General features: G+C 71.3%; 49 protein-coding genes and 1 pseudogene (1 of these 50 only partly in view). 15 read left to right on the top strand and 35 right to left on the bottom strand.

All coding sequences use genetic code 11. The features are described 5' to 3' along the window. Window positions 1-717 carry the 3' portion of a phosphocholine-specific phospholipase C gene (locus ACZ45T_RS17140; protein WP_468441943.1) on the top strand. Its footprint begins 1,314 nt before the window's first position, so 717 of the gene's 2,031 nt are visible here — the last part of the coding sequence; its start codon lies beyond the left edge, outside the window; it ends in the stop codon at window positions 715-717. Window positions 718-738: 21 nt separating this feature from the next. Here the strand turns inward: ACZ45T_RS17140 and ACZ45T_RS17135 are convergent, their stop codons facing one another. Further along, complete coding sequence (locus tag ACZ45T_RS17135) at window positions 739-1,281, bottom strand: GNAT family N-acetyltransferase (protein WP_468441941.1); 543 nt, start codon at window positions 1,279-1,281, stop codon at window positions 739-741. A gap of 110 nt (window positions 1,282-1,391) precedes the next feature. On the opposite strand from ACZ45T_RS17135, the gene ACZ45T_RS17130 reads away from it, so the two are divergent. Next, window positions 1,392-2,093 carry a nitroreductase family protein gene (locus tag ACZ45T_RS17130; RefSeq protein WP_468441939.1) on the top strand — a complete coding sequence of 234 codons (702 nt, stop codon included), beginning with the start codon at window positions 1,392-1,394 and terminating at the stop codon, window positions 2,091-2,093. Here the strand turns inward: ACZ45T_RS17130 and ACZ45T_RS17125 are convergent. The 4 genes from ACZ45T_RS17125 to ACZ45T_RS17110 form a co-directional block, all read right to left on the bottom strand. Then, a complete protein-coding gene (locus tag ACZ45T_RS17125; protein ID WP_468441937.1) occupies window positions 2,090-2,296 on the bottom strand; it encodes a hypothetical protein in 207 nt (68 codons plus the stop codon). The two genes, ACZ45T_RS17130 and ACZ45T_RS17125, sit on opposite strands and share 4 nt — an antisense overlap. Beyond that, window positions 2,290-3,147: a hypothetical protein gene (locus ACZ45T_RS17120; RefSeq protein WP_468441935.1), complete on the bottom strand. Its 858-nt coding sequence runs from the start codon at window positions 3,145-3,147 to the stop codon at window positions 2,290-2,292. The genes ACZ45T_RS17125 and ACZ45T_RS17120 overlap by 7 nt, the downstream gene beginning before the upstream one ends. Window positions 3,148-3,400: 253 nt before the next feature. After that, window positions 3,401-5,032: an L-glutamate gamma-semialdehyde dehydrogenase gene (gene pruA / locus ACZ45T_RS17115; protein ID WP_468441933.1), complete on the bottom strand. Its 1,632-nt coding sequence runs from the start codon at window positions 5,030-5,032 to the stop codon at window positions 3,401-3,403. A 31-nt stretch (window positions 5,033-5,063) separates the two neighbouring features. Then, window positions 5,064-5,990 carry a proline dehydrogenase family protein gene (locus ACZ45T_RS17110; RefSeq protein ID WP_468441931.1) on the bottom strand — a complete coding sequence of 309 codons (927 nt, stop codon included), beginning with the start codon at window positions 5,988-5,990 and terminating at the stop codon, window positions 5,064-5,066. Between the two features lie 159 nt (window positions 5,991-6,149). Here ACZ45T_RS17110 and ACZ45T_RS17105 point away from each other — a divergent pair, with 159 nt between their 5' ends. Continuing rightward, window positions 6,150-7,358, top strand: a complete 1,209-nt coding sequence (locus ACZ45T_RS17105) for a PucR family transcriptional regulator (protein ID WP_468441929.1) — start codon at window positions 6,150-6,152, stop codon at window positions 7,356-7,358. A gap of 94 nt (window positions 7,359-7,452) precedes the next feature. Then, window positions 7,453-7,569: pseudogene (locus ACZ45T_RS17100) on the top strand (NAD(P)-dependent alcohol dehydrogenase); the annotation flags it as partial. Window positions 7,570-7,690: 121 nt separating this feature from the next. On the opposite strand, the gene ACZ45T_RS17095 reads toward ACZ45T_RS17100, so the two are convergent. Together ACZ45T_RS17095 and ACZ45T_RS17090 are read right to left on the bottom strand one after the other, a co-directional pair. Beyond that, entirely contained in the window at window positions 7,691-8,596 is a 906-nt protein-coding gene (locus ACZ45T_RS17095) for a hypothetical protein (protein WP_468441927.1), read from the bottom strand. Between the two features lie 71 nt (window positions 8,597-8,667). Next, window positions 8,668-9,249, bottom strand: coding sequence for a TetR/AcrR family transcriptional regulator (locus tag ACZ45T_RS17090; RefSeq protein WP_468441925.1), 582 nt, complete (start codon window positions 9,247-9,249; stop codon window positions 8,668-8,670). Between the two features lie 89 nt (window positions 9,250-9,338). On the opposite strand from ACZ45T_RS17090, the gene ACZ45T_RS17085 reads away from it, so the two are divergent. Next, a complete protein-coding gene (locus tag ACZ45T_RS17085) occupies window positions 9,339-10,895 on the top strand; it encodes an MFS transporter (RefSeq protein ID WP_468441923.1) in 1,557 nt (518 codons plus the stop codon). Between the two features lie 128 nt (window positions 10,896-11,023). On the opposite strand, the gene serA is transcribed toward ACZ45T_RS17085, so the two are convergent. The 6 genes from serA to ACZ45T_RS17055 all read right to left on the bottom strand — a co-directional run bounded on the left by serA (window position 11,024) and on the right by ACZ45T_RS17055 (window position 20,826). Beyond that, on the bottom strand, window positions 11,024-12,613 hold the full coding sequence (gene serA, locus ACZ45T_RS17080; RefSeq protein ID WP_468441921.1) for a phosphoglycerate dehydrogenase: 1,590 nt from the start codon (window positions 12,611-12,613) through the stop codon (window positions 11,024-11,026). A 309-nt stretch (window positions 12,614-12,922) separates the two neighbouring features. Next, window positions 12,923-13,924 carry a ketol-acid reductoisomerase gene (ilvC, locus tag ACZ45T_RS17075; protein WP_453285949.1) on the bottom strand — a complete coding sequence of 334 codons (1,002 nt, stop codon included), beginning with the start codon at window positions 13,922-13,924 and terminating at the stop codon, window positions 12,923-12,925. 127 nt (window positions 13,925-14,051) lie between these two features. Beyond that, on the bottom strand, window positions 14,052-14,576 hold the full coding sequence (ilvN, locus tag ACZ45T_RS17070) for an acetolactate synthase small subunit (RefSeq protein WP_030857425.1): 525 nt from the start codon (window positions 14,574-14,576) through the stop codon (window positions 14,052-14,054). A 31-nt stretch (window positions 14,577-14,607) separates the two neighbouring features. Next, window positions 14,608-16,494 carry an acetolactate synthase large subunit gene (locus tag ACZ45T_RS17065; RefSeq protein ID WP_468441918.1) on the bottom strand — a complete coding sequence of 629 codons (1,887 nt, stop codon included), beginning with the start codon at window positions 16,492-16,494 and terminating at the stop codon, window positions 14,608-14,610. A 204-nt stretch (window positions 16,495-16,698) separates the two neighbouring features. Next, window positions 16,699-19,605, bottom strand: a complete 2,907-nt coding sequence (locus ACZ45T_RS17060) for a putative bifunctional diguanylate cyclase/phosphodiesterase (RefSeq protein WP_468441916.1) — start codon at window positions 19,603-19,605, stop codon at window positions 16,699-16,701. Window positions 19,606-19,878: 273 nt separating this feature from the next. Continuing rightward, window positions 19,879-20,826: a 2-hydroxyacid dehydrogenase gene (locus ACZ45T_RS17055; protein WP_468441914.1), complete on the bottom strand. Its 948-nt coding sequence runs from the start codon at window positions 20,824-20,826 to the stop codon at window positions 19,879-19,881. A gap of 73 nt (window positions 20,827-20,899) precedes the next feature. Between ACZ45T_RS17055 and ACZ45T_RS17050 the strand changes: the two genes are divergently transcribed. The 3 genes from ACZ45T_RS17050 to ACZ45T_RS17040 all read left to right on the top strand — a co-directional run bounded on the left by ACZ45T_RS17050 (window position 20,900) and on the right by ACZ45T_RS17040 (window position 23,467). After that, window positions 20,900-21,907, top strand: coding sequence for an aldo/keto reductase (locus ACZ45T_RS17050; RefSeq protein ID WP_468441912.1), 1,008 nt, complete (start codon window positions 20,900-20,902; stop codon window positions 21,905-21,907). A 105-nt stretch (window positions 21,908-22,012) separates the two neighbouring features. Beyond that, window positions 22,013-23,245 carry a PQQ-dependent sugar dehydrogenase gene (locus ACZ45T_RS17045; RefSeq protein ID WP_468441910.1) on the top strand — a complete coding sequence of 411 codons (1,233 nt, stop codon included), beginning with the start codon at window positions 22,013-22,015 and terminating at the stop codon, window positions 23,243-23,245. A 42-nt stretch (window positions 23,246-23,287) separates the two neighbouring features. Further along, window positions 23,288-23,467 carry a DUF6191 domain-containing protein gene (locus tag ACZ45T_RS17040; protein WP_468442005.1) on the top strand — a complete coding sequence of 60 codons (180 nt, stop codon included), beginning with the start codon at window positions 23,288-23,290 and terminating at the stop codon, window positions 23,465-23,467. On the opposite strand, the gene ACZ45T_RS17035 is transcribed toward ACZ45T_RS17040, so the two are convergent. From ACZ45T_RS17035 to ACZ45T_RS16985, 11 genes are all read right to left on the bottom strand, one after another. Then, the gene (locus ACZ45T_RS17035; protein WP_468442003.1) at window positions 23,430-26,519 is read right to left on the bottom strand and encodes a helix-turn-helix transcriptional regulator; all 3,090 of its coding nucleotides are present in this window, start codon (window positions 26,517-26,519) and stop codon (window positions 23,430-23,432) included. The two genes, ACZ45T_RS17040 and ACZ45T_RS17035, sit on opposite strands and share 38 nt — an antisense overlap. An 80-nt stretch (window positions 26,520-26,599) precedes the next feature. Then, window positions 26,600-26,767, bottom strand: coding sequence for a hypothetical protein (locus ACZ45T_RS17030; RefSeq protein ID WP_468441908.1), 168 nt, complete (start codon window positions 26,765-26,767; stop codon window positions 26,600-26,602). Between the two features lie 168 nt (window positions 26,768-26,935). Further along, window positions 26,936-28,129: an argininosuccinate synthase-related protein gene (locus ACZ45T_RS17025; RefSeq protein ID WP_468441906.1), complete on the bottom strand. Its 1,194-nt coding sequence runs from the start codon at window positions 28,127-28,129 to the stop codon at window positions 26,936-26,938. A gap of 44 nt (window positions 28,130-28,173) precedes the next feature. Next, window positions 28,174-29,433, bottom strand: a complete 1,260-nt coding sequence (locus ACZ45T_RS17020; RefSeq protein WP_468441904.1) for an MFS transporter — start codon at window positions 29,431-29,433, stop codon at window positions 28,174-28,176. Then, the gene (locus ACZ45T_RS17015; RefSeq protein ID WP_468441902.1) at window positions 29,426-30,589 is read right to left on the bottom strand and encodes a GNAT family N-acetyltransferase; all 1,164 of its coding nucleotides are present in this window, start codon (window positions 30,587-30,589) and stop codon (window positions 29,426-29,428) included. Before ACZ45T_RS17015 ends, ACZ45T_RS17020 begins: the two co-directional genes overlap by 8 nt. Before the next feature lie 24 nt (window positions 30,590-30,613). Then, complete coding sequence (locus ACZ45T_RS17010; protein ID WP_468441900.1) at window positions 30,614-32,104, bottom strand: AMP-binding protein; 1,491 nt, start codon at window positions 32,102-32,104, stop codon at window positions 30,614-30,616. A gap of 41 nt (window positions 32,105-32,145) precedes the next feature. After that, on the bottom strand, window positions 32,146-32,394 hold the full coding sequence (locus ACZ45T_RS17005; protein WP_468441898.1) for a phosphopantetheine-binding protein: 249 nt from the start codon (window positions 32,392-32,394) through the stop codon (window positions 32,146-32,148). A gap of 61 nt (window positions 32,395-32,455) precedes the next feature. Beyond that, entirely contained in the window at window positions 32,456-33,733 is a 1,278-nt protein-coding gene (locus ACZ45T_RS17000; RefSeq protein ID WP_468441896.1) for a condensation domain-containing protein, read from the bottom strand. Then, the gene (locus ACZ45T_RS16995; protein WP_468441894.1) at window positions 33,733-34,506 is read right to left on the bottom strand and encodes an aldo/keto reductase; all 774 of its coding nucleotides are present in this window, start codon (window positions 34,504-34,506) and stop codon (window positions 33,733-33,735) included. Before ACZ45T_RS16995 ends, ACZ45T_RS17000 begins: the two co-directional genes overlap by 1 nt. 11 nt (window positions 34,507-34,517) lie before the next feature. Further along, entirely contained in the window at window positions 34,518-35,141 is a 624-nt protein-coding gene (locus tag ACZ45T_RS16990) for a hypothetical protein (protein ID WP_468441892.1), read from the bottom strand. Window position 35,142: 1 nt separating this feature from the next. Continuing rightward, entirely contained in the window at window positions 35,143-36,282 is a 1,140-nt protein-coding gene (locus tag ACZ45T_RS16985; protein ID WP_468441890.1) for an FAD-dependent oxidoreductase, read from the bottom strand. Between the two features lie 679 nt (window positions 36,283-36,961). Between ACZ45T_RS16985 and ACZ45T_RS16980 the strand changes: the two genes are divergently transcribed. Continuing rightward, window positions 36,962-38,068, top strand: coding sequence for an ATP-grasp domain-containing protein (locus ACZ45T_RS16980; protein ID WP_468441888.1), 1,107 nt, complete (start codon window positions 36,962-36,964; stop codon window positions 38,066-38,068). 77 nt (window positions 38,069-38,145) lie between these two features. Here ACZ45T_RS16980 and ACZ45T_RS16975 read toward each other — a convergent pair whose 3' ends face one another. The 4 genes from ACZ45T_RS16975 to ACZ45T_RS16960 all read right to left on the bottom strand — a co-directional run bounded on the left by ACZ45T_RS16975 (window position 38,146) and on the right by ACZ45T_RS16960 (window position 42,277). Continuing rightward, window positions 38,146-38,715 (bottom strand): hypothetical protein, encoded by a 570-nt coding sequence (locus tag ACZ45T_RS16975; RefSeq protein ID WP_468441886.1) that lies wholly within the window; start codon window positions 38,713-38,715, stop codon window positions 38,146-38,148. 97 nt (window positions 38,716-38,812) lie between these two features. Beyond that, on the bottom strand, window positions 38,813-39,367 hold the full coding sequence (locus tag ACZ45T_RS16970; protein ID WP_468441884.1) for a GNAT family N-acetyltransferase: 555 nt from the start codon (window positions 39,365-39,367) through the stop codon (window positions 38,813-38,815). Between the two features lie 39 nt (window positions 39,368-39,406). Further along, window positions 39,407-41,656 (bottom strand): MMPL family transporter, encoded by a 2,250-nt coding sequence (locus ACZ45T_RS16965; RefSeq protein WP_468441882.1) that lies wholly within the window; start codon window positions 41,654-41,656, stop codon window positions 39,407-39,409. A gap of 204 nt (window positions 41,657-41,860) precedes the next feature. Beyond that, window positions 41,861-42,277, bottom strand: coding sequence for a cupin domain-containing protein (locus ACZ45T_RS16960; RefSeq protein WP_468441880.1), 417 nt, complete (start codon window positions 42,275-42,277; stop codon window positions 41,861-41,863). A 59-nt stretch (window positions 42,278-42,336) separates the two neighbouring features. Between ACZ45T_RS16960 and ACZ45T_RS16955 the strand changes: the two genes are divergently transcribed. Beyond that, on the top strand, window positions 42,337-43,131 hold the full coding sequence (locus ACZ45T_RS16955) for a GNAT family N-acetyltransferase (protein ID WP_468441878.1): 795 nt from the start codon (window positions 42,337-42,339) through the stop codon (window positions 43,129-43,131). A gap of 99 nt (window positions 43,132-43,230) precedes the next feature. Here the strand turns inward: ACZ45T_RS16955 and ACZ45T_RS16950 are convergent, their stop codons facing one another. Continuing rightward, window positions 43,231-43,662: a PaaI family thioesterase gene (locus tag ACZ45T_RS16950; RefSeq protein WP_468442001.1), complete on the bottom strand. Its 432-nt coding sequence runs from the start codon at window positions 43,660-43,662 to the stop codon at window positions 43,231-43,233. A 157-nt stretch (window positions 43,663-43,819) separates the two neighbouring features. Between ACZ45T_RS16950 and ACZ45T_RS16945 the strand changes: the two genes are divergently transcribed. Continuing rightward, window positions 43,820-44,320, top strand: a complete 501-nt coding sequence (locus ACZ45T_RS16945) for a DinB family protein (RefSeq protein ID WP_468441876.1) — start codon at window positions 43,820-43,822, stop codon at window positions 44,318-44,320. 23 nt (window positions 44,321-44,343) lie between these two features. Here the strand turns inward: ACZ45T_RS16945 and ACZ45T_RS16940 are convergent, their stop codons facing one another. Continuing rightward, window positions 44,344-45,078 carry a siderophore-interacting protein gene (locus ACZ45T_RS16940; protein ID WP_468441874.1) on the bottom strand — a complete coding sequence of 245 codons (735 nt, stop codon included), beginning with the start codon at window positions 45,076-45,078 and terminating at the stop codon, window positions 44,344-44,346. Between the two features lie 75 nt (window positions 45,079-45,153). On the opposite strand from ACZ45T_RS16940, the gene ACZ45T_RS16935 reads away from it, so the two are divergent. Then, on the top strand, window positions 45,154-47,262 hold the full coding sequence (locus ACZ45T_RS16935; protein ID WP_468441872.1) for a penicillin acylase family protein: 2,109 nt from the start codon (window positions 45,154-45,156) through the stop codon (window positions 47,260-47,262). Continuing rightward, on the top strand, window positions 47,259-47,888 hold the full coding sequence (locus ACZ45T_RS16930; protein WP_468441870.1) for a GNAT family N-acetyltransferase: 630 nt from the start codon (window positions 47,259-47,261) through the stop codon (window positions 47,886-47,888). Before ACZ45T_RS16935 ends, ACZ45T_RS16930 begins: the two co-directional genes overlap by 4 nt. Here the strand turns inward: ACZ45T_RS16930 and ACZ45T_RS16925 are convergent. Further along, the gene (locus ACZ45T_RS16925; RefSeq protein ID WP_468441868.1) at window positions 47,866-48,639 is read right to left on the bottom strand and encodes an alpha/beta fold hydrolase; all 774 of its coding nucleotides are present in this window, start codon (window positions 48,637-48,639) and stop codon (window positions 47,866-47,868) included. The two genes, ACZ45T_RS16930 and ACZ45T_RS16925, sit on opposite strands and share 23 nt — an antisense overlap. A gap of 203 nt (window positions 48,640-48,842) precedes the next feature. On the opposite strand from ACZ45T_RS16925, the gene ACZ45T_RS16920 reads away from it, so the two are divergent. Both ACZ45T_RS16920 and ACZ45T_RS16915 read left to right on the top strand, forming a co-directional pair. Then, window positions 48,843-50,411, top strand: a complete 1,569-nt coding sequence (locus tag ACZ45T_RS16920) for a protein kinase domain-containing protein (RefSeq protein WP_468441866.1) — start codon at window positions 48,843-48,845, stop codon at window positions 50,409-50,411. 131 nt (window positions 50,412-50,542) lie between these two features. After that, window positions 50,543-52,387 (top strand): protein kinase domain-containing protein, encoded by a 1,845-nt coding sequence (locus ACZ45T_RS16915; RefSeq protein WP_468441864.1) that lies wholly within the window; start codon window positions 50,543-50,545, stop codon window positions 52,385-52,387. 75 nt (window positions 52,388-52,462) lie between these two features. On the opposite strand, the gene gatB is transcribed toward ACZ45T_RS16915, so the two are convergent. The 4 genes from gatB to gatC are packed head-to-tail and all read right to left on the bottom strand — an operon-like array spanning window position 52,463 to window position 56,029. Beyond that, the gene (gatB, locus tag ACZ45T_RS16910) at window positions 52,463-53,953 is read right to left on the bottom strand and encodes an Asp-tRNA(Asn)/Glu-tRNA(Gln) amidotransferase subunit GatB (protein ID WP_468441999.1); all 1,491 of its coding nucleotides are present in this window, start codon (window positions 53,951-53,953) and stop codon (window positions 52,463-52,465) included. A gap of 38 nt (window positions 53,954-53,991) precedes the next feature. After that, on the bottom strand, window positions 53,992-54,237 hold the full coding sequence (locus ACZ45T_RS16905; protein ID WP_468441862.1) for a hypothetical protein: 246 nt from the start codon (window positions 54,235-54,237) through the stop codon (window positions 53,992-53,994). Further along, window positions 54,234-55,727 carry an Asp-tRNA(Asn)/Glu-tRNA(Gln) amidotransferase subunit GatA gene (gene gatA, locus ACZ45T_RS16900; RefSeq protein WP_468441860.1) on the bottom strand — a complete coding sequence of 498 codons (1,494 nt, stop codon included), beginning with the start codon at window positions 55,725-55,727 and terminating at the stop codon, window positions 54,234-54,236. The genes ACZ45T_RS16905 and gatA overlap by 4 nt, the downstream gene beginning before the upstream one ends. Before the next feature lie 5 nt (window positions 55,728-55,732). Next, on the bottom strand, window positions 55,733-56,029 hold the full coding sequence (gene gatC, locus ACZ45T_RS16895; protein ID WP_030010586.1) for an Asp-tRNA(Asn)/Glu-tRNA(Gln) amidotransferase subunit GatC: 297 nt from the start codon (window positions 56,027-56,029) through the stop codon (window positions 55,733-55,735). Window positions 56,030-56,255 lie beyond the last annotated feature (226 nt).

The raw sequence follows: 56,255 nt of genomic DNA, 5'->3' as shown, positions 1-56,255 counted from the left end.
CTCCCGTCCACCGCCAAGGTGATCGGCCAGTCGACCTGCGGCCCGCTCCCCAACCCGGCGCCCCAGGACAACGCCCTCCCGGCGCAGGAGCCCGGCACCCGCCCGGCGCGTGCCCTGCCGTACCAGGTGAACGGCAACCTGGACCGCTTCGAGTTCGGGGCGGCCGGCAAGATCCTGGCCTGGTTCTCCATGACCAACCAGGGCGCCGAGGCGAAGCAGGCGGCGCACTTCTCGATCCACCCGCACCAGCACCGGGACACGGCGGCCTGGCAGTACACGGTCGACGCGGGCGCCGCCGGCAGCGACTACTTCAACATCGGCCTCGGACACGGCTCGGGCAAGTACGACATCTCGATGCACGGGCCGAACCGCTTCCTGCGCCGCTTCATCGGCGACGCCTCGAAGGCGGGCAAGGACATCGAGGTGGCGGCCCGCTTCGCGGTCGAGCCGGGCACCGGCAAGACGGCGGTCTACTTCAAGATGACGAACGCCTCCGGCGCCCCCGTCACCTTCACGATCCGCTCGAACGCCTACCGCACGGACGGCCCGTGGACCTACACGGTCCCGGCGCGCTCCTCGCGCGAGGACTACTTCAACGCCGTGGCCTACAGCAACGGCTGGTACGACTTCACGATCCTGGCCGACTCCGACGGCACCTGGTCACGCCGCTACACCGGCCACATCGAGTCGGGCGCGCCCAGCATCTCGGGCTCCTAGTGCCGCCCTAGGCGGTCGCGGCTACAGCACGTCCCCGTCCCGCCAGTCGAAGTCGAGCCGCCCCGCGGGGTCCAGCCGGATCCCGCCGGGCGGCGCCCACACGTAGGTGGACCCTTCCTCCTCGGGGAGCGGGACGGGCCCGGCGGGCGAGAGCACGCCGATCCGCCCGCCCCACACCTGCCACCCGCGGCCCCGGTACAGCGCGGCCCCGTCCTCGGACGCCGACAGCGACCCGAGCACGTACGCCCGCTCGATGATCCCTTCCAGCGCAGCCATGACGAGCCCGCCGAGCCCCTGGCGCCGGCGGTCCTGCCGTACGGCCACGGCCTCCACGTAGCCGGTGCGCAGGGCCCGGCCCGCGTGCACCACCCGGCGCTGTACGACGCTCCCGTGCGCGAGGAGTTCCCCGCCCTCCCGGACCAGGACGTGCATCCCGCCCAGCGCGTGCTCGAAGTCCTCCTCGGCGAAGTCCCCGCCGAAGGCCGTGTCGAGCAGGTTCCGGATCTCGCGCAGCTCCTGCCCGGTCAGCTCCGCGGTGTGGGCGGTCCGGATGCGGTCGTTCATTCCCCGAACCTACCCCGGCCCGCATTGCGGACGCCGAAACGCCCTCCACCGGCCGGAATCGGCCGACGGGGCTCTGGCGGTCTGGACCAATACCTCGGCAGAATCGCCCCATGTCGCCCGATACCCAGCAGTGGACCCCGATCCACGGCCAGCCGTACCGTCCCGCCGCCTACCGGCCGGCGCGCATGCCGCGCCAGGAATCCCTCGCGCGTTCCGCCGAGTTGCGGGCGCGGATGGACGAGCGGCGGACCGTACGCCACTTCTCCCCCGACCCGGTGCCCGAGCAGGTGGTCCGCGACGCCATCGCGTGCGCCGCGACCGCCCCCTCCGGCGCCCACCAGCAGCCGTGGACCTTCGTCCTGGTCAAGGACCCCGTCGTACGGGAGCAGATCCGCGCCGCCGCCGAGCAGGAGGAGGTGCTCTCCTACGACGGCCGCCTCGGCGAGGAGTGGCTCGCCGCCCTGCGCCCCCTGGGCACGGACGCCATCAAGACCCACCTCACGGACGCCCCGGCCCTCGTCGTGGTCTTCCAGCAGCGCTACTGGCTGGGCCCGGACGGCACGAAGCACAAGCACTACTACGTCGACGAGTCGGTCGGCATCGCGGTCGGCATGCTCCTGTCCGCGCTGCACCTGTCCGGCCTGGCCGCGCTGGTCCACACGCCGAGCCCGATGCGCTTCCTCGGCCAGGTCCTGCGCCGCCCCGAGAACGAGAAGGCCTTCGCGGTGATCCCGGTCGGCTACCCGGCGGCCGACTGCGAGGTCCCCGACCTGGTCCGCAAGTCCCTGGACCAGGTCATCGTCGAGGTCTAGGCCCCGCCCTCCGGCCCGGCGGGCGGCCCCTCCCCCGTGGACCGCCGCCCGCCGAGCGCCCCGGCCAGCCGCAGCCCGATGCGCACCCGGTCCTTGGCGGAGCACCCCTCCATGGCGGCCCGCACGTGCCGCAGGATGAGCCAGTCCCGCACCACTTTGGTCACCCCGAGCACGGCCGCCGTCACGATCGCCGCGGTCAGCACGCGCCGACCCTCGGGTTCATGGCCGGCGGCACCAGCCCGCACGGTGCCTTCCGTACGGTGAGCGCCGCATCGCCGAAGGCCAGGCGTCCGGGACCCCACCCGGCCCCGTCGCTCCGGCCGGCGGTCAGCCCGCTGCGGCGCAGCCGCCTGGCCAGCTCGTCCGCCTCTACGGAGCAGCACCACTCGATGGACAGCTCGCGGTCGCCGCGGCTGTAGGTGTTCGCCCAGCCGTGGGCCGAGCCCGTCGCGTTGACCAGCCGCGGCCGCCGGATCAGCCGGCTGAGCAGCCGGTCCCGGTCGGGACCGGCTTCCCGTGCCCCGGCCCGGAAGCGATCCTCGACCGGGTGCAGGCGGTCCCGGTGGTGCCAGTAGATGTGGTCCGGGCAGGCGGTCTTGTCGAGGTAGGAGGCCCACCCGGGGTCGGGATGCGCGAGCACCACCGAGGCGTCGCACCCCAGGCTCCGCAGCCGGACCCGACCGCCCTCCCGTACCGGCCGCAGCCCCGGAACGCCGCGCAGGCTCTCGCCCCAGTCGGTACGGGGCAGCAGCACGTCCAGCACTTTGCGGGCCATGGCGGGGTGCAGCCAGAGCTCGGCGCCCTCGGGGTGCGGTACGGCCCGGACCACTCCGAGTACCGCTCCGTCGACCTGCTCGTGGCGCAGCCCATTGGCGAGTCGCACCACCACTTCGGCCTCCAGGGCCCGCTGGTCGGCGGCGTCCGCGTCGGGGACGGGCTGTTGGCGGCTGATCAGGCCGTCGGCGGCCCACTGCAGGCAGGTGTGGTGCGGGAGCCCCGTCGCTTCGCGGCAGATGGTGGCTGTGCGGTGGCGGTTGTCGGTGCGCTTGGACATACGTCTCCCCGGGCTGCGCCCCGGCACGGCAGCGTAGAGGTGTGCGTATCTCCCAGTCGTGAATCCCACCCCGCACGGGAGCTCGTCAGAGCCCTGAGCTCCCTCGGGAAGCCGGGCCCGAGTCGTGGAGCGTGTCGCCGTACACGACAACTCCACTCAGGCTAACAGGAGTTGCCCGCCCCGGGAACTGGAACCGCCCCCGCTCCGGACTTGGGGGTACCGGAGCGGGGGCGGGGTTCAGCCGGGCGGGAGGTCAGCCCATGTGGGGGTAGCCGTACTCGGTCGGCGCGACCAGCGTCTCCTTGATGGAGCGGGTCGAGGTCCAGCGCTGCAGGTTGGTCGCGGCGCCCGCCTTGTCGTTCGTGCCCGAGGCGCGGCCGCCGCCGAAGGGCTGCTGGCCGACCACGGCGCCGGTGGACTTGTCGTTGATGTAGAAGTTGCCCGCCGCGAAGCGGAGCTTCTCCATCGCGTCCGCCGCCGCGTACCGGTCCGCCGCGATGATCGAGCCGGTCAGGGCGTACGCCGAGACGGACTCCATCTGGGCCAGCATCGCGTCGAAGTCGGCGTCCTCGTAGACGTGCACGGCGAGGATCGGGCCGAAGTACTCGGTCGTGAAGACCTCGTTCTCCGGGTCGGTGCACGCGATGACGGTCGGGCGGACGAAGTAGCCCTCCGAGTCGTCGTACGTGCCGCCGGCGACGATCTCGCAGGTCGGGTCGGCGATGGCGCGGTCGATCGCGGCCTTGTTCTTCGCGAAGGAACGCTCGTCGATGACGGCGCCGATGAAGTTGGTCAGGTCGCGGACGTCACCCATGGCGATGCCGTCGACCTCGGCCGCGAAGGCCTCCTTGAAGCCGTCGTTCCAGATCGAGGCCGGAACGTAGGCGCGCGAGGACGCCGAGCACTTCTGGCCCTGGAACTCGAAGGAGCCGCGGGTCAGCGCGGTCTTCAGGATCGCGCGGTCCGCGGACGGGTGCGCGACGACGAAGTCCTTGCCACCGGTCTCGCCGACCAGGCGCGGGTAGGACTTGTACTTCTCGATGTTGTTGCCGACCGTCTTCCAGAGGTACTGGAAGGTCTTGGTCGAGCCGGTGAAGTGGATGCCGGCCAGCTCGGGGTGGTTCAGGGCCACCTCCGACACCGCGATGCCGTCGCCGGTCACCAGGTTGATGACGCCCTTCGGCAGGCCGGCCTCCTCCAGGAGCTCCATAAGGAGGATCGCGGAGTGGGTCTGCGTCGGGGAGGGCTTCCACAGGACCACGTTGCCCATGAGGGCGGGGGCGGTCGGCAGGTTGCCGGCGATGGCCGTGAAGTTGAACGGCGTGATCGCGTAGACGAAGCCTTCGAGCGGGCGGTGGTCGCTGCGGTTCCACACGCCGGCGGAGTTGGCGACCGGCTGCTCGGCCAGGATCTGGCGGGCGAAGTGGACGTTGAAGCGCCAGAAGTCGACGAGCTCGCACGGGGTGTCGATCTCGGCCTGCTGCGCGGTCTTCGACTGGCCCAGCATGGTGGAGGCCGCGAGCTTCTCGCGCCACGGGCCGGACAGCAGCTCGGCGGCGCGCAGGATGATCGCGGCGCGGTCGTCGAAGGACATCGAGCGCCAGGCCGGGGCGGCGGCCAGGGCGGCGTCGATGGCCTCCTGGGCGTCGGCCTGGGTGGCGTTGGCGTACGTGCCGAGCACCGACTTGTGGTCGTGCGGCTGGACGACGTCGAAGCGCTCGCCGCCGCCCATCCGCTTGACGCCGTTGATCGTCATCGGAAGGTCGATCGGGTTCTCGGACAGCTGCTTGAGCTGTGCTTCGAGACGCGCGCGCTCCGGGGTGCCGGGGGCGTACGAGTGGACCGGCTCGTTGACCGGAGCGGGGACCTGGGTCACAGCATCCATGGGGCTGGTAACTCCTTGACCTGGTTCTTGGCTAGTTCTTGGTGATCATCGAGCGGAGGAAGAAGAGGAGGTTGGCCGGCTTCTCCGCGAGGCGGCGCATGAAGTAGCCGTACCAGTCCGTCCCGTACGCGGTGTAGACGCGCATCCGGTGGCCCTCGGCGGCGAGCCGCAGGTGCTCCTCGCTGCGGATGCCGTACAGCATCTGGAACTCGTACTCGTCCAGTTTGCGCCCGGCCTGGCGGGCGAGCTCCTGGCCGATGGCGATCAGGCGCGGGTCGTGGGACCCGATCATCGGGTAGCCCTCGCCGTCCATCAGGATCTTCATGATCCGGACGTACGCCTTGTCGATCTCGGCCTTGTCCTGGTACGCGACCTCGGCGGGCTCCTTGTAGGCGCCCTTCACGATCCGGACGCGGCTGCCGGCGGCGGCGAGGCGGCGGGCGTCGGCCTCCGTGCGGAAGAGGTACGCCTGGATCACGCAGCCGGTCTGCGGGAAGTCCCGGCGCAGTTCCTCGTGGATGGCGAACATCGAGTCGAGGGTGGTGTGGTCCTCGGCGTCGAGCGTCACGGTGGTGCCGATGGCGGCGGCGGCCTCGACGACCGGGCGGACGTTGGCGAGGGCGAGCTCGTGGCCGCCGGGGAGGGCCTGGCCGAACATCGACAGCTTCACCGACATCTCGGCGGTCTCGCCGAGGCCGAGCTCCGCGAGGCGCTCGATGAGCTGGAGGTAGGCGTCGCGGGCGGCGTGGGACTGCTCCACCTCGGTGATGTCCTCGCCCACCACGTCGAGGGTGACCTCGAGGCCGCTGCGCGTGAGGTCCTCCACGATCGGGATGACCTGGTCGACCGTCTCACCGGGGATGAACCGATTCACCACGGGCTTGGTCACCGGGGCGGCAGAGACGATACGACGCATCTTGTCGCTGCGCGAAGCGGCGAGGATCACGGGACCCAGCACGGGGCACCTCCAGCGGGTGGCAGAAGAAAAGCTCAAGTAAAACCACCGTGAAACCTAAGGATCGCTTTGATCCTCTGCCATCGACAGCTGTCACGCATCCGTGTCCCGGATCTCAGACATCTGTCTGAAGAGCCGGTGCGGGGGTGGGAGAATGTCCGGGTGAAGGGCGATTACCAGGACCTGGTGGACGAGATCTCGGCGCTGCTCGGCGCCCCCGCGACACTCGAGAACCGGGACTTCCGGCTGATCGCCTTCGGCGCGCACGACAGCGACGACGATCTCGCGATGGACCCGGTACGGACCCGCTCGATCCTGACCCGGCAGTCGACGGCGGCCGTCCGGTCCTGGTTCGAGGGCTTCGGCATCGCCCGCGCCACCGGGCCCGTCCGGATCCCGGCGGCACCGGACGCGGGGGTGTTCCGGGCGCGGATCTGCCTGCCGGTGCGCTACCGGGGCATCGTGCAGGGCTACGTGTGGCTCCTCGACCAGGAGCCCGGCACGCCCGGCCCCGAACCGGCGGCGCTGGACGCGGCCATGGAGGTGGCCCAGCGGATCGGGGTCCTGCTCGCCGAGGAGGCGAAGGCGGGGGCCGACCTGTCGCGGGAGTTCCTGGCGGTGCTCACGGCCGGGCGGGGCTGGCAGCAGGACATGGCGGTGGCCGCGCTGCGGGTCGCCCTGGGCCCGGGCGGAGACGGCCTGCACGCGGTGGTGTGCGTGGCGCCGTGGCCCGGGGAGGCTCCGGCGTCGGTACCCGGCGCGGCGGCCGTGTGCGTGGTCCCCCGCGGGGCCGACGGCACCGATCACCCGGGCGGCGACCTGGCCGTGCTGCTGCGGATCCGCTCGACGGACGCGCTGGCCCCGGCCCTGACGGCGGTGGCCCGGCTGCTGCCGCGCACGGCCGGAGCGGGAGCCGCAGCCCCCGGGTCCGCCGGGCCGGCCGGCCTCGCCGCCCACCGGATGACCGCGGGCGTCGGTGAGCCGGTCCGGGGCCTCGGGGAGCTGCCCGCCGCCTGGGGGCAGGCCGTCGCCGCGGCCCGGGCGGCCGTCGCCCAGCCCCGGTTCGGCCCGGTCGCCCAGTGGTCGGCCATCGGCCCGTACCGGCTGCTGGCGACCCTCGCCGCCGAACCGGTGGACGACCCGGCGGCGCGCGCCCTCCTGACCCCGGCTCACCGCGAACTCGCCCGCACCGCCGAGGTGTTCCTGGACTGCGCCGGCCAGGCGGGCCGCGCGGCGGCCGCCCTGGGCATCCACCGCCAGACCCTCTACTACCGCCTCGCCCGGGTGGAACAGCTGACCGGCCTCGACCTGGACGAGGGCGAGGACCGCCTGCTGCTCCACATGGCCCTCAAGGCCGCCCGCCTGACGTAGGGGGCGTGTCTCCGGGGGTCTCTGTGGCGCACCCAGGACGGTACGCGCGCGACTGGCACCTCATGTGGGGCGACCCTCATCTGGCGCGCCTGGTGCTCGGGCTCGGCCGGGGCAGCAGGTCTTGGTCGACGGCGCGTCAGAGTGCGTGGGGACGTTCGCCGTTCAGATCGCGAAGGCGTTCGGCGCGGAGGTGACCGCTGTGTGCGGTACGAGTTCGCCCCGGTCATCGACCGGACCTGTGCCCTGCGCGAGGTGCCCGAAGCAATCAGGTACCTCGAAGTGGAGCACGCGCGCGCCGAGGTCGTCATCACCGGGTGACGGACCGCAGGCGGTCAGCCGCCCCGTTGGTGCTCCAGGGGTACGCCGGTGGCCGCGTCGACGACGATCCGGTGGCCCACCGGCCGGGTCAGTGTGACCGGGACGCTCTGCACGCGCACCGCCGCGTCGCACGGTGTGCCCGGGCCCTGCCCCGGGCGGGGCAGGATCCGCCCGGCCAGCACCACCGTGTCGGCGCCCTCCAGGACGTCCACGGCGACCCCGTCGTCACAGCTCCCGTGGCCCGCCCGCACGGTGAAGGCCGTGGCGTCCGGGGTGGCCGAGTGACCCGAGAGGGGCGCCGTACCGTCGTCGAAGGCGCCCAGGGCCTCGATGGGGGCCTTCGGGAGCTCCTGCGGGCGTACGGCGATGCGGGCGAGCGGGGTCTCGTACCCCTCCACCGTGAACAGCCAGGCGGGCACCCGGGCCGGGCCGCGGCTGGTGCGTACGGTGGTCTCGCCGAAGGTGGCGCCCGTGACCGTCAGGGAGGGCTCGCGGTCCGGGTCCCGGTCGATCTCCCCGTACGCCTCCACCGCGCTCTGGAGCGGCACGGTGAGCGTGCTGCCGTCCAACCAGCGGATCGCGGTGGCCGGCGGCGGCGTGTCGGGCAGCCCGGTGCGCAGGACGAAGTGCCCTGCCAGATGCGCCGCCTTGTCCTCCCCGGAGCGGAAGCCACCCGGCGGCTGCCAGTCCGGGGGGTCCAGGGGATGGAAGCCCTCACGCCATTGCCGGAGGGCCGCCGAGCCCTCCCAGGCGGCGGCCACCTCCTCCATGCGCGGCCGGGTGTCCCCAGGGGTGCTCGGCCCGGCCCGCTCCGCACCGCACGCGGCGGCCGGCAGCGCCGCCGCCAGGGCGCAGAGCGCCGCCCCGGCCCGCGCTCCGGACCCCGCTCGCGCTCTCGCTCCCCTACCGGTTCTCGCCATCACGACTCCCCCTCGCCTCGGGCCGGTGCGGGGGTGGGACGGGGCACGCCCGGCGGCGGTTCCGGCTCCGGTTACCGTCCCGAAGGACGCGTCATCGCCTCGGCGGCCCGGCGCATGCCCTCGGTGAACTCCTCCGCCGTGGCGGCCGACTCCGGATCGAAGAGCCACTGGATCATCAGGCCGTTCAGCAGCGCCTGATAGAAGGTGCCCAGCGTGCGGACGTCCCGGTCGTCGAGCTGGTCCTCCGGGGTGCCGGTCAGCATCGAGATCAGGCCGCGGCGCCCCTCGGCCTGCGAGGCCGCGAGCATCGCGCGCAGCTCCGGCCGCTGGTCGCGGCCCAGCGCCACCTCCAGGCTGGCCGACCAGACCGGACCCGCCTTCTCGTGCTGCGCCAGGACGCCTTCCCAGAGCGCGCGGAAGCGCTCCAGCGAGCCGCCCTCGCCCTCCAGGCCTGCCTGGAAGACCTCGCCCCATTCCTCCATCAGGCCGATGAAGGCCTGGGTGAGCAGGGCGTCCTTGGAGCCGTAGTGGTAGCCGATGGACGCCAGGTTCGTCCCCGAGGCACTGACGATGTCGCGCGCGGTGGTGCGCACGAACCCCTTCTCGACCAGGCACTTCTTGGCGCCTTCGAGCAGATCTTCACGATGTCCCATGCCCACACGGTAGCAAGACAGCCGTCCCAGACAACAGTTCTAGACATCCGTCATAGACAGGCGTTTAAGACATCTGTATATTCCTTCCCATGACGAACCCCGCCGCCACAGCGCGTCTCGCCGGCCGCCGCGAATGGACCGCCTTCACCGTCCTCGTGCTGCCGCTGCTCCTGGTCTCGATGGACGTCTCCGTCCTCTACTTCGCCATCCCGGCGATCACCGATGAGCTCCAGCCCAGCGCCACCCAGCAGCTCTGGATCTTCGACAGCTACGCCTTCGCCCTCTCCGGCCTGCTGATCACGATGGGCTCGCTCGGCGACCGGATCGGCCGCCGCAAGCTGCTGCTGATCGGCGCGACCGCCTTCGGCCTCGCCTCGATCGGCGCCGGCTACGCCACCAGCGCCGAGATGCTCATCGCGGCCCGCGTGCTGCTCGGCATCGGCGGCGCCACCCTGATGCCCTCCACGCTGGCCCTCGTCCGCAACCTCTTCCAGGACGCCAAGCAGCGCGGCCAGGCCATCGCCATCTGGTCCGGGGCCATGACCGGCGGAATCGCCCTCGGCTCGGTCCTCAGCGGTGTGATGCTGAACCACTTCTCCTGGGGCTCGGTCTTCCTCATCAACGTGCCCGCGATGCTGCTCCTGCTGATCCTGGTCCCCGTGCTGGTCCCGGAGTTCAAGGACCCGGCCCCCGGCCGCTTCGACCTGCTGGGCGTCCCGCTGTCCATGGCCGCCGTGCTGCCGGTCGTCTACGGCCTGAAGGAGATCGCCGCCGAGGGCTTCGCCCCGCTCCACGTGGGCTGCCTCGCCGTCGGCCTGGCTTTCGGATACGTCTTCGTCCGCCGCCAGCGCACCCGTGACGACGCCATGGTGAGCCGGGCGCTGTTCCAGGGCCGCGGTTTCGGCGCGGGCATCGGCCTCAACACCATCGCCGCCTTCGCCATGATGGGCTCGGCCTACTTCACCACCCAGTACCTCCAGTCGGTGCTCGGCATGGGCCCGCTGGAAGCCGCCCTGTGGAGCCTCGCCCCCTCGCTCGTCATCGGCGCCGCGGCCCCGGTCGCCGCGGCCCTGGCCCAGAAGGTGGACCGGGCCTACGTGATCGCCGGCGGGTTCGCCCTCGCCGCCGCCGGGTTCGCCCTGGTCGGCCTGGTCGGGACGGACTCCCTTTGGCTGCTGCTGATCGGCGCCGGGGTGCTGGCCTCGGGCATCGTCACCGTGATGTCCCTGGTGTCCGACATGGCGCTGGCCTCGGCCCCCGCCGAGAAGGCCGGTTCCGCCGCCTCCCTGCTGGAGACCGGCCAGGAGTTCGGCGGGGCGCTCGGGATGGCCCTGCTGGGCAGCCTGAGCACCGCCGTCTACCGCAACGACCTGGCGGACTCCGAGCCCGCGGTGCGGGAGACCCTGGGCGGGGCCGTCGCCACGGCCCACCAGGCCGGCGGCGCGGCGGGCGAGCAGGTGCTGGCCCTGGCCCGGGAGGCCTTCGTCCACGGCATGCAGTACGCGGCCTGGGGCGGTACGGCGCTGCTGCTCGGGGCGGCCGTCCTCGCCGCGGCTCTGATGCGGGGGATCGAAGCCCCCGCCCCGCCCGCGGCGGAGCCGGCCGAGGCTCCCGGAGTCCGCGTCCACGAGGAGACGTACAACTGATCGGTGCGCGGTGGCGGACGGAACGCGAAAGGGCCCGGCGGTCTCCCCCGGGCCCTTCGCGTATGTCCTGCCGGTCAGCCGGTCATCCGGTCAGTCCGTCAATCGGTCTATCGGTCTATCGGTCGGCCTCAGCCGAGGCTGACGGTGCGCGCCGAGACGGCGCCGATCTCGGCGGCGATGTCCGCGAGGACGTTCGCCGGGACCTCGGCGTCGACGGTGAGGATCGCGAGCGCCTCGCCGTGCTCCTCGGCGCGGGCGACCTGCATGCCCGCGATGTTCAGGCCGGCCTCGCCGAGCAGCTGGCCGACCTTGCCGACCACGCCGGGGCGGTCGGTGTAGCGCAGGACGACCATGAAGTCGGCGAGCGCCAGGTCCACGTCGTACTCGCCGACGCCGACGATCTTCTGAAGGTGCTTCGGGCCCGCGAGCGTGCCGGAGACCGAGACCTCCTGGCCGTCCGACAGGGTGCCGCGGACGGTGACCACGTTGCGGTGGTCCGGGGACTCCGAGCTGGTGGTCAGGCGCACCTCGACGCCGCGCTCCTGCGCGAAGAGCGGCGCGTTGACGTAGGAGACCGTCTCGTCGACGACGTCCTCGAAGACACCCTTGAGGGCGGAGAGTTCCAGCACCTTGACGTCGTGCTGGGTGATCTCGCCGCAGACCTCGACGTCGAGGCGGACCGCGACCTCGCCCGCGAGGGCGGTGAAGATGCGGCCGAGCTTCTCGGCGAGCGGCAGGCCCGGACGGACGTCCTCGGCGATGACGCCGCCCTGGACGTTGACCGCGTCCGGCACGAGCTCACCGGCGAGCGCCAGGCGCACCGACTTGGCGACCGAGACGCCGGCCTTCTCCTGGGCCTCGTCCGTGGACGCGCCGAGGTGCGGGGTGCAGACGACCTGGTCGAGCTCGAAGAGCGGGGAGTCCGTGCAGGGCTCCTTCGCGTACACGTCCAGACCGGCGCCGGCGACGCGGCCCTCCTTGATGGCCGAGTACAGCGCGGCCTCGTCCACGATCCCGCCGCGCGCGGCGTTGACGATGCGGACGGACGGCTTCACCTTGTGCAGGGCCTCGTCCCCGATGAGACCGAGGGTCTCGGGGGTCTTGGGCAGGTGCACGGTGATGAAGTCGGCGACCTCCAGGAGCTCGTCCAGCGTCAGCATCTTGACGCCCATCTGGGCGGCGCGCGCGGGCTGTACGTAGGGGTCGTACGCGACGACCTTCATGCCGAAGGCCGACATGCGCTGGGCGACCAGGACGCCGATGCGGCCGAGGCCGACGACACCGAGGGTCTTCTCGCTGAGCTCGACACCCGTGTACTTGTTCCGCTTCCACTCACCGTTCTTCAGGGCGGTGTTGGCCTGCGGGATGTTGCGGGCGGTGGCGACGAGCAGGCCGCAGGCCAGCTCGGCGGCGGTCACGATGTTGGAGGTCGGGGCGTTGACGACCATCACGCCGGCCTTGGTGGCGGCGGAGACGTCGACGTTGTCCAGACCGACGCCGGCGCGCGCGACGACCCGCAGCTTCTTGGCCACGGCGATGGCCTCGGCGTCGACCTTGGTGGCGGATCGCACGAGGATCGCGTCCACGTCGACGATCGCGGGCAGCAGCTCGGCGCGGTCGGCGCCGTTGCAGTGCCGGATCTCGAAGTCGGGGCCGAGCGCCTCAACCGTGGCGGGCGACAGCTCTTCGGCGATGAGTACGACAGGTTTCGAGCTCACGTGGGTCCTCACAAGTCCAGTGCGGACGGCCGTCCCGACGGCCGCAGGCGGTGGAGGGGGTAGCCGCGTGGAAGACGCACGACACTGTGGGCCTGACGCGTATGTGTTGAGCAGTGTAGTGGCGCTGACGGACCGGATTTCCGCCTGTACGGAAGGATCACCCTTCCGGGGTTGGCCGGGTTGGACAAGCCACACCCCGGAGGGGTGGATTCCAGGTGCTCGGGACGCCCCGTGCGACCGGAGCCCGTGGAGTGTCCGGTGATGCGCGGCGGGGCCGGGACACCGCGTCCCGGCCCCGCCGTCACGAGATCAGCTCTCGTCGTTGTCGACCCAGCTCATCAGCTTGCGCAGCTTCTTGCCGGTGGTCTCCAGCAGGTGCTCCTCGTCGGCCTTCTTGTACTCGTTGTACTTCGGCAGACCGGCCTTGTACTCGGCCATCCAGGTGTTGGCGAACTCGCCGCTCTGGATCTCCGCGAGGACCTTCTTCATCTCGGCCTTGGTGGCGTCGGTGATGACGCGCGGGCCGGTGATGTAGTCGCCCCACTCGGCGGTCTCGGAGACCGACCAGCGCATCTTCTCCAGGCCGCCCTCGTACATGAGGTCCACGATGAGCTTCAGCTCGTGCAGGCACTCGAAGTACGCGATCTCCGGCTGGTAGCCGGCCTCGGTCAGGGTCTCGAAACCGGCCTTGACCAGCGCGGACGCGCCACCGCAGAGAACGGCCTGCTCACCGAACAGGTCGGTCTCGGTCTCCTCGGTGAAGGTGGTCTTGATGACACCGGCGCGCGTGCCGCCGATTCCGGCCGCGTACGAGAGCGCCAGCGCGAAGGCGTTGCCCGAGTGGTCCTGCTCGACGGCCGCGATGCACGGAACGCCGCGGCCCTCCTCGTACTGGCGGCGGACCAGGTGACCCGGACCCTTCGGGGCGACCAGGGCGACGTCCACGTTGGCCGGGGGCTTGATGAAGCCGTAGCGGACGTTGAAGCCGTGGCCGAAGAAGAGCGCGTCGCCGTCCTTGAGGTGGTCCTTGATGGACTCCTCGTAGATCTCGGCCTGCAGCGGGTCCGGGGTCAGGATCATGATGACGTCGGCCCACTCGGCGGCCTCAGCCACGGGGACGACCGTCAGACCCTGCTCCTCGGCCTTGGCCTTGGACTTCGAGCCCTCCTTCAGGCCGACCTTGACGTCGACGCCGGAGTCACGGAGCGACAGCGCGTGGGCGTGGCCCTGGCTGCCGTAACCGATGACCGCGACCTTGCGGCCCTGGATGATGGACAGGTCGGCGTCGTTCTCGTAGAACAGCTCGGCCACTGGGATATCTCCTTGGTGCGCTGGTGTTGCTCCCACCGTACGGCGGGGAACGGAATCTGAGTTTCTCGGTCTCGCTATGCGAGCTGAGCGTGTCCGACCGGCTTGCGTAGCCGGTGCGTCGGCCGGGTCAGGCGCTGCGGTCGAGCGCGCGCAGGCTGCGGTCCGTGATGGACCGGCCGCCACGCCCTATGGCGATCGTGCCGGACTGCACGAGCTCCTTGATGCCGAAGGGCTCCAGCATCTTGAGCATCGCGCCGAGCTTGTCGGCTCCGCCGGTGGCCTCGATGGTGACGGCCTCCGGGGAGACGTCGACCGTCTTGGCGCGGAACAGCTGGACGATCTCGACGATCTGCGACCGGGTCTCGTTGTCGGCGCGGACCTTCACCAGAACGAGCTCGCGCTCGATGGCGTTGTGGGGCTCCAGCTCGACGATCTTGAGCACGTTGACCAGCTTGTTCAGCTGCTTGGTCACCTGCTCCAGCGGGAGGTCCTCGACGTTCACGACGATGGTGATGCGGGAGATGTCGGGGTGCTCGGTGACACCGACCGCGAGCGAGTCGATGTTGAACCCGCGGCGGGAGAACAGTGCGGCGATCCGGGCGAGGATGCCGGGCGTGTTCTCGACCAGGACGGAGAGCGTGTGCTTGGACATGTGGGGCGTTCTCTCTCTCGGCTCTCTCGGCTCAGTCGTCTTCGTTGTCGCCGAAGTCGGGACGGACGCCCCGGGCTGCCATGACCTCGTCGTTGGAGGTGCCGGCGGCGACCATCGGCCACACCATGGCGTCCTCGTGGACGATGAAGTCGATCACGACGGTACGGTCGTTGATCGCGTTGGCCTCGGCGATGACCTTGTCCAGGTCGGCCGGGTCCTCGCAGCGCAGCGCCACGCAGCCCATGGCCTCCGACAGCTTGACGAAGTCCGGGACGCGCGTGCCCTTGCGGGGCGCGATGGACTCGCCGAGCTGGGAGCCGACGGTGTCGTGGCCGGTCTCGTCGGCGTGCAGAACGGTGTTGGAGTACCGCTGGTTGTAGAACAGGGTCTGCCACTGGCGGACCATGCCCAGCGCACCGTTGTTGATGATCGCGACCTTGATCGGGATGTTGTTCAGCGCGCAGGTGACCAGTTCCTGATTGGTCATCTGGAAGCAGCCGTCACCGTCGATCGCCCAGACCGTGCGCTCGGGCATGCCGACCTTGGCGCCCATCGCGGCCGGGACCGCGTAGCCCATGGTTCCGGCGCCGCCGGAGTTCAGCCAGGTGCGGGGCTCCTCGTACTTGACGAAGTGCGAGGCCCACATCTGGTGCTGGCCGACACCCGCCGCGAAGATGGTGCTCTTCGGCGCGAGCGCGCCGATCCGCTCGATGACCTGCTGGGGCGAGAGGCTGCCGTCCTCGGGCAGGTCGTAACCCAGCGGGTAGGTCTCGCGCCAGCGGCTGAGGTCGTTCCACCAGGCGGTGTAGTCCCCGGCGTTGCCCTCGGTGTGCTCGGCCTGGACGGCCTGGATCAGGTCGGCGATGACCTCGCGGGCGTCGCCGACGATCGGGACGTCGACCGCGCGGTTCTTGCCGATCTCGGCCGGGTCGATGTCCGCGTGGATGATCTTGGCGAAGGGGGCGAAGCTGTCCAGCTTGCCGGTGACGCGGTCGTCGAAGCGGGTGCCGAGGGCGATCAGCAGGTCCGACTTCTGGAGCGCGGTGACGCCGGTGACCGAACCGTGCATGCCCGGCATGCCGACGTGCAGCGGGTGGCTGTCGGGGAAGGAGCCGAGCGCCATCAGGGTGGTACAGACCGGCACCCCGGTCAGCTCGGCCAGGACCTTCAGCTCGGCGGTCGCGCCGGACTTCATGACGCCGCCGCCGACGTACAGGACCGGGCGCTTGGCCTGGCAGATGAGCTTGGCGGCCTCGCGGATCTGCTTGGCGTGCGGCTTGGTGACCGGCCGGTAACCGGGGAGGTCCTGGGTGGGCGGCCACGAGAAGGTGGTCTTCGCCTGGAGGGCGTCCTTGGCGATGTCGACCAGGACCGGGCCGGGGCGGCCGGTGGAGGCGATGTGGAAGGCCTCGGCGATCGTCCGCGGGATGTCCTCGGCCTTGGTGACCAGGAAGTTGTGCTTGGTGATCGGCATCGTGATGCCGACGATGTCCGCCTCCTGGAAGGCGTCGGTGCCGATCGCCTTGGAGGAGACCTGGCCGGTGATCGCGACGAGCGGGACGGAGTCCATGTGCGCGTCGGCGATGGGGGTGACCAGGTTGGTGGCGCCGGGGCCGGAGGTGGCCATGCAGACGCCGACCTTGCCGGTGGCCTGCGCGTAGCCGGTGGCGGCGTGACCGGCGCCCTGCTCGTGGCGGACCAGGATGTGACGGACCTTCTTGGAGTCCATCATCGGGTCGTACGCGGGGAGGATGGCACCTCCCGGAATCCCGAAGACGGTGTCGCACCCCACCTCTTCGAGAGAGCGGATGAGGGACTGCGCACCCGTGACGTGCTCAACTGCGGCGGACTGGTGTCCGCCGGAACGGGGCCGCGGCTGCGGATGGTGGGCCCCGGTGGCCTGCTCGGTCATCGGCATTCTCTTCTCGAAGCTGAGGGTTTTACGCGGATTCGACTCTGTGCCAGTGCAACAAAAAACCCCTCGTGCCGGGAGGCAAGCGAGGGGAGCGCGTCGGGTGTGTTGAGCGGGGACATGCTGGCCCCTGCTTCAGCCGACGCGCTTTCCAAGTACGAGAATTCGGGTGCGCATGGCACTGACCCTCCCTCCGGCGGGAGGGTGATGTCAAGTAGGTGGGACGGGCGTCTCATTATGTGAGCCTCTGTGGATGGCCATCGAGCCCCCGGGGGAACCGCCTGCCAGAGCGGGCTGGGCTGCTCCGCCCGGTACTGGGAACGTACCGCGCACCAGGGCGCGCCGCAGCCTGTACTCGTCGAGCGGTCCGGAAAACGCCATTCCCTGGCCGTGGGTGCAGCCCATCGCGCGCAGGGCCATCACCTGTTCGGGTAGGTCCACGCCGTCGGCCACCGACTGCATGCCCAGGTCGTTTGCGATCCGCAAGAGGCCGGCGGTGATCTTGTGCAGGCGGGCGGACTCGACCACCCCTTCCACCAGACCCCGGTCCAGCTTGAGCATGTCCACCGGGAGGCGACGCAGGGCGCTGATGGCCGCATAGCCGCTGCCGAAACCGTCCAGGGCGATGCCCACCCCGAGCCGGTGCAAGGCCGTCAGGCGGCGCTCCAGGTCGTCGAAGGGCACTCTGGGATCGGATACGGCGAGCTCCAGCACCAGGGCCCCGGAGGGCAGCCCGTACCGGGTCAGCAGGGCCTCCACGGAGCCGATCGGCATGGCGCGGTCCAGGAGCCGCTGGGCGGTCATCCGTACGGCCACGGGCACGTCGTGCCCGGCCCGGTGCCGGTCGGCGGCCTGTTCCACCGCCTCCTCCAGCAGCCAGCGCCCCAGCTCGGCGGCGCGGGTGGGGAACGCGCCGGCGAAGCCGGGGAGGGTGTCGGGACCGGGGGCGCCGGAGCCGCCCTCGCTGTACTCGGCGACCCGGAGGAACTCCGCCGGGGTGAAGAGGATCCCCTGGGCGGAACGCCAGCGGGCCTGCGCGACGACGGCCGAGATCTCGCCGGTGGCCAGCGAGACCACGGGCTGGTGCAGCAGGGCGAACTCGCCCTCGTGCAGTGCGGTCCGCAGCCGGCCCGCCAGCTCGGCCTTCCGTACGACCTCGGCCTGCATCTGGGGGGCGTACATCTCGACGCGGTCCTTGCCCCCCGCCTTGGCCCGGTACATCGCGAGATCCGCGTTGCGCATCAGGTCCGAAGGGGTGATGCCGGGGTCGGCGAAGGCGACGCCGATGCTGGCGGCGACCCGTACCTCGCTGCCGCCGATCCGGTACGGCTGGGAGAGGGTGGTGCGCAGCCGGTCCGCGATCTCGCGCACCTGATACTCGCGGGCGCTGCGGTCGCGGTTCCCGTCGCCCAGGATCAGCGCGGCGAACTCGTCGCCGCCGAGGCGGGCGGCGGTGTCCCCGACGCGGACCGAGTCCTGGAGCCGGCGTGCGGCCTCGATGAGCAGCTCGTCGCCGGCCTGGTGGCCGATGGTGTCATTGACCGCCTTGAAGCCGTCGAGGTCGATGAAGAGCACGGCGGTGCTGTGGTCTCCGGCGCGCCGGCCGGTCAGGGCCTGGCGGACGCGGCGGGTGAAGAGCGCCCGGTTGGGCAGGTCGGTCAGCGGATCGTGCTCGGCGCTGTGCTGGAGCTGGGCCTGGAGGCGGACCCGTTCGGTGACGTCCCGGCTGTTGAGGATGAGCCCGCCCTGGTGGCGGTTGACGGTGGACTCCACGTTGAGCCACTCGCCGCCGCCCGACTTGAAGCGGCACTCGATGCGGGTGGTGGGCTCCTCGGCCGGCGGTGCGGCGAGGAAGCGCCGTACCTCGTGGACCACCCGGCCGAGGTCGTCGGGATGGATCAGGGTGGCGAGCTCGGTGCCCACCAGCTCCTCCGCCTCGCGGCCGTAGACCCCGGCGGCGGCGGGGCTGACGTAGCGCAGGGTCCCGGTGGGCGCGGCGATCATGATGACGTCGCTGGAGCCCTGGACCAGGGAGCGGAAGTGGTTCTCCTTCTGGGCCAGTTCCTGGGTCAGCGCGATGTTGTCGAGGAGCATGATGCCCTGCCGGATGACGAGGGCGAGCACGACCGTGCAACCGGTGAAGACGACCATCCGATCGACCTTCCGGCCGTCCACCACGTTGTAGAGGATGCCGAGGGTGCACACGGCCGCCGCGAGGTACGGGGTGAGGGCGGGCAGCGAGCCGGTGATCGGGCGGCTGTGCACCCGCTCCGGCCGCGGGCGCCCGGCGGGCTCCGGGCCCGGGTGCATGCGCCGGGCGCCCCAGGGCGCGTACGCGAGCAGCAGCGAGCCCACGAACCAGCCGGCGTCGAGCAACTGTCCGGACTGGTACTCGGCGCTCAGCAGGGGCGAGGTGAACAGGGCGTCGCTGAGCACGGTCAGGGCCAGCGCCGCGATGGCGGTGTTGACGGCGGAGCGGTTGGTCTCGCTCCGCCGGAAGTGCAGGACCAGGACCATCGAGACGAGCGCGATGTCCAGGAGCGGGTAGGCGAGGGAGAGCGCGGCGCGCGGCACGCTGCCGGGGGCGCCGGACTGGGCGGTCCGCGCCGCGTGGGCCAGGGCCAGGCTCCAGGACAGGGTGAGCAGGGAGCCGCCGATGAGCCAGGAGTCGAGCCCCAGGCACACCCAGCCGGCGCGGGTGACCGGGCGTTTGGCGAGGACCAGCAGGCCGACGATGGCGGGCGGGGCGAAGCAGAGGAAGGCGAAGTCCGCGAGCGAGGGCTTCGGCACCGCCTCGCCGAGGATCACCTCGTACCAGCCCCAGATGGCGTTCCCGGTGGCGCCCATGAGGGAGGAGAAGGCGAAGAGCAGCCAGGCGGGGCGTTCACGGCTGTCGATGGCCCGCGCGTAGGAGTAGCAGGAGGCCGCGGCGAGTATGCCGGCCGCGCTGAGTCCGAAGTCGCCCATGATCTCGGCAACTTCCTCCGATCCCCAGTTGAGGGCGGCGCCGACGGCGTACCCGCCACTGACCAGTGCGAGGAGGAGCTGCATCGCCAGGCACCTGCCTCCGCCGGAGACGGACGGCCGGTTCAGGAGCGCCGTCCCCGGGGCACTCACCGGTCCCCCTCGCCGGCTGGTTCCCGCGCACCCCATCGTCGCCTTCGGCGGCTCTGCCGCATCGGATCCTTCGTCCATTGGCCGTGCATCGCCCGTCGCCCCCCAAAGTGTCCGATCACTCCCCAGCGCCAGACGTTCGTGGCGCAGCCCCTTCTTCCGGACGATACACCACTTTCGTCACTCAGGGACATAGATCCTCTACGCTCCGTTACCGACCGGGGAGTTGTGCCCACCGAGCGCATCCGCACGACTGCGGAGCGTGCGCGCCGCGCGTCACTCGGTGATCAGTACCGTGTGCTCGACGGGCTCCCCGGCGGCGAACCGGGTGAGCTGGCGCGCCAGCAGGCGCTTGGCCCGCGGCTCGAACGCCGAGCTGCTGCCGCCGACATGAGGCGTGATCAGGACATTCGGAGCATGCCAGAGCGGGTGGCCCGCAGGCAGCGGTTCCGGGTCGGTGACGTCGAGCGCCGCGCGCAGCCGGCCCGACTCCACCTCCGCCAGCAGGGACTTGGTGTCGACGACGGGACCACGCGAAACGTTCACCAGCAGGGCGCCGTCCTTCATCCGGCTCAGGAAGTCGGCGCCCACCAGGCCCCGGGTGGCATCGGTCAGCGGGGTCACGAGGATCACCACGTCGGCCTGCGGCAGGAGGCGGGGCAGGTCGGCGAGGGCGTGCACGGGCCCGCGCGCACTGGTCCGCGCCGTACGGGCCACGCGCGCGATCCGCTCGCATTCGAAGGGCGCCAGCCGGTCCTCGATGGCCGAGCCGATGGATCCGTAGCCGATGATCAGAACGGATTTGTCGGCGAGGGCGTCGTAGAAGCCGGAGCGCCACTCCTCGCGGTCCTGTCCCCGGACCATGCCGGGGATGCCGCGCAGGGAGGCGAGGGTCAGGGCGAGGGCGAGTTCGGCGGTGCTGGCGGTGTGCACGCCGACGGCGTTGCACAGCCGTACGCCGGGGCGCAGGTCGCCGAGGCCGCCCAGTACGTGGTCGATGCCGGCGGTGAGGGTCTGGACGACCCGGACGGCGGGCATGGCCGCCAGCGGACGCACGGTGACCTCGGGGGACTTCATGTAGGGGGTCACGTAGAAGACGCAGTCGGCGGGATCCGCCGGGAAGGCGTCCTCGCCGTCCCAGAGGCGGTAGCGGAAGGAGTCGGGGAGGCCCTCGATCTCCTCGGCGGGGAACGGAAGCCAGACGTCCGGGGTCATTGCAGTCATGATCACGAGGCTATGCCAAGGCTTCTTGATCAAGCCGTTAGTTTGATGGCCGGAGCGCGAGGAGGACGCAGGCGTGGAGCGCAGGTCGATCGGGGCGGGGGCGCTGGCCGTGGGCGCCATAGGCCTCGGCTGTATGCCGATGAGCTGGGCGTACGCGCCCTCGCGGCGGCGCGGGCAGGAGTCGCTGGCCGCCGTGCACACGGCGCTGGACCTGGGGTCGAACCTGCTGGACACGGCCGACGTGTACGGGCCCTACACCAATGAGCTGCTGCTGGGCCGGGTGCTGCGGGAGCGGCGGTCCGAGGCGTTCGTCTCGGCGAAGGTGGGACTGCGGGCGGGTGAGCAGCACGTGGTGGCCGACGGGCGGCCCGGCTACGTGCGGCGGGCCTGCGATGCCTCGCTGCGGCGGCTGCGGACCGACGTCATAGACCTCTACCAGCTGCACCGGGTGGACCCGGAGGTGCCGGTGGAGGAGACCTGGGGGGCCATGGCGGAGCTGGTGGGCGCGGGCAAGGTGCGGGCGCTCGGCTTCTGCGCGCTGGGCGCCGGGGCGGGTCCGGGGGCGGGGCGGCGCGGGGACCGCGGGTACGGGACGACCCTGCGGCACCTGGAGCGGGCGCAGCAGGTGTTCCCGGTGAGCGCGGTGCAGGCGGAGCTGTCGGTGTGGTCGCCGGAGGCGGCGTGGCAGCTGCTGCCGTGGTGTGCCGCACGCGGGGTGGGGTTCCTGGCGGCGATGCCGCTGGGCAGCGGGTTCCTCACCGGAACGCTCACCCCGGGTGAGGGCTTCGAGTCGCAGGACGTACGGGCCCGCCATCCGCGGTTCACGGCGGAGGCGATGGCCTCGAACCAGGTGCTGGTGGCGGGGCTGCGGCGGGTGGCGCGGCGGCACGGGCCCGAGGTCACGGCCGCGCAGGTGGCTCTGGCCTGGGTGCTGGCGCAGGGGCCGCAGGTGGTGCCGGTGCCGGGGGCCGACCGGGCGCACTGGGCGGCGGAGAACGCGCGGGCGGCGCAGGTGCGCCTCTCGGCCGGGGACCTGGCCGAGATCGCGTCCCTGCCGGGTGCGGTGGGAGCCTGGGACTGACCCACAACCACTCGATCGAGTGTACGAGTGGTGGAACTTCGCGAACTGCTGCGGCTGTTGAGACAGATGACGGGCACGATCGGAGGACCGGAAGGGAGCAGGGCGATGCGATACGGAAGTTCTCCCGGGCAGGTGGGGTACGAGGGCCTGGGCGCGCGGCGCCGGAGCGTGCTGGCGGCGGTGGCGCTGGCCGGGTGCGGCGCTCTGCTGGCGGCGGGGTGCGCGCCGTCGGGCGCCCCCGGCGCGGGGGGCAGCTCTCCACCGGGCACGGGTGCGGCCGGCTCCGGGTCACCGGGCGCATCGGCGAGACCGTCCGCTTCACCGGAGGCCACCGGCCCGCCGGCCAAGGGGGCGGTGACGGTCGGCGGCGAGGTCGCCAAGGGCCTGGAGTCGCCGTGGGGCGTGGCTCCCCTGCCCGGCGGGGACCTGCTGGTCGCCTCGCGGGACAAGGGGACGATCAGCCGGATCGCGGCGGACTCGGGCGCGGTGACGCAGATCGGCAAGGTGCCGGGGGTGGCTCCGGGCGGAGAGGGTGGGCTGCTGGGCCTCGCGCTGTCGCCCTCCTTCGCCTCCGACCGGCTGGTGTATGTGTACTTCACGACCGAGTCCGACAATCGCATCGCCCGGCTGCGGTATGACGAGCAGAGACCGGCCGGGCAGCAACTGGGCGCGCCGGACACCGTGTTCCGGGGCATCCCGAAGGGCCTCGTGCACAACGGCGGCCGGATCGCCTTCGGTCCGGACAAGATGCTCTATGCGGGGACGGGTGAGACGGGCGACAGGAGGCTCGCGCAGGACAAGAAGTCGCTGGGCGGCAAGATCCTGCGGATGACCCCGGACGGGGATCCGGTGCACGGCAATCCGGAGGCCGATTCGGTCGTCTACTCCTACGGGCACCGCAATGTGCAGGGCCTCGCCTGGGACAAGGACAAACGGCTGTGGGCGGCCGAGTTCGGCCAGAACACCTGGGACGAGCTGAATCTGATCGAGCCCGGCGCGAATTACGGCTGGCCCGAGGCCGAGGGGAAGGCGGGCAAGCCGGGCTTCCGGGATCCGGTGGCCGTGTGGACGACCGACGAGGCCTCGCCGAGCGGGATCGCCTGGGCGGAGGGGTCCGTGTGGATGGCCGGGCTGAAGGGCGAGCGGCTGTGGCGGATCCCGCTGGCCGGAGCGGAACCCGTCGCGGAGCCCGAAGCGTTCCTCGAGGGGAAGTACGGCCGGCTGCGCACGGTGGTGGCGCTCGGCGGGGACAAACTGCTGCTGGTCACGAGCGAGACGGATGGGCGCGGGTCGCCGGAAGCGGGCGACGACAGGATCCTGACCCTGACCGTGCGATAGCCGGTACGGCCCCCTAGGGGGAGGGAAGGCGCGGTGGACGCGGTGTTCAACATGATCGAGGAGCTGTTCAACCCGGGGCGCAAGCACACGGACGAGGAGAAGAAGCGGCTGGAGCTGTCCCGGACCGACGTCAATGACAACGATCCGGGACGGGGCCCGATAGACCTCGAATCGGGCAAGGTGCTCATACGCCTGGCCGAGCAGCCTCCGGTCGTGGGCTGACGGCGCCGGGCGGGGCGAAGAGCCGTAGCCGGTGGGCGAGGGCGGCCGCTTCGCCGCGGCCGGCGACGCCCAGCTTCGCCAGGATGTTGGAGACGTGCACGCTCGCCGTCTTCGGGGAGATGAAGAGTTCCTCGGCGATCTTGCGGTTGGTGTTGCCGGCCGCGACCAGGCGCAGCACGTCCCGCTCGCGGCTGGTCAGGCCGAGGGCCTCGACCGGGTCGGTCCGCGGTTCGGACGGGGCCGGGGTCGGCTCTGCGGCGGTGAGCGGGAGCCGGGCGCGCTGGGCGAGCAGGGCCAGATCCTCGCGCAGCCGGCGTGCGCCGATCCGGTCGGCGGTGGCGTAGGCCTCGCGGAGCAGGACGGCCGCGGGTTCACGGTCACCGCCGGCGGCCAGCAGCGCCTCCGCGAGCCGGTGGCGGGCCCGGGCCAGTAGGTACGGGCGGTCCAGCGGGCGGGCGGACTCCTCGACGGCGGCCCAGTCGGCGGCGGTGTCGCGAGCCTCGGCCCGCAGCAGCTCGGCCCGGACGTATGCGGCGTGGGCGGACCACACCGGGACCGGGGTGGCGAGGGAGCCGGCGGCGGTGCGCAGCACGTCCAGGGCTGCGTCCCGGCCGGCGTCGGAGGCCGGGAGTCCCCGGGCGTCCGCCTCGGCGGAGGCGGCGGCGAGCAGCAGCGGCCAGGCGTAGCGGTGGTGCCCGAGCGGGAAACCGTAGGCGACGGCGGCGGCCGTCTCGGCGCGGAGGTCGGCGATCCGGCCCTCCCCCGCGGCGAGCCCGATCGCGAGGCGGTACAGCGGTATCCGGTGCTGGGGCTGGGTCTCGTGGGCGCCGAAGTGGGCGTGGGCGGCGGCGAGCTGGTGGGCCGCCTCGGTCAACTCGCCCCGGGCCAGCGCCAGGTAGGCCAGACGTGCGGCGGCCGAGCCGCGGGGGGCCGCGCTCTGGCCGACGCGCAGGGTGCACCGGGCCGCCTCGGCCGCCTCGTCCCAGCGGCCGAGGCTGCACAGGCTCTCGGCCATGTTCCCGCAGAGCCATGCCTCGGTGTCCAGCAGCCTGGACGTCCTGCCCAGTTCAGCCCCTTGTTCGGCCAGTTCCACGGCTTCGCGGGACCGGCCCAGGCTTTCCAACTGAGAGGTGAGATTGATATGCGCACGTCCCGCCAGCATGGCGAGCCCGAGTTCCGTGGCCCGTTCCCTGACCGCGTGCATCTCGGCGAGGCCGCCGGACACGTCGCCGAAGTCGGTGCGCAGGCAGCCGACCGCGATCCGGGCGTTGAGCTCGGTCTCCTCGGCGCCGACCGTGCGCGCGTACTCGACGGCGCGTTCGGCGGCGGCGAGGTTGGCGGGGCCCGGCTTGTGGAGCAGGCCCCAGTTCGCCGCCTTGGCCAGGACCTCGGCGTGCACCTGGGACGGGGGCAGCCCCCGGACCAGGTCCTGCGCCTTGGCTATCTCCTCCCAGCCGTCGCCGCGGCCGAGGCCGGCGACCAGCCGGGAGCGTTCGGTCCAGAACCAGGCGGCCCGCAGCGGGTCGCCGTCCTCCTCCAGCAGGCGCAGCGCCGTCTTCGTGATCTTCAGGGCGCGTTCCGGCTCGCCGCCGTAGCGGGCCGCGACGGTCGCCTCGGCCAGCAGGTCGAGCCGCTGGAGCGGGGTGGTCGCCGGGTCGCAGGCGCCGAGGTCCTCCGTGACGCAGGTCAGGGGCGGGTACACCTCGGTGTAGTCCGCCGGACGAAGCGCCTCGCGGACGTCCTCCGGGGCGCTGTCCCACAGGTCCATGGCCCGCTCCAGCAGACGCAGCTGCTCGGAGTAGGCGTGCCGGCGGCGGGCCGCCACGGACGCGGCCAGTACGACGGGCAGCGCCTTGGCCGGGTCGTTCGCCTGGTACCAGTAGCTGGCCAGCCGGATGGCCCGCTCCCCGGCGCGGATCAGCGAGGCGTCGGCCTCCAGGGCCTCGGCGTAGTGGCGGTTGACGCGGGCGCGCTCGCCGGGCAGCAGGTCGTCGCTGACGGCCTCGCGGACCAGCGAGTGCCGGAAGCGGTAGCCGTCGCCGTCGGGGGTGGCGATCAGGATGTTGGCTCCGACCGCGGCCCTCAGCGCCTGGATCAGTTCGTCCTCGGTGAGCCCGGCGACGGCGCGCAGGAGCGGGTACTCCACGGTGGAGCCGCCCTCGGCGACGATGCGCACCAGGCGCTGGGTCTCGTCCGGGAGGACCTCGACGCGGACGAGGAGCAGGTCGCGCAGGGATTCGGTGAGTCCGGTGCGGCAGCCGCTCTCCCGGGAGGCGACGAGTTCCTCGACGAAGAAGGCGTTGCCGTCGGACCGGTCGAAGACGGAGTCGACGAAGTCCTCGTCGGGCTGCGCGGCGAGGATGCCGGCGAGCTGGCGGCGCACCTCTGCCCGGTTGAAGCGGGACAGCTCGATGCGCCGGACGGTGCGGAGCCGGTCGAGTTCGGCGAGGAGCGGGCGCAGCGGGTGGCGGCGGTGGACGTCGTCCGCGCGGTAGGTGGCGACGACGACGAGCCGGCCGCTGCCGAGGGTGCGGAAGAGATAGGAGAGGAGGTGCCGGGTGGAGGTGTCAGCCCAGTGCAGGTCCTCCAGGACGAGGACGACGGTGCGGTCGCGGGCGAGCCGCTCCAGCATCCGGGCCGTCAGTTCGAAGAGGCGGGCGGTGCTCTCCTCGTCGTGCGGGCCGCGCGGGGTGTCGCCGAGTTCGGGGAGGATCCGGGCGAGTTCGTCCTCCTGGCCGGCGGCCGCAGCGGCCAACTCCTCGGGGAGCAGCCGGTGCAGGGTGCGCAGCGCCGTCGAAAACGGGGCGAAGGGAAGTCCCTCCGCCCCGATCTCCACACAGCCCCCGACGGCGACGACGGCGCCGCGGCGGTCCGCCTCGCAGAGGAACTCCTCGGTGAGGCGGGTCTTGCCGACCCCGGCCTCTCCCCCGATGAGCATCGCCTGCGGTTCATTGCCTGCGGCGCGGGCCAGCGCGTCGGTGAGCACGGCCAGTTCGTCGGCTCGGCCGACGAACACCGGGCTGACAGATCTCGTCTCCACGTCGCCGAGCATCGCACAGTGGTCCTGCCCGGCGGCACTTGTCGTCGGTGCGCTTCTCATCACGTGTCAGTTCACGCGGGTCGCGGCGCCGGCTACGCGGCGCGGGCGAAGCGGCTCCGGTGCCCCCTCACCGACCCTTCGGGTTCCTGGCTCCGCGAGGAGGCGCGGCGCGCCTTCCTGGCCTCGCGCACCAGGCGGTACTCCTCGGCCTTGCGGCGGAGGTCGGCGTTGCGGGCGGCTGCGATCTCGTGCTGGAACATCTCGTACTCCCTGGTTGCGTTGCCTGGGCACCTCGTTCGGTGTGTTCCAAGCTTCGCGTCCCAGGGGGTACCGCCACATCGGTCGCATGCCGCATCTGTACGGGGCGGGGGTCCTTAGGCCGGAGGCCGAAGGACCCCCGGAGCACTAAGGAGGTGCCGGCGATGCGCCTATGCGAGGGCGTAGGGGGCGTTCTCGATGAGTACCGACTGCTTCTCCCACGCCTCCCGGTCCCTCAGGTAGCGAGGTTCGTCCGCCACGATCGCGCGGGTCTCGGCCGCGCCCACCGTCAGCTTCCAGCGCACGGAACCGGTCACACGCTGCGCGCAGGTGTCGATGAAGCACTGGAGCGCGCCACGCAGCTCACCGAACCAGCGGCCTTCCAGAGCCTCGCGCACCCACAGCTGCTCCAGGTGCATCTTCTCCCGGATCGTCTCTGCACCGAGGGTGGCGGTCTCCAGGTGGCGGTAAGAGCGGAGCAGCAGCCACGCCGCCGGCATCTCCCGGATCTCCAGCACCTTCTCGCCGTTGTCGAGGTGCTCAAGTCCGCTGTAGCGGCCGACCCCGAACGCGCCTGCCCGTACGTTCAGCTTTTCGATCAGGTCGAGGAGTTCCATCTCCACGCCGTCGACCGCCACCGGGACGCCTTCCCGGAATCGAATTTCCACCACGTCGGTGGCATCGGATGCTCCCACCGAGCTCCACCGGTACATGTGCTCCGGAACCGCGTGGTCCTCGGGGTCGTCGAGGATCCCGGACTCGAACTCGCGGCACCACAGGTTCGAGTCCCCGCTCACGATGCGCTCGCTCATCCGGTCCAGGCCGGCTTCCTTGAGCTCCTGGATCTTCTGGTCGCGGTCGACGGGGTCGAGGTCGTACGGGCTGCCGTACTGGCCGTCGAAGCCCAGCAGCGTGAGGGCCCCGTTCAGGCGTCGCAGGGTGTTCTGCGATCGGTTCGCCGTGTGCAGGATGGCGGTCGCGCCCAGTTCCCGTGCCAGATCCACGGCGAAGCGGGCGATGAGCGGGCGGCTCAGGGTCGAGCTGACCGGGTGGGTGTCCAGATAGACCGCCTGCGCGCTGATTGCCGAGCGTACGAACTCCTCGGCGAAGACCTGGCGGCCGTCGATGATGTGGAGCTGCGCACCCAGCGCGTCGGCTACCTGCTGTTTGTCCGCGCTGCTTTCGTCCTCACCGAGGTCGACGCTGACCGCGTGGATGTTGTGGAAACCCGCTTCCTTGAGCCGGAGCAGCAGGTAGCTGCTGTCCAGACCACCGCTGAACAGGGTGACGATGGGGGAATCCGATGCCAGGACGTCAGTCCTGAGCTGTCGGAACGAACGGATGATTTGTCCTTGATGACGCACGGCACACTTTCAGGGTCGGCCGTCAGAACGGATGAACAGGGTGGTTACGTCCGCGTTGAGGGCGCTGGGCTGCGCTGTGCACGGGTGAGCAGCAGCGAGAACAGGCCGAACGACAGGATCAGTCCGAGGCAGGCAAGCCCGATGGCCGTCCTGAGGGCGAGTACTTCGGCCAGGAGGCCGGCGAATCCTGCGCCCAGAGCCACGGAGGAGAAGGCGCTGGTCCGGAATACGGCTGCAAGGCGGCCTTGCAGCTCTCGCGGGGCGAGCTCGTGCCGGATGGTGTTCGAGTGAACGTTGAACACCGTGAGACCAAAGCCGTAGAAACAGAACGTCACGCCGCTCATCGCCATGGCGAGCACGATCGACCCTTGTGGGGTGAACGGCAGGAGAGCAGGGGTGACGGAGGCGAGCCCCGTCGACAGGATCAGGATGCGCGTCACGCCCTGCGAGGTCTTGAATTTGGGTGCGATGGCCGCGCCCACGACGGAGCCGATCGCTCCTGTTCCCAGGACGAGGCCGACCTGCGCCGAGTCCAGCCCCAGATCCCGTAGGGCGAACAGCATGAAGAGCGTGATCACAGCCTGTTCGAAGAAGTTGAACAGGGTCATCTGAAGCAGCAGCACCCACAGCGTGGTGGTCTGCCGCACGAACTTCGCGCCCGCGACGAACGACTGCCCCCATGGCTCCCGGGCATTGGCCGCCTGCGGCAGTGCGCGCGCCCGGGTGCGCAGGATCATGGCCGCGGCTATCGCGAACGCCGTGGCGATGGCGAACAGCACCAGGTCGCCGGAGAAGGCGAGCAGGAGTCCGGCGATGGAGGGGCCGACCACCTGAGTGATCGACATGGAGAGCTGGAGCCTGCCGTTGGCCTTGGCCATCCCCCCTTCGGGGGCGAGGTCGGGCACCAGCGCCATGGTGCCCACGCTGGCCAGGGCGTTGAAGGCACCGGCGAGCAGCACGGTGCCCCAGAGCGCCACGGCGCTCAGCTCGCCGGCGGTGGCGAGCAGTCCTGCCCCCAGGAGCAGCAGGCCGCGGACCGCGTGGCACAGCTGGACCAGCCGGACTCGGTCCATCCGGTCCACGATCAGGCCGGCTATGGGGGTGATGACCAGGTACGGAATGAACTGCAGCGCGGTCGTCGCAGCGACCTCCGAAGGCCTCAGCTTGAGGAATTCCGCCGCCAGGAGCGGGAACCCGACGTTGAGGACCTGGCCCGCCGCCTGCGCGAACGACTGGCTCACCCAGAAGCGGTTGAACTGGGCCCAGCTGATGGCCGGTTCCTCTTTGGTGGCGATACTAGTCATTGCTCACTGCCCAATGGGAAGTCGACTCCAGGGATAGTTTCGGAATCGAGGTGCTGATGTCCGCGAGGCGCGAACGGTCACCGCCCGGCCGCCGCTTCACTCCGAGGTCGTGAGGGAGCCTCACGAGGCTGTACAGCGGTACGGCCCTGGCCCCGCGCAGCATCTTCGCGAAGAGGGCGCCGGTGCCCAGATCGATGAGCCGCACCCCGGACCGCATGGCGTGCAGGAGCGGCTCGTACAGCACGAGCCGCGGGTAGTCGTTGGGACGGTCGCCGAGACGGTCGTAGTCGAAGCCCGCGACGCGCATCGACATGAGGTCTCCCTCCTGGACGCCCAGGGAGAAGCCCTTCGGGTTCGCCGTCCCTCCGGTCAGCAGCAGCTGGGGCTGGAGCCCGGAGTTGGCCGTGGCCCTGATGTAGGAGGCCATGCTCGCCTCCTCCGCCGGTTGCCCGTGACGCCGGTGGAGGTTCGCGAGGAGCGGGGCCAGCAGAGGCGTCATCCTCTCGATCTCCGAGGCGTCCTCGATCCTTTCGACGGGATCGTCCTCGTTGCCCCGAAGCTCCGCCCGGATGCGGCGCCGGGAGCGGTCGTCGGCGACGGTCGACAGGAACGACTCGATGTCCGAGCCGGCGGCCGGAACGGCGAGCTCACCCGAGGCATCGACGAAATAGCAGTCCCAGCCAGTGAGCTCGGCGCTCAGGTCCTGCATCAGCTCGCGGTCCAGGTACAGCATGCTCACCACGCTGGAGCTGTGGGCGTCCGCGATGGCCGTCAGCAGCTTGCCGGCAGCCTGGTCGCACGAACGGTCCGAGTGCAGGAACCCGTTGCGCTGACCGTTGCGCGTACCGATGAGCACGTGCGGGCGGGAGCGGTGCTCGATGCCGGCGCCCGGGTCGAGGTCACGCTTGTGCAGCGACCACACGTCGTACGTGTACCGGGCGGGCGCCTCCGCGTAGATGTGCACGGGGATACCGAGCAGGTAGCCGGCCGCGTCGCGGATGGCCCAGAACTCCACAGGGACGCGGTCGTTCGACCGGCGCAGCGTCAGGCTCCAGCCACGCGAGGTGAACAGGGACTGCGTCTGCTTGAGGTCGGCCCACACCTCGGCCGGGACGTCTTCGATCCGGTCGAACCGCAGAATTTCAAGATCGTTCACAGAAGTACTCTTTTCGGCGGCTGGTCAGTTACGGGGGGCGAGACGCAACTTGTGGTTCGCATCCAGTACCGCCTCGGTGAAACGGATGGCCGATGGAGTGGCGTATCCGGGCAGTTCGGCGGAGAGGTGCCGCCGCAGTTCCGGCGCGGAAACGGCCTCCGGGTCGAGTGCCACCACTTGGAGCGAGAGGACCTCGCCGAGCCGTCCCTTGCGGAAAGCGGCCTCGGCATGGGCGATCTGAGGATGCCGCAGCGCCGCGGACTCGATCTCCTCCAGGGCCACCCGGTGACCGTTGACCGACACCTGCCGGTCGGCGCGGCCGGTGACGTACAGCTCACCGTCCACGCCACGCATACCGAGATCTCCCGTGCAGTAGACGCGGTAGGCGGGGTCACCTGCGGGGTCCGGCAGGAAGCGTTCGTTCGACCGGCCGCCGCACAGGTAGCCGACGGCAAGACTCCGGCTGCGTACGACGATCTCGTCGGCGGCGGCTCCGGAGCCGGCCAGTTCGCCGCCGAGGACGACCAGGGCTCCCGCGACGCCCGCGCCGATGGGCAGCAGATCGTCCGGCGCCGCATCGGCATCCACCGGAGGGCGCACCTCGTAGGCCGCCGCCACCTGCGGCGTTTCGGTCGCTCCGTAGACGTTGAGGAGTCTGGCGGACGGGCAGTGACGCAGGACCCGGGCGGCGAGTCCGCGGGAAAGCGGTGCGCCGCCGGAGAGGATCAGCCGGAGCCGGGCCGGACCGCCCTCGGCCTCCACGCCTCCCAGCAGTCCGAACTCGAGGAGTGCGGGGGTGAGGTGGAGGATCGTGGGCCCGGTCGAGGCCACCCACTGCGCGAGCCGGCCGGGGACCTGCAGAACGGCCTGCTCCGGGATGACGAGCGTGGCGGCGCCCGACAGCGCGACGATCACATCCCGCAGCATCGGATCGTGGCCCAGTCCGCCCAGCAGCGCCACGCGGTCGTCCGGCCGAGGCGCGAACTCGGCCTCGTACCACTGGGCCATGGAGTGCAGCGGCCCGTCCGTGACGGCGACGGCCGCGGGCTCGCCCGTACTCCCCGAGGTGAACAGGATGTGGCTCAAGCGGCCGTCGTCGCGCCCGGCCTCGTCGGTACTCTCCCGCTGCGGCCCCGACGCCGGATCCAGCCGGATGCCCTCACCGAAGGAGAGCACCCAGCGCGCCCGCGCGGTGGCCACGTACTGGCTGATCCTGGCCGGAGGGTGTGCTCCGTCGACCGGCGCCGGCACGGCCCCGGCGCGCCACGCGGCGAGCAGGGCGATGACGAACGCGCTGGTCCGCTCGCCCTTCAGGACGATCCGGTCCCCCGGGCAGACGCCCGCCGAGGTGAGGTGCGCGGCGGTGCGATCGACCCTGGCCGCGAACTCGCGGTAGGTGATCGCTTCCTCGGACGTCTCGAGGGCCGGGCCGTCCGGATGGACGGCGACGGCGGTGTCGAGAAGGCCGAGGACAGGATGTCCGTCGGATGACGGGACGCGCTCGTGCGCGGTCAAGGTGAGCCCCCGTAGTACTGGTAAGACGTGGTGCCGGTCGGTCAGAGGACGCGAGCGCCCAGTTCGGTCAGGGCGACGGCCATGCCGTGCGGGGTCGGGTTGTCGAAGACCACGCCGATGCTCGGCTCCACACCGAAGCGCTCGGTGATCGCGGGCAGCAGGCGGATCGCCGTGATGGAGCTGCCGCCCAGATCGAAGAAGTCCTCGTCTCCCGCCACGCTGTCGAGGCCCAGGGCCTCGGCCCACAGCTCCGCAACTTCCTTCTCGATGATTTCCAGTTCGGACGCCATGTCTCTTCTCCTTGTTCGGCCTGCCCCGGAGGGCAGGCGTGGGGGTGTCGGGGGATGTGGGTCAGTTCGTCGCGACGACGGCGGCGAGAGCGGTGAGCCGCTCCCCGAAGGCGTCGATGAGACCGGCCGCCTGTTCCTCGGTGAGGACGTCGGCGCGGACGATCACCGTGGCGCTCACCACGTCCGCGTCGTAGGAACTGATGAAGTTGACCGGTCGGCGGGCGGAGAGGTTCTTCCTCTTCGGGCTGACCTTCTGCGTCTGGAGGCCGGGAAGCTTGAGCTGGCGCTCCGTCAGTTCCATCGGCTGGAAGGCGAACTTCACGGGGTAGAGGTCCTCGGCCCCGTAGAGCGCCAGCTGGTCCTCCCACTGGATGCGCGAGGAGTTGTACCAGCGCCGCAGTCCGCCGTTGACGGCGGCGATCAGGTCCTCGACCGTCTCGTGGGCGGCGAGGTCCTCGCCCACGAACAGAGTCGTCGAGTAGTACCCGACCGCGCCCGTCGCGGCGGCGGTGGTCCGGCCCGCGTAGGCCGAGCCGAACATGGTCTGCGTGTCGCCGAAGGTGTCCGAGATCGCCTGCAGCATCGCCACGGATCCGATGACGAACGGAGTGACCGAGAAGTGCTTGGCCGCCGCCACCACCCCCGCGGACAAGCCGGGCCATTCCCGGCGGTGCACCGCTCCGGGACCCTTGGGCGACACGGTGGCGGCGTCCAGTGCGCGGATGCTGCGGTAGTCGCGGCCGAACAGCTCGGACCAGCCCTCGAGGGCGGCCGGATCGGCGGCGGCCTGGGCCTCGGCGTACTGACGCGGGCGGGTGCGGACCCTGCCGTTGCCCCGCACGGCCCGGTACTCCGCGGCCAGGTCCTCGTAGAACAGCATGAAAGTCCACGCGTCGAACACCAAGTGGTGTCCACAGACGATCATGACGGTCGAGTCACCGTCCAGGGCCGTCAGCCACATCCGCAGCGGCGGCTCCTCGTCGAGCTTCATCGGACGGGCCGCCACCTCGAGCCCGGCTGCGAGGGCTTCGTCGACGGAGCCGTACGCGCCGCCGGGAGCCTCGCTCCAGATGGTGTCGACCAGTTCCGCACCGGAGCCCGTGACCACATAGCCGGCCTTGTCCGCGGGGTAGACCGAACGGAGCACGTCGTGCCGGTCAAGGACCTTGATCAGTGCGGCGCGCAGCGCGGGCACGTCGAGGTCGCCCGTGAGCGTGAAGGCCTCGGTCATGAGGTAGTAGGCGTCCACCCGGCCGCCGATGAAGTCGAGCATCCTCTGCTGCTGCGACGAGAGCGGGTGAAGGGTGACCGAGGGGGCCTCGGCGTCAGCGGAAGTCATCAGCAGTCCTTGTCCGTCGGCGCCGCCGTGAGCGCGGTCGCCTCGTCGAAGAGGGTCTTGTTCTTCGACAGGTGGGCGGCATTCGTGGTGCCGGTCAGTACGACTCCACGGCGGAAGGTGTCCGCGTGGAACCGGAACGGGTTGGGCGAGTCCGCGAGCGCCCCGGACGCCATCGGGCGGTTGAGGAGCGGCAGACAGCCGGTGGCCCGCTCGCCGTGGGCGTCCGAGAGGTGCGTGGTCCGCTCGTTCGCGGGGAACTGGACCGTGTCGAAGACCTCGGTGGCGACGGCGGCCCGCAGCGCCTCCGGGGTGGAGACGCTGACCCCGATCGCGCCCACCCGGCCGGTCGCCCTCAGCGAGGTGAACCAGCCGAGGAGTGCGTCGTCACGCATGTCGTCCACGGTGCACTTGTGCAGCTGGAGCAGATCGATCCGGCCCAGCAGCTCGATCGACTGCTGCAGACTGGATTCCAGGGCGCCGATCGAGTGGTCGATGGGATCGGCCTCGTCCTTGGGCCACACCTCACCGCACTTGGTCGCGATCAGCAGTTCCTCGCGCTGCCCCGAAGGGAGATTGCGCAGGTACTCGCCGAGGACGCGCTCGCTACTGCCGTAGGCGGCGGCGGTGTCGAAGAAGCGGATGCCCAGGCCGACGGCGTGGTCGAGCAGCGCAAATGCCTGCTCCGGCTCACAGACGGGGTTCTCGGCATGGGGCCACGGCCGGCCGATGCCGATGAGACCGAGTCCCAGCTCGATCCGGGGGGCGTCCCCCATCGCTGACACGTTCATCGTGCGGCCCTCGGGTGGTAGGAAAGCTGTCGCTCGACGGGGGCAGCGGCGAAGTCACCGGTCCCGTTGACGACGTCACCCGCCTCCAGCTGAATGCCCCGGGCGAGCCCGAAGCCCTTGAGTACGGCGCCCCGGGTGTCGGGATCCGGGCCTTCGAAGTCGTCGCCCGCGCCGAGCCGGACGCTCTGCGCCGCGACGGCACCGATGATCTGGGATCCGCTGCCCAGCGTGCTGGAGCCGACGATCTCGGCCCCGTTGAGGACGCGTACGCGGTCTCCGACGCTCAGCTCGACGCCGGGCCGGTTGGCCTTGAACTGCACTCCGCCCGGCCCGAAGGTGCAGCCGTCGCCGATGACGATCCGGCCGCCGGCCTCGGCCAGCAGAATGGTCGACGGGAAGAAGACGTTGTCCCGGCCGATGACGCAGGCTCCGCCGTCACAGCGCACGACGACACCGGGGTAGAAGACGTTCCCCGATCCGATCTCGGCGTCCCTGGCGATCAGCGTCGAGCCGAGGTCGAAGACCGTGTTGGTCTCCGCGAGCTCCGCCAGCTCCGCGACGGTACGGAATCCGTGGCGGCGACGGTGCTCGTCGACCAGCTTGTAAGCCGTCTCGGGCATCTCAGTTGCTCCCCTGTGCTACGAGGTCGTACGAATCCATGGGCCGCCCCGTCACACCGCCCTGCCCCAGCATCGCGAAGACGTGACTGGCCACGACGTTTGCGCTGAAGGGGGCCTCCGTCATCTTGCCCGGCAGGACGACCACCGCGTCGTCGAGCACCGGCAGCATCCGGATGTTCAGCGACCGCGCGCTGCTCTCGTCGGGCGCGTAGTCCACCTTGACGCAGGCCGTCCGCCGAGTGGCGCTCATGTCGGCCTTGGGGAATCGCCAACGAACGGCTTCCTCCAGCCTGTCGGCGACGACGGGATCGACCTCGAACGTCGGCGCGTCGACGACGGTCGCATCCTCGTTGAAGCCGATGATGCTCCATCCGCCGTGGTTGATCATCGCCGCGTGCTGAGGAGCCACACCGAAGACGGAGAGCGGCGCCACGCGGGGCATCGTGACCAAGTGGCTGCGCCAGAGGCGAACCGGCGTCCTCGGAAGGCCGAGTTGGGCGCAGGCGAGCTCCATCGAGTACCCGGCGGCGCACACGACGAACCGGTGCTCGAGTTCCTGCACCGCACCCCCGACGTCCAAGCGCAGGAGGCCCTCCGACCGTCCCAGGATCTCCGCGCCGAGGAAGACCTGGACTCCACGGGTGCGCAGCTCGGACAGCAGGCTGGCGGCCAGCATCCGCGTATTGATGCCCACGTCGTCGACGGAGAAGGCGGCTTCGTCCCGCCCGATGTGGACGTATCCGTCCAGTTGGTCGTACTGAGACCGCGTCAGGGGCACGTGCCCCACCTGGGCTTCCTCCCAGCGGCTCAGGGACTCGGCCAGCGAGGCTTCCGGGACGACGGCGACGGCCTTGCCCTTCTCCACCTCGACGCACTCGGGGAAGCGCCGCTGGATCTCCTCCCAGCCGATCCGACAGCGCTTCGCCACCGCCATTGCCTCTCGGCGGTTGGGAACTGACAGGGCGTGATACGTCCCGGCATGCAGCCATCCCTCGTTCCGGCTGCTCGTACCCGCCAATGTCGCATCGGCCTTCTCCACGATCGCGACCCGGTAACCGAGCCGCGACAGCCTGTCCGCGCACATCAGACCAGCAAACCCGGCACCGACTACGACGACGTCGAAGCGGAGGGTGGAATGCATATGGAATCCCCCAATGAGTAGTCACAGAAGTCGATACGGGCGCCAAAGTCTGCGGACATGCGGCAAGACGCCATCAGGCGCTGCAACCGAAAGACATGGGCCAAGCAAGTAGGGGCGCCATAGCGGGCAAGCCCCGAACCGTCACCGACGACCTGGTGAACAGAAGTTAACTTACAGGAAAGATCCAGAAGGACAAGTGATGAACACCACGGCTGACCTCGCACTTTGCCGCGATGGCCCGCGATTGCCTGATTCACAGTCACGTCACACGGGCAACTGGAGCGCCGTCCTCGAACGGGCTGGAGGGCGTGGTAATTTCGCCGACGACACCCGCCGGGCCATCGCAACCGGAATGGGTTATTCGGGCCGAGATTCGGCACTGCATCCGACCAGCCCGATGCAAGGACGCCGCGCAGTGGCGCACCCCGATCCTCGGTGAATGCCGAACGAACCGGGGTGGGGTGAAGTTATTCGGGACATCGACAGATGTGTCCGATTTGAACGTGGGGGGCCCTTTTCCATGCCCATTAACGGACATCTGCTCATAATCGGCAGTGGACCGCGCGAATATCGGGAACAACTGTTCAAGTCGCTCGCAAGTGAGAGCATCTGGCTCATCTCGGACCAGGAGCCCACATGGCAGAAGCCGTACATAGCCGGTCACACCACGCTTGCACGCTTGAATGCCGCCCAGGTGAGCACCAACCTGTCCTTCCTGCTTGACTCCGTGCGCAGCCTCGCCTCCTCCGCGAAGATCGTGGGCGTCCTCACCTTCGAGGAGATGTTCCTCCCCGCCGCGAACCAGGTGGCGCAGATGCTGGACCTCCCGTCGCTGGGCCAGGGCGTCGCGGAGAACTGCCGCGACAAGGAGCGGACGCGACGGCTCCTCACCGATGCGGGAGTCCGGCAGCCTCGCTTCGCCTTCGCCGCGGATGCCCTCGAAGCCGCCGCGATCGGCGCGGACTTCGGGTACCCGGTGGTGCTCAAGCCGCGCGGCCTCGCAGGCAGTGTCGGCGTGGTTCTCGTCCGCACGGCGGGCGAAATGGAGGCGGGGTTCGCGGTGGCCTCCTCCGCCGCACGCGACGGCGCGCAGCGGCACGGTGGCGGTGCTCTCGTGGAGGAGTTCCTCGTGGGCCCAGAGGTCGCGGTGGACAGCGCTGTCGTCAACGGCGTGCTCACGCCGCTGTTCCTGGTCCGCAAGCGCTTCGGCCCCGAACCCTTCTTCGAGGAGACCGGCCAGAGCATGGACGCGGACGACCCGCTGCTGGACGACGCCGATTTGATCGCGACGCTCAGGGCGGGGCATGCAGCGCTCGGCATACGCGACGGGATGACCCACACCGAGGTCAAGCTCACTGCTGACGGGCCCGTGATCGTCGAGGTCAACGGCCGGCTGGCGGGCGACTTCGTGCCACACCTCGCGAAGCTGTCCATGGGCCTGGACGCAGCCCGGATCGCCGCCCAAGTCGCCTGCGGGCAGCCGCTGACCGTGGAGAGGACGGTCCGGAACGCGGCCGCGCATCAGATCGTGTACGCAGACCGCGACGGTGTGTTCAACCGGATCTCGCTGCCGAGCCGGGACGCACACCCGAACCTCGTCGACACGGGAACCCTGCTCGCCGCGGGCACGCCCGTCGCGCTCCCCCCGCGCGGCTACATGGCCCGCTGCGGCTACGCCCTCGTCGCCGCTCCGACGAAACAGGAGTGCGAGGAATCTCTGACGGCCGCTGTCGCCGACATGGTCGTGGACATCACTGCGGAGGACGCGCCGAACAGCGCCCGATAGGGGCCGTAGCCGGTCCTTCCTCCGCCAAGACCGTTCCCTGGTCGGTCACGGAACGGCCTGGCGGAGCGACTTCGGACCTAGCCCGCTGCCTTCGGGATGGCGAGGAGGAGGTCGAAGTACATGAGGACGAAGAGCAGCACGCCGAGGGCGCCCAGTCCGATGCCCGCCCAGGAGACGGACCGGACCCAGGTGGGGAGGGTGCGCTCGGGGGTGCTGAAGGCGGGGAGGGCCAGCACGAAGGTGGCGATGATCAGGGCGAGGGCGGAGAAGACGCCGTTCACCATGGCGGTGGCGTGCCACGGGTCGGCGAACTGGGCGGCGATCTGGGCGTTGGCGTCGGCGCCCTGGCTCAGCTCCAGACGGCCGGTGACGCTCGCGCGCTCGGACACGATGCCGGCGACCCAGCTTCCGCTGAGGGCGACCACTGCGAGGCCGGCCGCGACGATCGCGGAGGCCGCCGAGCCGACGTGGCCGGGCTCCTCGGCCTCGGCCTGGTCCTCGGCGAGCTCGTCGCCGTCCAGCTCCTCGTCGGTGAGCTCGACGTCGGTCAGGGCCCCGGCGGGCTGGGCGGTCTCGGTCTTGGCCGGGTCGGCCGGCGTGGTCTCCGCCTCGGGGGCGTTCGGGGCGGGGGTCTTCGTGGTGTCCATGCGGGGCACCGTAGGCGTCTTGTCTGAGAGTCTTCTGAGAATCCGCCGCTCGCCGACGTCCCGGGCCGCGTCGCGGTCGGCGCGGCCCGGACCGGGGTCAGGCAGACGTGGGGGCGGCCCACTCGTGGGCGAGGATCGACCAGACTTCGGTGTCCTGGCGGACGCCGCGGTGGAGGTGGTTCTGCCGCAGGACGCCCTCGCGGGTCATGCCCAGTCGCTCGGCCACGGCGAGGCTCTTCTTGTTGCCGGAAGCGGCGTGCCATTCGACGCGGTGCATGCCGCGCTCGCCGAAGGCGTAGTCGATCAGGACCTGGCAGGCCTTGGTCACCAGGCCCCGGCCGGCGGCGGCGGGCTCCAGCCAGCAGCCGATCTCACAGTTGCCGGTGTCCGCCTCGAAGGCGGGGAAGAGGACCCCTCCGACGAGGGTGCCGTCGAGCCGGATGCCGAAGAACCGCGCGCCGTCCTCCCCGGCCTTCACGGCGTACTTGGCCAGCAGGGCCCGGGCGGACTCGACGTCGGGGGACCGGTCCGGGAAGGGGACGTACTGGCCGATGAAATCGCGTCCGCGTTCGATGTGCGCGAAGAACTCCTCGGCGTGACGCGCTTCCAGCGGGAACAGCTGGGCGTCATCGGTCAGCGGTATCGAGAACATGCGGGTCTTCCTTGCGTCTCGTGCGGCGGGGTCGCCGGATCACCGGGAGGCTGTGGCCGGCTCGGCGCCGTCCTCGCTCGTGGCGGTGACCGCGCCGGGCCGCTGTGCCGGAAGTTTCGCATGCGGACGGCATTCCGGGGGCTCGATGCTGATCCGGGGCAGCCGCCGGTCGAGCCAGGCGGGCAGCCACCAGTTGGCGCCGCCGAGCATGTGCATCAGGGCCGGGACGAGGAGGGTGCGCAGCACGAAGGCGTCCAGGGCCACGGCCGCGGCGAGTGCGATGCCGAACATCGCGATGATCCGGTCGCCGCTGAGGACGAAGGCGAGGAAGACCGAGATCATGATGACGGCCGCCGAGTTGATGACCCGGCTGGTCTCGGCGAGGCCGACCCGCACGGCCCGCTTGTTGTCGCCGGTCTCCAGCCATTCCTCGTACATCCGGCTGACGAGGAAGACCTGGTAGTCCATCGACAGCCCGAAGAGGACAGACACCATGATCACGGGCAGGAAGGGTTCGATGGGCCCGGCGCTGCCCAGGCCCAGCAGCTCGCTGCCCCAGCCCCACTGGAAGATCGCGACGACGACCCCGAAGGAGGAGGCCACGGCGGCTACGTTCATGGCCGCCGCCTTCACCGGGATGCCGATGGACCGGAAGGCCAGCAGCAGGAGCACGCAGCCGAGGGCGATGACCACGCCGACGAACAGCGGCAGCTTCCCGATGATGACCTCGGCGAAGTCGTCGTAAGCGGCGGTGACACCGCCGACGTGGACCTCCATGGAGTTGCCGTGCCCGGCGCGCGGGATGACGTCCCGGCGGAGGGTGTCGACGAGGTCGCTCGTGGCCCGGGACTGCGGGGCGAAGTCCGGTACGACGGTCAGGACGGCGGTGTCCCCGCTGCGGTTGAGGACGGCGGGGCCGGTCGAGGCGACGCCCTTCGTCGCACGGAGCGCCTGCGCCAGCTGGTCGACGGCGAGCCGGTCGCCGGCGCCGTCCAGGCGGGCGACGACGGTGAGCGGGCCGTTCGTGCCGGGGCCGAACCCTTCCGCCAGCAGGTCATAGGCCTGCCGGGTCGTGGAGGTGGCCGGGTTGTTCCCCTGGTCGGAGGTGCCGAGGTGGAGGGAGAGCGTGGGCAGGGCCAGCACCAGCATGACGACGGTGGCGGCGACACCGAGCAGCTTGGGGTGCCGCTCGACGAAGACGGACCAGCGGGCGGCGAAGCCGGAGGTCCGCTCGGGCTGCGGACCCTCGGCGGCGAGCTTGCGGCGCTCGCGGCGCGAGAGGGCGCGCGTACCGATGTACGAGAGGAGGGCGGGCAGCAGGGTGACCGAGGCGGCGACCGTCAGGATCACCGTCACGGAGGCGGCTATCGCCACGCCGTTGAGGAAGTTCAGCCGCAGCACCAGCATGCCGAGGAGCGCGATGCAGACGGTGGCTCCGGCGAAGACGACGGCGCGGCCGGTGGTGGCGACGGCGTTCGCGGCCGCCTCCTCGACCGGGAGTCCCCTCGCGAGGCCCTTGCGGTGCCGGGTGACGATGAACAGCGCGTAGTCGATGCCGACGCCGAGGCCGATGAGGGTGCCGAGCATCGGGGCGAAGTCGGCGACCGGCATCGCGTGCCCGAGCAGGGTGATGCCGAAATAGGCGGTGCCCACGCTGACCAGGGCGGTCGCGATGGGCAGCAGGCTGGCGGCGAGCGAGCCGAAGGCGAGGAAGAGGACCAGGGCCGCGACGGCGACGCCTATGACCTCGGCGAGGTGGGCGGTGGGGGCCTCGGTGAGCTGGATGGCGCGGCCGCCCAGTTCGACCTGGAGTCCGTCGGCCTCGGTGGCCGGGTTCTTCACGGCGTCGACGACCGCCCTGGCCTGGGCCTTGGGTACGGAGTCGGCCTGCCGGTCGAAGGTGACCACGGCGTAGGCGGTGCGCCCGTCGGGGCTGATCTGCGCGGCGCTCTCGGGGCCGGGACCGTAGGGGCCGGCGACCGATCCGACGCCGGGGAGCTCGGCGACGGCGTCGAGCGCCCGGGTCATGCGCTGCTCGATGTCGGGAGTGCGCGCGCTCTGGTGGTCCGGGGCCCGCCACACGATGGTGTCGGTGTCTCCGCCCTGGCCGTGGAAGCCCTCGCGCAGGAGGTCGTTCGCCTTGCCGGACTCGGTACCTGGGACCTCGTAGTTGTTGGAGAACGCCGCTCCGGCGGTCCCTGCGGCGGCCGCGGTCCCGCCGAGTGCGAGCAGCCAGATCAGAACGGCGAGGAGACGGTGGCGCATGCACCACCGTGCGATTACTGCCAACGGACGTGCTCCCTGGTGGTTCGGATCTTTACCGGGAGGCAGCCCGTCGCAAAGACGCGTGAACTCGTGAAGGCCCGGCCGGCCGCCGGGGGATCGCCCCGGGGGTTTCGGCCCCACTTGGTCTACACCTCCACAATCCCAGCGATTCGTGATCGTTGGCCCCTTTCGTGTGCATCGTCACAGGGGGCGGAGGTGCGATCTTGGTTACACCGGCGCGTGGACCGCGGGCTGGGCGTCCGCCTGGCCCTCGGGCTCGTCCGCCCGGTAGCCGGGGATCGAGGGCCACCTGACGGTGAGGACCACCGCGTCCTCCTCCGCGTACCAGGAGTGGTCGACACCGCGTCCCCAGAGCACGTAGTCGCCCTGCTCGGCGAGGACGACGGTCCGCCCCGGGAATTCCAGCCGGAAGCGTCCGCTGATGAGCACCAGCAGTGCGGTGCGCCGCTCGCCCGTCGCCCACCGCTCCCGTTCGTCGCCCTTCGGGTGGACACCCCATTTGATCTCCACGTCCTCGCTGTGGCGGGGATCGGCGGGGTCCTTGAAGTGGCCGAGGAGCCAGCCGCGATCAGCGGCGGCGTCGGGGGTGGCCTTGCCGGTGTAGATGGTGGAGTCGTCGTTCACGGGGCGAGGTTAATGCAGTTGTACGGCGGCTCGGACGCTGATGAGCTGGGAATATGACAATGAGTCTTGATGAATTGCTGATGGTCCGCGCCCGGTACGACGCCGAGATGCGCGAGGGCGCGCAGGAGGACGCCGCGCACGCCCACGTCGAGCGGGTGGGCCCGGTCGTACGGCAGAGCGTGACCGGCCTCGGATGGCAGGGCGTGCTCTGGTCGGACCTGGACGAGCGGACGGCGGATGCGGAGATCGCGGCGCAGGTGGCGTTCTTCGCGGGGCGCGAGGATTCCGAGTTCGAGTGGAAGCTGTACGACTACGACCGGCCGGCGGACCTCGGTGAGCGGCTGCGGGCGGCGGGCTTCGTCCCGGAGGCGCCCGAAACACTGCTGGTGGGGCTGGCCTCCGAGCTCGCGCAGCTCCCGGTGGAGCCGCCGGAGGGCATCACGCTTCGGGTGGTGACGGACGAGGCCGGGGTCGATCTGATGATGGAGGTCCACGCCGGGGCCTTCGGAACGGAGCGGCCGCGGATCCGGGAGCACCTGCTGAACGCCCTGCGGGACGAGCCGGAGACCATCGCGGCCGTGCTCGCGATGGCGGGTGACACCCCGGTGAGCGCGGCCCGGATGGAGATGCGGCCGGGCGCGTCCTTCGCGGGCCTCTGGGGCGGCGGCACGCTCCCGCAGTGGCGCGGCCGGGGCATCTACCGGCTGCTGGTCGCCCAACGCGCCCGCCTCGCGGCGGAGCGCGGTATCCCGTACCTCCAGGTGGACGCGTCGGACGACAGCCGCCCGATCCTGGAGCGGCTGGGCTTCGGGGTCCTGGGCGTGACCGTGCCGTACATGTGGCCGGGGGCGTAGGCCGCCGGCGCGGGATCGCCCGGACGCGGGCACAGCCGGGCGCGGGCACCAGCCGGTCGTGGGCCTCAGTCGGTCGTGGGCCTCAGTCGGTCGTGGGCCTCAGTCGGACGCCGGGAGGATCAGGCATGTGGTGGTGGCGTGCGCGATCAGCTTCCCCCGCTCGTCCAGGACCTTGCCCTCGGCCGTCGCGGTGCGACGGCCGGAGTGGATGACGGTGCCCTCGGCGCTGAGGGTCCGCCCGTCGGTGCGGACGGCCCGGATGTAGTTCACCTTGAGCTCCAGGGTGGTGTAGCCGACCCCGGCGGGGAGGGTGGTGTGCACGGCGCAGCCCATCGCGGTGTCGAGCAGGGTCGCCGCGATGCCGCCGTGGACGGTGCCCAGGGTGTTCGCGAAGTCCGGCCGGGTGTCCAGCGAGACGACGCTGCGGCCGTGTTCCACCTCGTCGAAGCAGATGCCGAGCAGTCGGCGGACGGAAGGGAAGTCGGCGGGCTCCTCGGACTGCACCCAGCGCATCAGTTCGAGGCCGGACATGGCGCTGAGTTCTTCGGGCGACACGGCGTCTCCTCGCGTGTGCGGATGGACGGGGGCACGTCGGCGGCCTCGACGTCTGCTACCAAACGGTAATTGTGGTGCATGACATGGAACTTGCAAGGTTCCCCCGCCTGTGATCAACGGGCAGGATCGCCCCATGGAACGCATCAGCCCGCCCCTCACCGGCCAGGAGCGCGAGACCCTCCGGGCCTTCCTCGACTACCACCGGGCCACCCTCGCCTGGAAGTGCGAAGGCCTCTCCGACGAGCAGCTGCGCCTCGCCTCGATGCCCCCGTCCACCCTGTCCCTGCTGGGGCTGGTCCGGCACATGGCCGAGGTCGAGCGGCACTGGTTCCGGCGCGTCATGGACGGCGAGGACCTTCCGCACCTGTGGTCGGACACCCACGACTTCCAGGCGGCCTACGACGCCGCCGGCTCCAGCCGCGCCGAGGCGTTCACCGCCTGGCAGGACGAGGTCGCGCACGCCCGCCGCATCGAGGCCGCCGCGGAGTCCCTGGACGTGACGGCCTACGTGCCGAGCTGGAAGGAGGAGGCCTCACTGCGCCTGGTGATGCTCCACCTCATCCACGAGTACGCCCGCCACAACGGCCACGCCGACTTCCTCCGCGAGGCGATCGACGGCACCACCGGCGCCTAGAAGACGTCGTGCCCGGCCCCTGCCTACGCCTCCGCCCGCCAGTAGCCCAGCGCGTTCACCCGGTGCTTCGGCAGCGCGAGGTCCTTGCGCAGGTACGCCGTCAGGGCGCGCGTCGTCGCCGTGTCGCAGGCCAGCCAGACGTACGCCGCCTCCGGGTCCCCGACCAGCTCCGGCAGCTCGGCCTTCACCCGGTCGGCCAGGGCGGTGCCGCCCCGCAGCACCCGGCGGACCTCGTGCCGGCCCGCGTCCACCCGTACCGGCAGCTCCGCGTCCGAGGCGTGCTGCGTCTCGAACCAGATGATCGCCGCAGTCCGCGGGTGCGCGTCCAGCAGCGAGTTGATCGCCGGCAGGGACGCCGGGTCGCCGATGACCAGCAGGCGCTCCGGGGACGGCGTCGGCGCGGTGAAGCCGGTGCCCTGGACGGTGGCCTCGATCGTGTCGCCCGGCTTCGCGCCGCGCGCCCAGTCGCTGGCGACCCCGTCGTGCAGGGCGAACTCGAAGCAGAACGTCCCCGCGGCCGGATCCGGGTCCACCAGCGTGTACGCCCGCTGGTGCGGCCGGCCCGCGCCCTCGAACCAGACCCGCACCCACATCGTCGGGTGCAGCGACTCCCCGGCGGCGGCCAGCAGCCCGCCGTCCGTGAAGTACACCCGGCGGTAGTCTGCCGTGACGTCTTCTGCCCCCGTCACCGTGAACGTGAAGTCCTTGCCCCTCATGAGCTTGAGGACCACGCCCTCCCAACCCTTGCCGCCGGCCATGACCAACCCCTCCCCTGACACCTCTATAGTTAGGTCAGCCTAACCTAATGCGTCTCGGGGAAGAGTGTGAGCATCGTGAGCAGCGGGACCCGTGTGAGCAACAGCGAGAGCGACGCGTACGAGGTCTACCGCGATCCCTGGGGGATCCCCCACGTCCGCGCCTTCGACGAACTCCGGCTCGCCTACGCCCAGGGCCGCGTCACCGCCTTCGACCGCGCCTGGCAGCTGGAGGTCGAACGGCACCGCGCCGAGGGCTCCAGCGCCTCCTTCCTCGGCGCCGACTCCGTCGCCTGGGACCGCTTCGCCCGCCAGTGCCGGCTCGCCGACACCGCCCGCCGCTGCTACGAGGCCCTCGACCCGGACACCGCCGCCTGGGTCCGCGCGTACGTGGACGGCGTCAACGACGGGCTCACCATCGGCGCCGCCCGCGACGAGCGCTTCGCGCGCACCGGCCTCACTCCCGCCCCCTGGGAGCCGTGGGTTCCGCTCGCCGTCTGGATCTCCACGCACATCCTGTTCGCGGGCTTCGCCACCAAGCTGTGGCGCGAGCGCGTGGCCCGCGCCCTCGGCGACGACGCGGTCACCCTCTTCGCCACCGACGGCCCCGGCACCGCCGGCAGCAACGGCTGGCTGGTGCCGGGCGACCGCACCACCACCGGTTCGGCGATCATCGCGGGCGACCCGCACCGGTTCATCGAGGACCCGGGCGTCTACCAGCAGATACGTCTCTCCTGCCCGGACTACGACGTCCTCGGCCTGGCCGTCCCCGGCGTCCCCGGCCTCGCCCACTTCGGGCACACCGGCGCCGCCGCCTGGGCGATCACGAACGCGATGGCCGACTACCAGGACCTGTACGTCGAGCAGTTGCGCGGGTCCGGATCCGCCGTGGAGGCCCTGGGCCCGGACGGCCGGTGGGAGCCGGTGCACCGCCACACCGAGACCATCTCCGTGGCCGGCGGCGACGAGGTCGAGGTGGAAGTCCTGGAGACCGCCCGGGGCCCGGTGATCGTCCAGGAGGGCGGCGGCGTCGACACCGGCGCGACCACCGAGGCCCTGTCCCTCCGCTACCCGCCCCGCGTCCGCGAGGACCTCGGCTTCGCCGCCCTCCCCGCCCTCCTGCGCGCCCGCACCGTCGCCGACATCGACCGCGCCCTCGACGGCTGGGCCGAGCCGGTCAACGTCGTCCACGCCGCAGACTCCGCGGGCGGCCTGCTGCACCGCGTCGCCGGCGCCGTGCCGCTGCGCCACCGCACCAACCGGCTGCGCCCCGTGCCCGCCTGGGACCCGCAGCACGCCTGGCAGGGCTGGGCCCCGACTCCCGCCGAGCCCGTGCAGGGCTTCGCCGTCATGGCGAACGCGCGGGGGATCGCCTCCCCGCTCGGCGTGGAGTTCGCGCCGCCGCACCGCGCCAACCGCATCCGCGAGCTGCTCAGCGGCTCCGCGGACTGGTCCCCGAAGGCGATGGCCGGCGTACACGGGGACACCCACCTGGCCTCGGCCGCGCCCCTGCTCGCCCTGCTGCCGGCCTTCGACGGCCTGTCCGCCGCGGCGCGGGCGCTGCGCGCCCGACTGCTGGCCTGGGACCGGCACATGGCGGCCGACAGCGCCGAGGCCACCCTCTTCTCGGCCCTGCGGACCGCGACCGTACGCCGCTTCGCCGCCGACCCCGTCTTCGCCGGCCTGTGGGGGGCGCCCACCGGCCCGGAGGTGTTCCACCCCTGGCTGTACCTGGTCCCCCGCATCGGCTACGCCCTCGAAGGCCTGCTCGCCACCCCGCTCCTGCCGGACCTCGACCGCGCCGCGCACGTCCGCGCCGCACTGGAGGAGACGGCCGCGGCGGGCGCCCCCGACACCCCGTGGTCGCAGGTCCACCGGCTCACCCCCTGGCAGGCGCTCCCGGACCCCGGGGAAGGGGCCGCGGACTGGCCCGGCCTCGGCGGTGACCACGACTGCGTGAACGCCACCTCCTCCGTCCCCGGCTTCACCGACCTCACCGCCCGCGCGTCGGCGGCCCGTTACGTCTGGGACCTCGCGCGCCGCGAGGACAGCCTCTGGGCGGTCCCGCTGGGCGCGGACGGCGTCACCGGATCCCCCCACCACCGCGACCAGCTGCCCCTGTGGGCGCGGTGCGAACTCGTCCCCGTCGTCACCGACTGGACCCGGCTCACCAAGGAATCGATATGACCGCCAGCGCCTCCGCCGCCGAATCCGCCTCCGCCTCCGCCTCCGCCAGACAGCCCGTGCACAGCCACCACGTCGAGGGCTTCGGCACGGTCTGCGTCACCCCCGTGGACCCGGCCGCCGACTCCGCCCTGATCCACAGCTGGGTCACGCAGGAGCGGGCCCGCTTCTGGGGCATGGGCGAGGCCAGCCGCGAACTGGTGCAGGAGATCTACGAGGACGTCGACCGCCGCACCACCCACCACGCGTTCATGATCAGCCGCGACGGCGAGCAGGTCGCGCTGTTCCAGACGTACGACTGTGCCGAGGACCGGGTCAGCGAGTGCTACGAGGTCCAGCCCGGGGACGTCGGCGTGCACCTGCTGGTCGGCCCCGCCGAGGGCCCGCGGGCGCACGGTTTCACCGAGCGGCTGATGTCGGCCTTCATCTCGTTCGTGTTCTCCGACCCCACCGCCCGCCGCGCGGTCGTCGAGCCGGATGCCCGCAACCACAAGGCCATCGCCCTCATGGAGCGCGTCGGTTTCGTGTTCGGCCCGGAGATCGAACTCCCGGAGGTGGACCTGCCCGAGGTCTACATCCCGGCCAAGAAGGCCCGCCTCGCCTTCTTCACCGCGGCAGGAACTCGTTGACCAGGGCCGCCCATTCGGCCGGCCGCTCGGCGAAGGGGAGGTGCCCGGTGGGCAGTTCCACGAGCCGTGCGCCCGGCAGGGCGGCCGCCAGCTCCCGCTGAAGGGCGAGCGGGACCAGCCGGTCCTCGGTGGTCGCGATGACGAGGGCGGGTACGCCGACCCGCGCGAGGTCGGCCCGCAGGTCCGCCCCCTTGATCAGAGCCGCCTGGTCCCCTCCCCCGGGCGTCACGGTGGCCGCGGTGCCCTGCACCACCGCCTCCAACTGCTCGTCGTTGAGCGCCTCCAGCTGCTCCCCGCTCAGCACGAGCGGTACGAGGAGCCGCGCGAGCAGCTCGTTCTCGCCGCGCCGGCCCAGCTCGGCCCAGAGCTCGGAGACGAGCCCGAACCGGTGGCCGGCCCGCGCGAAGGTGGCGGTGAGCACCAGCGCGGTGACCCGCTCGGGGTGCCGGGCGGCGACGCGCACGGCGACGTTCCCGCCGAGGGAGTACCCGAGCACGGCGAACCGTTCCAGCCCCTCGGCGTCGGCGGCGGCCACCAACTGGTCCGCCAGTTCGTCCAGTTCCAGCGGCCCGGCGGCCTTCGGCGTGTCCCCGGCGCCGGGGTAGTCGACGGCGACGACGCTGTGGTGGGCGGCCAGCGCGTCCAGGACGGGGCCGAAGTTGCCCTCGACCGATCCCCCGGCCCCGTGGGCCAGCAGCAGGCCGGGCCCGCCGCTCTCGGTGCGGACGGTGCGGGCGTAGGCGGCAGCCATGAGGTTCCCCTTGCAGTGCGTAATGGTCGCTACAGAAAGAACCGTACTCAATTAAACTAGCGATCGCTACAGAAATCTGGCCCGGGCGGGCGCTCGGCAGGTTTCCCCTTGACCCCGCGCACCCCCGCCGACGAAGCTGATCTCCAATCAAATGATCGATTTGGAGGGCAGGTTGACCGGCCAGAGCCTGCACATCGGACCTGATGCGGCGCCCGACCCGCTACCGGTTGCTGCGGTCCATCGGGCGCGGCGGGGAGGCAGTGATCCACCTCGCGGAGATCGAGCTCGCCGGCGGATCCGAGCCCGTCGTCGTCAAGGTGCTCGACTCCAAGACGACGCTCACGTCCGAGGAGTTCGACCGGATCAGCGCGCGGTGGAACGAGCAGGCGGAACTGCTGCGGTTCGTCCACCGGCCCGGAGTCGTGGGTGTGCGGGAGCACTTCGAGGGACCGCCCGTCCACCGGGCCGGCGAGGCCTCGGACCTGGCCGGGCGCGCCCTGGTGCTCGTCATGAACCACGTCGACGGGCTCGACCTGCGCGACTGGCGGGCCGAGCGGGACCTCTCGCTGCCCGCCGAGCGGCGCGAGATCATGCGGACCCTGGAACAGCTCGCGGACGTACTGGACTGGCTCCACTCGGGGAAGGCGACCCCGTCCGGGCGCCAGGTCATCCACGGCGACCTCTCCCCGGGCAACGTGATGGTCGACGCGCACGGGCAGGCCACCCTGGTGGACTTCGGCCTCAGCAAACTGACCGCCGACCACCAGACGGCCGAGATCTGGTTCACCCCCGGCTACGCGGCCCCCGAGGTCTTCGACGGCAGACGAACGCCGGGCACGGACCGGTACGCCTTCGGCGCGATCGCCTACTTCCTCCTGAGCGGGCAGTCACCGCCCGCCACCCCCGGGCTGCTGGCCGACGCGATGGCCGCTCTGCCCCAGATGGCGACCCTGGACGCCGAGCGTCGGGCACGGATCGCCGCGCTCTGCTCGGCCGACCCGGGGCAGCGGCCGCTCAGCCTGGCCGCCTGGGTACGGGACGTCCGCGAGGCGGTGACGTCCGTACAGCGGGACATCCAGGACACCCCGCCGCTGCCGGCGGCCCCGCCGCCCCCGGCCGCGCCGCCCCCGGCCGCGCCGCCCCCGGCCGCGCCGCCCCCGGCCGCGCCGCCCCCGCGGAAGCGCCGGACCGGCCCGGTGCTGAGCGCGGTGGCGGGCGTGCTGGTCCTGGCGGCGCTCGCGGTGGCCGGCGTACAGCTGCTCGGCGACAAGGGCGGCGACAACGACAAGGACGGGGACGGCTCGAACCGGGCGGGCGGCGACCGGCCGGCGGCGCAGCCCTCGGCTTCGGGCTCCGGCTCACCCGGCCCCGGCGGGGTCTCGCTGACCACCCTGGCCCCGGCCGCCAAGAGCGAGTTCGCGTGGTTCGACGTGGGCAACGGGACGCTGAACGCCCAGCGCTACGACACGGCCCTCGTGCCCGCCGGCCCCTACGAGATCTGCGACGGCTCGGCGGCGTACGACCTGGGCGGCGGCTGGAAGACCCTGACGATGGTCGCCGGTGTCGACGACTCCTCACAGCGGGCGGCGGCGCGGATCAACGTGCAGGTGGACGGCGCGTCCGTGTGGACCGGCGAACTCCGGGTCGGATCGCCGAAGGCCCTGTCGCTCGACGTCACGAACGGCAAGCGCCTGGAGATCTCCTACGAGGACCCCCGTCGCACGTGCGGGATGGGGCGGCTCGTCCTGGCCGCCCCCACCCTGAAGAAGTGACCGCGGCGGGACGAGGGGCCGTGCGGCTGCCGCTCATATCGTCACCCTAAAGGGATTCCGATTCCCATTGACCCCGCACGCCCGGCGGCTGGAAGCTGATCCCCACTCACACCATTGGCGCTGGGGGGAAATTGACCAGCCAGAACCTGCACATCGGACCGGATTCGGCGGCCGACCGGTATCGCCTGCTCCGGTCGATCGGGCGCGGCGGGGAGGCCGTGCTCTATCTGGCGGAGATCGAGCTCGCCGGCGGATCCGAGCCCGTGGTCGTCAAGGTGCTCGACTCCAAGACGACCATCACGCCGGACATCTTCGACCGGATCAGCCAGAAGTGGAACGAGCAGGCCGAGCTGCTGCGGTTCGTCCACCGGCCCGGCGTCGTGGGCGTACGGGAGCACTTCGAGGGGCCGCCGATCCACCGGCCCGGGGAGTCCTCGACCCTGACGGGGCGGGCGCTCGTGCTCGTCATGAACCACGTCGACGGCCTCGACCTGCGCGACTGGCGGGCCGAACGGACCCTCGCCACCGCCGCCGAGCGGCGCGAGGTGATGCGCACGCTGGAGCAGCTGGCCGAGGTACTGGACTGGCTGCACTCGGGGAAAGCGACCCCGTCCGGGCGCCAGGTCATCCACGGCGACCTCTCCCCGGGCAACGTGATGGTCGACGCGCACGGGCAGGCCACCCTGGTGGACTTCGGCCTCAGCAAGCTGACCGCCGACCACCAGACGGCGGAGGTCTGGTTCACCCCCGGCTACGCGGCCCCCGAGGTCTTCGACGGGAAGCGCACCCCGGGCACGGACCGGTACGCCTTCGGCGCGATCGCCTACTTCATGCTGAGCGGCGAGTCCCCGCCCAACTCGCCCGACCAGCTGGCCCGGGCGATGGCCGCGCTCCCGCAGCTCGCCGTGCTGGACGCCGGGCAGCGGGCCCGGATCACCTCCATCTACGCGGGCGACCCGGCCGAGCGGCCGGTGAGCCTGACCGGGTGGATGAAGGACGTCCGGCACGCGGTGGTGTCCACGACCACCTCCTCCACCTCTCAGCGGGCGGTGCGGGACGCGGCCCCGGCCCCGGAACAGCCCGCGGCGGCTCCGGCGAAGCCCGCGGCGGCTCCGTACATGCCGCCGCCGCCCGCGTACGCCCCGGTCTCCCCGACGCCCGCGCCGGCACCCGCGCCGGCCTCGGCGCCCGCGCCCCTGCCCGTACCGGAGACCGTGCCGGAGCCCCTGCCCGCAACGGTGCCCACCGGGTACGGGCCGACGTACAGCCCGGCTCCGGCCCCGGCCCCGGAGCCGCCCCGCCGCAAGAAGCGGCGGACCGGGCTGATCCTGGGCAGCATCGGCGCCGTGGTGGTCATCTCCGTGCTCGCGGTGCTCGGCGCAAGGCTGCTCGGCGACAAGGACAAGGGGTCGGACCGGGCCGGGGACGGCAAGCAGTCCGCCGGCTCCAGCTCCTCCGCCGACCCGACGGAGTCTCAGTCCCCGTCCCCCTCCCCGTCGGACAGCGACGGCAGCGAGAGCAGTGACGGCCCGACCACCGAGCCCGGTACGACGGGGTCCACGTCGCCGTCGGGCTTCGCGCCGAACATCAAGGCCGCCGACCTGACCGTCATGAGCCCCGTGAACGGGCTGGGCGAGTTCACGGTCGGAGCGGCGAAGATCAACACCCAGCAGTACGGCGCGGCGTTCATCGCCGACCTGGGTTGCAACGGCGACGCGATCGCGGAGTTCGATCTCAACCGGGAGTGGAAGTACCTGGAGTTCACCGCCGGGATCGACGACGGCTCCAGCCGCGAGAAGGGCCGGGTCAGTGTCTCTCTCGACGGCCAGCCGGCCGCCTTCTCCGAGCTCGTCGCGCTCGGCAAGCCGATCACCAAGAGGGTGGACGTGAACGGCGCCCTGCGTCTGCGCCTCAAGGTGGACGCGGGCTGCGACACGGGCAAGGTGGTCATCGCCGCCCCGCAACTCACCCGCTGAACGCCCGACGGCCCCGCACCGGCCTCTTTCGATCAAGGAAGGCGGTGCGGGGCCGTCATGGCGTATGCGGGGCTGTTACTCGGAGACGCCCAGGCGCTCCAGGATGAGCTCCTTGACGCGCGCCGCGTCGGCCTGGCCGCGGGTGGTCTTCATGACCGCGCCGACCAGGGCGCCGACCGCCGCGACCTTGCCGCCGCGGATCTTGTCCGCGATGGCGGCGTTGCCCGCGATGGCCTCGTCCACGGCCGCGCCGAGCGCGCCCTCGTCCGAGACGACCTTCAGGCCGCGCTTCTCGACGACCTCGTCCGGCGTGCCCTCGCCGGCGAGGACGCCGTCGATGACCTGGCGGGCCAGCTTGTCGTTGAGCGAGCCGTCCGCGACCAGGGCCGCCACGCGGGCGACGTCGGCCGGGGTGATCGGCAGCTCGTCGACGGAGACGCCCTGCTCGTTGGCGCTGCGGGCCAGCTGGCCCATCCACCACTTGCGCGCGGCAGCCGAGTCGGCACCCGCCTCGATCGTGGCGACGATGGAGTCCACCGCGCCCGCGTTGAGGATCGACTGCATGTCGTGCTCGGTGACGCCCCACTCCTCGCGGAGCCGGTTGCGGCGCACGCGCGGCATCTCGGGCAGACCGGCGCGCAGCTCCTCGACCCAGTCGCGGGCCGGGGCCACGGGGACCAGGTCGGGCTCGGGGAAGTACCGGTAGTCCTCGGCGTTGTCCTTGATGCGGCCGGCCGTGGTGGAGCCGTCCTCCTCGTGGAAGTGCCGGGTCTCCTGCACGATCGAGCCGCCCGAGGTGAGCACCGCGGCGTGGCGCTGGATCTCGAAGCGGGCCGCGCGCTCGACGGAGCGCAGCGAGTTGACGTTCTTCGTCTCGCTGCGGGTGCCGAAGGGCGCCTCGGGGCTGGGGCGCAGCGACAGGTTCACGTCGCAGCGCATCTGGCCCTTGTCCATGCGGGCCTCGGAGACGCCGAGCGCCTTGATGACCTCGCGCAGCTCGGCGACGTACGCCTTGGCGACCTCGGGGGCCCGCTCGCCCGCGCCCTCGATGGGCTTGGTGACGATCTCGATGAGCGGGATGCCGGCGCGGTTGTAGTCCAGCAGGGAGTGGGACGCGCCGTGGATACGGCCGGTGGCGCCGCCGACGTGCAGCGACTTGCCGGTGTCCTCCTCCATGTGGGCGCGCTCGATCTCCACGCGGAAGATCTCGCCGTCCTCCAGCTGTACGTCGAGGAAGCCGTTGAAGGCGATCGGCTCGTCGTACTGGGAGGTCTGGAAGTTCTTCGGCATGTCCGGATAGAAGTAGTTCTTCCGGGCGAAGCGGCACCACTCGGCGATCTCGCAGTTCAGTGCGAGACCGATCTTGATGGCCGACTCGACGCCGATCGCGTTGACGACGGGCAGGGAGCCGGGCAGACCGAGGCAGGTGGGGCAGGTCTGCGAGTTGGGCTCGGCGCCCAGCTCGGTGGAACAGCCGCAGAACATCTTGGTCTTGGTGCCGAGCTCGACATGGACCTCAAGGCCCATGACGGGGTCGAACGAGGCGAGAGCGTCCTCGTACGACATCAGTTCGGTGTAGGTGCTCACGGTGAAACTTTTCCCTCTCAGCCCAGCAGGACGTCGTCGTCGCCCAGGCGCTTCAGCTCGCGGTACAGGATCGCGAGGCCGGTGACGATGGCGGCGGCGGACACGGCGGCGTCGACCAGCTTGAGCATGTCCTGCTCGCTGCGGGCCTTCTTGACCTGCTTGATCACGCTGATGGCGCCGAAAGCGGTGGTGCCGATCGACAGGTAGGTGCCGGTCTTGGACTTCTTGAAGCCCTTGGCCTTGGACAGTGCACTGGTGCTCACAGCGACGGTGCCTCCTCAAGCAGCGGGTGACCCCAGCGCGCGACGAAGGCGGCCTCGACGGCCGCGCCGACCTTGTAGAGCCGGTCGTCCTTCATCGCCGGGGCGATGATCTGCAGCCCGACCGGGAGGCCGTCCTCCGGCGCCAGGCCGCAGGGCAGCGACATGGCGGAGTTGCCGGCCAGGTTGGTCGGGATGGTGCACAGGTCCGCGAGGTACATCGCCAGCGGGTCGTCGGTGCGCTCACCGATGGCGAAGGCGGTGGTCGGGGTCGTCGGGGAGACGATCACGTCGACCTGCTCGAAGGACTTCTCGAAGTCCTTCGTGATGAGCGTGCGGACCTTCTGGGCGGAGCCGTAGTACGCGTCGTAGTAGCCGGAGCTGAGCGCGTACGTGCCGAGGATGATGCGGCGCTTGACCTCGTCGCCGAAGCCGGCTTCGCGGGTCAGCGCGGTGACGTCCTCGGCGGACTTGGTGCCGTCGTCGCCGACGCGCAGGCCGTAGCGCATGGCGTCGAAGCGGGCCAGGTTCGAGGAGCACTCGGACGGCGCGATCAGGTAGTACGCGGCCATCGCGAGGTCGAAGGACGGGCAGTCCAGCTCGACGATCTCGGCGCCGAGCTCCTTGAGGAGCTCCACCGACTCGTTGAAGCGCTGGACGACGCCGGCCTGGTAGCCCTCGCCGGCGAACTGCTTGACCACACCGACGCGCATGCCGGCGACCGAGCCGTTGCGGGCCGCCTCGACGACCGGCGGGACCGGGGCGTCGATGGAGGTGGAGTCGAGCGGGTCGTGGCCGGCGATGACCTCGTGCAGCAGGGCCGCGTCCAGGACCGTACGGGCGCAGGGGCCGCCCTGGTCGAGGGAGGAGGAGAAGGCCACCATGCCGTAGCGGGAGACACCGCCGTACGTGGGCTTCACGCCGACCGTGCCCGTGACGGCGGCGGGCTGGCGGATGGAACCGCCGGTGTCCGTGCCGATGGCGAGGGGCGCCTGGAAGGCCGCGAGGGCCGCCGCGCTGCCGCCGCCGGAGCCGCCGGGGATCCGGGTGAGGTCCCAGGGGTTGCCGGTGGGCCCGTAGGCGCTGTTCTCGGTGGAGGACCCCATGGCGAACTCGTCCATGTTGGTCTTGCCGAGGATGACGACGTCGGCTTCCTTCAGCTTGCGCGTCAGGGTGGCGTCGTAGGGCGGGATCCAGCCTTCGAGGATCTTCGAACCGACGGTCGTCGGGACCCCGACGGTGGTGAAGATGTCCTTGAGGGCGAGCGGGACGCCGGCCAGCGGGCCGAGCTTCTCGCCGCGCTCGTGCTTCGCGTCGACGGCGCGGGCCTGGGCCAGCGCGCCTTCGCGGTCGACGTGGAGGAAGGCGTGGACCTTCTCGTCGGTGGCGTCGATGCGGGCCAGGTGGGCCTCGGTGACCTCGACGGCCGTGAGCTCGCCGGAGGCGATCTTCTCGGCGGTCTGGGCAGCCGTGAGCTTGATGATGTCGACCATGGTTGTTAGTCCTCCCCCAGGATCTGCGGCACCTTGAAACGCTGCTGCTCCTGGGCGGGAGCACCGGAGAGCGCCTGCTCGGGGGTGAGCGACGGACGGACCTCGTCCGCGCGCATGACGTTCGTCAGCGGCAGCGGGTGGGAGGTCGGCGGGACGTCTTGGTCGGCGACCTCGGAGACGCGGGCGACCGCGCCGATGATGTCGCCGAGCTGTCCGGCGAAGTGATCCAGCTCGTTGCTGGACAGCTCAAGGCGCGCCAGCCGAGCGAGGTGGACGACCTCCTCGCGCGTAATGCCAGGCATGCAGCGATCCTCTGGGGGTGGGTGGATGTTTCGTTTCGGACCCAATCCTATGGGGCCCGGCCCCCGACCCACGAAACCCTTTCGCTCGGGCCGCTGCGCGGAGCCTTCCGGGCGCCGCCCGGACCCGCGCCTCAATCGCCGGCGCGGCTCAAACACCGGGGCTCCGCCCCGAACCCCGCGCCTCAAACGCCGGCGAGGCTGACATTCAGCCTCGCCGGCGTTTGAG

It is taken from the genome of Streptomyces sp. NPDC030995, assembly GCF_055571215.1.
The sequence above is the reverse complement of the archived record's forward strand: the minus strand, read 5'-3'. Positions and strand labels throughout refer to the sequence as shown.

Bases quoted from the DNA above. Each gene is read 5' to 3' on its own strand.
- ACZ45T_RS16955 (WP_468441878.1), top strand. From the start codon at position 42,337: ATGAGTCTTGATGAATTGCTGATGGTCCGCGCCCGGTACGACGCCGAG.
- ACZ45T_RS16990 (WP_468441892.1), bottom strand. From the start codon at position 35,141: ATGCCCGAGACGGCTTACAAGCTGGTCGACGAGCACCGTCGCCGCCAC.
- ACZ45T_RS16975 (WP_468441886.1), bottom strand. From the start codon at position 38,715: ATGGACACCACGAAGACCCCCGCCCCGAACGCCCCCGAGGCGGAGACC.
- ACZ45T_RS17055 (WP_468441914.1), bottom strand. From the start codon at position 20,826: ATGACTGCAATGACCCCGGACGTCTGGCTTCCGTTCCCCGCCGAGGAG.
- ilvN (WP_030857425.1), bottom strand. From the start codon at position 14,576: ATGTCCAAGCACACGCTCTCCGTCCTGGTCGAGAACACGCCCGGCATC.
- ACZ45T_RS17085 (WP_468441923.1), top strand. From the start codon at position 9,339: ATGACGAACCCCGCCGCCACAGCGCGTCTCGCCGGCCGCCGCGAATGG.
- ACZ45T_RS17120 (WP_468441935.1), bottom strand. From the start codon at position 3,147: ATGTCCAAGCGCACCGACAACCGCCACCGCACAGCCACCATCTGCCGC.
- gatB (WP_468441999.1), bottom strand. From the start codon at position 53,953: ATGTCGTACGAGGACGCTCTCGCCTCGTTCGACCCCGTCATGGGCCTT.
- ACZ45T_RS16985 (WP_468441890.1), bottom strand. From the start codon at position 36,282: ATGCATTCCACCCTCCGCTTCGACGTCGTCGTAGTCGGTGCCGGGTTT.
- ACZ45T_RS17130 (WP_468441939.1), top strand. From the start codon at position 1,392: ATGTCGCCCGATACCCAGCAGTGGACCCCGATCCACGGCCAGCCGTAC.
- ACZ45T_RS16925 (WP_468441868.1), bottom strand. From the start codon at position 48,639: ATGGCTGCCGCCTACGCCCGCACCGTCCGCACCGAGAGCGGCGGGCCC.
- ACZ45T_RS17065 (WP_468441918.1), bottom strand. From the start codon at position 16,494: ATGCCGATGACCGAGCAGGCCACCGGGGCCCACCATCCGCAGCCGCGG.
- ACZ45T_RS16970 (WP_468441884.1), bottom strand. From the start codon at position 39,367: ATGTTCTCGATACCGCTGACCGATGACGCCCAGCTGTTCCCGCTGGAA.
- ACZ45T_RS17090 (WP_468441925.1), bottom strand. From the start codon at position 9,249: ATGGGACATCGTGAAGATCTGCTCGAAGGCGCCAAGAAGTGCCTGGTC.
- ACZ45T_RS17045 (WP_468441910.1), top strand. From the start codon at position 22,013: ATGCGATACGGAAGTTCTCCCGGGCAGGTGGGGTACGAGGGCCTGGGC.
- ACZ45T_RS16930 (WP_468441870.1), top strand. From the start codon at position 47,259: ATGACCGCCAGCGCCTCCGCCGCCGAATCCGCCTCCGCCTCCGCCTCC.
- ACZ45T_RS16950 (WP_468442001.1), bottom strand. From the start codon at position 43,662: ATGTCCGGCCTCGAACTGATGCGCTGGGTGCAGTCCGAGGAGCCCGCC.
- gatC (WP_030010586.1), bottom strand. From the start codon at position 56,029: ATGCCTGGCATTACGCGCGAGGAGGTCGTCCACCTCGCTCGGCTGGCG.
- pruA (WP_468441933.1), bottom strand. From the start codon at position 5,032: ATGGATGCTGTGACCCAGGTCCCCGCTCCGGTCAACGAGCCGGTCCAC.
- ACZ45T_RS17000 (WP_468441896.1), bottom strand. From the start codon at position 33,733: ATGACTTCCGCTGACGCCGAGGCCCCCTCGGTCACCCTTCACCCGCTC.
- ACZ45T_RS17020 (WP_468441904.1), bottom strand. From the start codon at position 29,433: ATGACTAGTATCGCCACCAAAGAGGAACCGGCCATCAGCTGGGCCCAG.
- ACZ45T_RS17030 (WP_468441908.1), bottom strand. From the start codon at position 26,767: ATGTTCCAGCACGAGATCGCAGCCGCCCGCAACGCCGACCTCCGCCGC.
- ACZ45T_RS16995 (WP_468441894.1), bottom strand. From the start codon at position 34,506: ATGGGGGACGCCCCCCGGATCGAGCTGGGACTCGGTCTCATCGGCATC.
- ACZ45T_RS17135 (WP_468441941.1), bottom strand. From the start codon at position 1,281: ATGAACGACCGCATCCGGACCGCCCACACCGCGGAGCTGACCGGGCAG.
- ACZ45T_RS17005 (WP_468441898.1), bottom strand. From the start codon at position 32,394: ATGGCGTCCGAACTGGAAATCATCGAGAAGGAAGTTGCGGAGCTGTGG.
- ACZ45T_RS17095 (WP_468441927.1), bottom strand. From the start codon at position 8,596: ATGGCGAGAACCGGTAGGGGAGCGAGAGCGCGAGCGGGGTCCGGAGCG.
- ACZ45T_RS16920 (WP_468441866.1), top strand. From the start codon at position 48,843: ATGCGGCGCCCGACCCGCTACCGGTTGCTGCGGTCCATCGGGCGCGGC.
- ACZ45T_RS16945 (WP_468441876.1), top strand. From the start codon at position 43,820: ATGGAACGCATCAGCCCGCCCCTCACCGGCCAGGAGCGCGAGACCCTC.
- ACZ45T_RS17035 (WP_468442003.1), bottom strand. From the start codon at position 26,519: ATGCTCGGCGACGTGGAGACGAGATCTGTCAGCCCGGTGTTCGTCGGC.
- gatA (WP_468441860.1), bottom strand. From the start codon at position 55,727: ATGGTCGACATCATCAAGCTCACGGCTGCCCAGACCGCCGAGAAGATC.
- ACZ45T_RS16940 (WP_468441874.1), bottom strand. From the start codon at position 45,078: ATGGCCGGCGGCAAGGGTTGGGAGGGCGTGGTCCTCAAGCTCATGAGG.